The sequence below is a fragment of the Bradyrhizobium sp. BWC-3-1 genome, from assembly GCF_032917965.1.
GTDB lineage: Bacteria > Pseudomonadota > Alphaproteobacteria > Rhizobiales > Xanthobacteraceae > Bradyrhizobium > Bradyrhizobium canariense_D.
Map to the genome: position 1 here is coordinate 7567961 of NZ_CP136625.1, position 57120 is coordinate 7625080.

The 57120-nt window shown below is 58.6% G+C and carries 48 protein-coding genes, 8 pseudogenes and 1 other annotated feature; of the genes and pseudogenes, 30 read left to right on the forward strand and 26 right to left on the reverse strand.

The annotated features are described in order from the left end of the window. The first annotated feature begins 1192 nt into the window (after positions 1 to 1192). From RX329_RS36405 to RX329_RS42150, 9 genes and pseudogenes are all read left to right on the forward strand, one after another. Positions 1193 to 1642, forward strand: coding sequence for a ParB N-terminal domain-containing protein (locus RX329_RS36405; RefSeq protein WP_317245143.1), 450 nt, complete (start codon positions 1193 to 1195; stop codon positions 1640 to 1642). A 209-nt stretch (positions 1643 to 1851) separates the two neighbouring features. After that, positions 1852 to 2235: an ABC transporter permease gene (locus tag RX329_RS36410; RefSeq protein ID WP_317245144.1), complete on the forward strand. Its 384-nt coding sequence runs from the start codon at positions 1852 to 1854 to the stop codon at positions 2233 to 2235. Between the two features lie 80 nt (positions 2236 to 2315). Further along, a complete protein-coding gene (gene tnpA / locus RX329_RS36415) occupies positions 2316 to 2747 on the forward strand; it encodes an IS66-like element accessory protein TnpA (protein ID WP_247476491.1) in 432 nt (143 codons plus the stop codon). After that, positions 2744 to 3100 (forward strand): IS66 family insertion sequence element accessory protein TnpB, encoded by a 357-nt coding sequence (gene tnpB, locus RX329_RS36420; RefSeq protein WP_026233531.1) that lies wholly within the window; start codon positions 2744 to 2746, stop codon positions 3098 to 3100. Before tnpA (RX329_RS36415) ends, tnpB (RX329_RS36420) begins: the two co-directional genes overlap by 4 nt. Before the next feature lie 122 nt (positions 3101 to 3222). Then, positions 3223 to 4701 (forward strand): IS66 family transposase, encoded by a 1479-nt coding sequence (gene tnpC / locus RX329_RS36425; protein WP_247904074.1) that lies wholly within the window; start codon positions 3223 to 3225, stop codon positions 4699 to 4701. 30 nt (positions 4702 to 4731) lie between these two features. Continuing rightward, complete coding sequence (locus RX329_RS36430; RefSeq protein ID WP_317246471.1) at positions 4732 to 4887, forward strand: hypothetical protein; 156 nt, start codon at positions 4732 to 4734, stop codon at positions 4885 to 4887. A 131-nt stretch (positions 4888 to 5018) separates the two neighbouring features. Next, positions 5019 to 5402, forward strand: coding sequence for a hypothetical protein (locus RX329_RS36435; protein WP_317245145.1), 384 nt, complete (start codon positions 5019 to 5021; stop codon positions 5400 to 5402). A gap of 15 nt (positions 5403 to 5417) precedes the next feature. Further along, the gene (locus RX329_RS42145) at positions 5418 to 5834 is read left to right on the forward strand and encodes an ABC transporter permease subunit (protein ID WP_410706539.1); all 417 of its coding nucleotides are present in this window, start codon (positions 5418 to 5420) and stop codon (positions 5832 to 5834) included. Between the two features lie 73 nt (positions 5835 to 5907). Next, a pseudogene (locus RX329_RS42150) lies at positions 5908 to 6027 on the forward strand (peptidase C39 family protein); the annotation flags it as partial. Between the two features lie 52 nt (positions 6028 to 6079). On the opposite strand, the gene RX329_RS36440 reads toward RX329_RS42150, so the two are convergent. Both RX329_RS36440 and RX329_RS36445 read right to left on the reverse strand, forming a co-directional pair. After that, positions 6080 to 6472, reverse strand: a complete 393-nt coding sequence (locus RX329_RS36440) for a hypothetical protein (protein WP_317245146.1) — start codon at positions 6470 to 6472, stop codon at positions 6080 to 6082. 363 nt (positions 6473 to 6835) lie between these two features. Then, positions 6836 to 8122, reverse strand: a complete 1287-nt coding sequence (locus RX329_RS36445; RefSeq protein WP_317245147.1) for an asparagine synthase C-terminal domain-containing protein — start codon at positions 8120 to 8122, stop codon at positions 6836 to 6838. 48 nt (positions 8123 to 8170) lie between these two features. On the opposite strand from RX329_RS36445, the pseudogene RX329_RS36450 reads away from it, so the two are divergent. Beyond that, positions 8171 to 9047: pseudogene (locus RX329_RS36450) on the forward strand (IS630 family transposase). A gap of 589 nt (positions 9048 to 9636) precedes the next feature. Here the strand turns inward: RX329_RS36450 and RX329_RS36455 are convergent. Then, positions 9637 to 9819 carry a hypothetical protein gene (locus RX329_RS36455; RefSeq protein WP_317245148.1) on the reverse strand — a complete coding sequence of 61 codons (183 nt, stop codon included), beginning with the start codon at positions 9817 to 9819 and terminating at the stop codon, positions 9637 to 9639. Between the two features lie 455 nt (positions 9820 to 10274). Here RX329_RS36455 and RX329_RS36460 point away from each other — a divergent pair. After that, positions 10275 to 11377, forward strand: a protein-coding gene (locus RX329_RS36460; protein ID WP_317245149.1) for an IS3 family transposase whose coding sequence is annotated in 2 segments (ribosomal slippage) — positions 10275 to 10536 and positions 10536 to 11377 — 1104 coding nt in all. Because the reading frame shifts where the segments join, the coding sequence is not laid out codon by codon here. Between the two features lie 316 nt (positions 11378 to 11693). Here the strand turns inward: RX329_RS36460 and RX329_RS36465 are convergent. Together RX329_RS36465 and ectB are read right to left on the reverse strand one after the other, a co-directional pair. After that, complete coding sequence (locus RX329_RS36465) at positions 11694 to 12536, reverse strand: hypothetical protein (protein ID WP_317245150.1); 843 nt, start codon at positions 12534 to 12536, stop codon at positions 11694 to 11696. Beyond that, positions 12517 to 13788, reverse strand: a complete 1272-nt coding sequence (gene ectB / locus RX329_RS36470) for a diaminobutyrate--2-oxoglutarate transaminase (protein WP_317245151.1) — start codon at positions 13786 to 13788, stop codon at positions 12517 to 12519. The genes RX329_RS36465 and ectB overlap by 20 nt, the downstream gene beginning before the upstream one ends. A gap of 509 nt (positions 13789 to 14297) precedes the next feature. Between ectB and RX329_RS36475 the strand changes: the two genes are divergently transcribed. The 5 genes from RX329_RS36475 to tnpC (RX329_RS36495) all read left to right on the forward strand — a co-directional run bounded on the left by RX329_RS36475 (position 14298) and on the right by tnpC (RX329_RS36495) (position 18138). Continuing rightward, positions 14298 to 14492 carry a transposase gene (locus tag RX329_RS36475; RefSeq protein ID WP_410706171.1) on the forward strand — a complete coding sequence of 65 codons (195 nt, stop codon included), beginning with the start codon at positions 14298 to 14300 and terminating at the stop codon, positions 14490 to 14492. Between the two features lie 737 nt (positions 14493 to 15229). Further along, positions 15230 to 15310 carry a hypothetical protein gene (locus RX329_RS42155; RefSeq protein ID WP_410706540.1) on the forward strand — a complete coding sequence of 27 codons (81 nt, stop codon included), beginning with the start codon at positions 15230 to 15232 and terminating at the stop codon, positions 15308 to 15310. Positions 15311 to 15682: 372 nt separating this feature from the next. Next, positions 15683 to 16084 (forward strand): IS66-like element accessory protein TnpA, encoded by a 402-nt coding sequence (gene tnpA, locus RX329_RS36485; protein ID WP_085357272.1) that lies wholly within the window; start codon positions 15683 to 15685, stop codon positions 16082 to 16084. Continuing rightward, positions 16081 to 16428 (forward strand): IS66 family insertion sequence element accessory protein TnpB, encoded by a 348-nt coding sequence (gene tnpB, locus RX329_RS36490; RefSeq protein ID WP_085357271.1) that lies wholly within the window; start codon positions 16081 to 16083, stop codon positions 16426 to 16428. The genes tnpA (RX329_RS36485) and tnpB (RX329_RS36490) overlap by 4 nt, the downstream gene beginning before the upstream one ends. Before the next feature lie 45 nt (positions 16429 to 16473). Continuing rightward, positions 16474 to 18138, forward strand: coding sequence for an IS66 family transposase (gene tnpC / locus RX329_RS36495; RefSeq protein ID WP_085357270.1), 1665 nt, complete (start codon positions 16474 to 16476; stop codon positions 18136 to 18138). A 355-nt stretch (positions 18139 to 18493) separates the two neighbouring features. Here the strand turns inward: tnpC (RX329_RS36495) and RX329_RS36500 are convergent, their stop codons facing one another. Then, complete coding sequence (locus RX329_RS36500) at positions 18494 to 19222, reverse strand: hypothetical protein (RefSeq protein ID WP_317245152.1); 729 nt, start codon at positions 19220 to 19222, stop codon at positions 18494 to 18496. 749 nt (positions 19223 to 19971) lie between these two features. On the opposite strand from RX329_RS36500, the gene RX329_RS36505 reads away from it, so the two are divergent. Then, positions 19972 to 21246, forward strand: a complete 1275-nt coding sequence (locus tag RX329_RS36505; RefSeq protein ID WP_317245153.1) for an IS256 family transposase — start codon at positions 19972 to 19974, stop codon at positions 21244 to 21246. 1226 nt (positions 21247 to 22472) lie between these two features. After that, positions 22473 to 22840: pseudogene (locus RX329_RS36510) on the forward strand (bifunctional methylenetetrahydrofolate dehydrogenase/methenyltetrahydrofolate cyclohydrolase); the annotation flags it as partial. A 905-nt stretch (positions 22841 to 23745) separates the two neighbouring features. Here the strand turns inward: RX329_RS36510 and RX329_RS36515 are convergent. After that, positions 23746 to 23961 (reverse strand): hypothetical protein, encoded by a 216-nt coding sequence (locus RX329_RS36515; protein WP_317245154.1) that lies wholly within the window; start codon positions 23959 to 23961, stop codon positions 23746 to 23748. Between the two features lie 419 nt (positions 23962 to 24380). On the opposite strand from RX329_RS36515, the gene RX329_RS36520 reads away from it, so the two are divergent. From RX329_RS36520 to RX329_RS36545, 6 genes and pseudogenes are all read left to right on the forward strand, one after another. Then, positions 24381 to 24938 (forward strand): NAD(P)-dependent oxidoreductase, encoded by a 558-nt coding sequence (locus RX329_RS36520; protein ID WP_317245155.1) that lies wholly within the window; start codon positions 24381 to 24383, stop codon positions 24936 to 24938. A 637-nt stretch (positions 24939 to 25575) separates the two neighbouring features. Next, positions 25576 to 26067: a GNAT family N-acetyltransferase gene (locus RX329_RS36525; RefSeq protein WP_317245156.1), complete on the forward strand. Its 492-nt coding sequence runs from the start codon at positions 25576 to 25578 to the stop codon at positions 26065 to 26067. Between the two features lie 402 nt (positions 26068 to 26469). Next, a complete protein-coding gene (locus RX329_RS36530; protein WP_317245157.1) occupies positions 26470 to 27480 on the forward strand; it encodes a cysteine synthase family protein in 1011 nt (336 codons plus the stop codon). A 504-nt stretch (positions 27481 to 27984) separates the two neighbouring features. Next, complete coding sequence (locus tag RX329_RS36535; RefSeq protein WP_317245158.1) at positions 27985 to 29259, forward strand: IS256 family transposase; 1275 nt, start codon at positions 27985 to 27987, stop codon at positions 29257 to 29259. A 1140-nt stretch (positions 29260 to 30399) separates the two neighbouring features. After that, positions 30400 to 31835, forward strand: a pseudogene (locus tag RX329_RS36540) (ISL3 family transposase). A 161-nt stretch (positions 31836 to 31996) separates the two neighbouring features. Next, positions 31997 to 32875: a transposase family protein gene (locus RX329_RS36545; protein ID WP_317245159.1), complete on the forward strand. Its 879-nt coding sequence runs from the start codon at positions 31997 to 31999 to the stop codon at positions 32873 to 32875. A 171-nt stretch (positions 32876 to 33046) separates the two neighbouring features. Here the strand turns inward: RX329_RS36545 and RX329_RS36550 are convergent, their stop codons facing one another. The 3 genes and pseudogenes from RX329_RS36550 to RX329_RS36560 form a co-directional block, all read right to left on the reverse strand. Further along, positions 33047 to 33247, reverse strand: a complete 201-nt coding sequence (locus RX329_RS36550) for a hypothetical protein (RefSeq protein ID WP_317245160.1) — start codon at positions 33245 to 33247, stop codon at positions 33047 to 33049. A gap of 465 nt (positions 33248 to 33712) precedes the next feature. After that, positions 33713 to 33829 (reverse strand): annotated as a pseudogene (locus RX329_RS42160) (TauD/TfdA family dioxygenase); the annotation flags it as partial. Positions 33830 to 34272: 443 nt separating this feature from the next. After that, positions 34273 to 35507, reverse strand: a pseudogene (locus RX329_RS36560) (IS256 family transposase). A 404-nt stretch (positions 35508 to 35911) separates the two neighbouring features. Between RX329_RS36560 and RX329_RS36565 the strand changes: the two are divergent. Beyond that, positions 35912 to 36154: a Bug family tripartite tricarboxylate transporter substrate binding protein gene (locus tag RX329_RS36565; protein ID WP_317245161.1), complete on the forward strand. Its 243-nt coding sequence runs from the start codon at positions 35912 to 35914 to the stop codon at positions 36152 to 36154. A 199-nt stretch (positions 36155 to 36353) separates the two neighbouring features. On the opposite strand, the gene RX329_RS36570 is transcribed toward RX329_RS36565, so the two are convergent. Beyond that, positions 36354 to 37700, reverse strand: a complete 1347-nt coding sequence (locus tag RX329_RS36570; protein ID WP_317245162.1) for an LLM class flavin-dependent oxidoreductase — start codon at positions 37698 to 37700, stop codon at positions 36354 to 36356. Between the two features lie 418 nt (positions 37701 to 38118). On the opposite strand from RX329_RS36570, the gene RX329_RS36575 reads away from it, so the two are divergent. Both RX329_RS36575 and RX329_RS42165 read left to right on the forward strand, forming a co-directional pair. Further along, positions 38119 to 38259 carry a hypothetical protein gene (locus tag RX329_RS36575; RefSeq protein WP_317245163.1) on the forward strand — a complete coding sequence of 47 codons (141 nt, stop codon included), beginning with the start codon at positions 38119 to 38121 and terminating at the stop codon, positions 38257 to 38259. Between the two features lie 194 nt (positions 38260 to 38453). Next, a pseudogene (locus tag RX329_RS42165) lies at positions 38454 to 38670 on the forward strand (IS3 family transposase); the annotation flags it as partial. A gap of 326 nt (positions 38671 to 38996) precedes the next feature. Here RX329_RS42165 and RX329_RS36585 read toward each other — a convergent pair. From RX329_RS36585 to RX329_RS36615, 8 genes are all read right to left on the reverse strand, one after another. Further along, positions 38997 to 39152: a hypothetical protein gene (locus RX329_RS36585; RefSeq protein WP_317245164.1), complete on the reverse strand. Its 156-nt coding sequence runs from the start codon at positions 39150 to 39152 to the stop codon at positions 38997 to 38999. Between the two features lie 99 nt (positions 39153 to 39251). Continuing rightward, the gene (locus tag RX329_RS36590; RefSeq protein WP_317245165.1) at positions 39252 to 39503 is read right to left on the reverse strand and encodes a hypothetical protein; all 252 of its coding nucleotides are present in this window, start codon (positions 39501 to 39503) and stop codon (positions 39252 to 39254) included. Positions 39504 to 40687: 1184 nt separating this feature from the next. Next, positions 40688 to 40825, reverse strand: a complete 138-nt coding sequence (locus tag RX329_RS42170) for a hypothetical protein (RefSeq protein ID WP_410706173.1) — start codon at positions 40823 to 40825, stop codon at positions 40688 to 40690. Between the two features lie 114 nt (positions 40826 to 40939). Next, a complete protein-coding gene (locus tag RX329_RS42175) occupies positions 40940 to 41257 on the reverse strand; it encodes a CoA transferase (protein WP_410706542.1) in 318 nt (105 codons plus the stop codon). Positions 41258 to 41526: 269 nt separating this feature from the next. Further along, entirely contained in the window at positions 41527 to 43746 is a 2220-nt protein-coding gene (locus RX329_RS36600) for an acetate--CoA ligase family protein (protein ID WP_317245166.1), read from the reverse strand. 529 nt (positions 43747 to 44275) lie between these two features. Further along, positions 44276 to 44797 (reverse strand): DUF736 family protein, encoded by a 522-nt coding sequence (locus RX329_RS36605; RefSeq protein ID WP_317245167.1) that lies wholly within the window; start codon positions 44795 to 44797, stop codon positions 44276 to 44278. Positions 44798 to 45022: 225 nt separating this feature from the next. Beyond that, positions 45023 to 46909, reverse strand: a complete 1887-nt coding sequence (locus RX329_RS36610; protein ID WP_317245169.1) for an IucA/IucC family protein — start codon at positions 46907 to 46909, stop codon at positions 45023 to 45025. A gap of 849 nt (positions 46910 to 47758) precedes the next feature. Next, on the reverse strand, positions 47759 to 47935 hold the full coding sequence (locus tag RX329_RS36615) for a hypothetical protein (RefSeq protein WP_317246504.1): 177 nt from the start codon (positions 47933 to 47935) through the stop codon (positions 47759 to 47761). Between RX329_RS36615 and RX329_RS36620 the strand changes: the two genes are divergently transcribed. After that, on the forward strand, positions 47904 to 48005 hold the full coding sequence (locus RX329_RS36620) for a hypothetical protein (RefSeq protein WP_317246472.1): 102 nt from the start codon (positions 47904 to 47906) through the stop codon (positions 48003 to 48005). The two genes, RX329_RS36615 and RX329_RS36620, sit on opposite strands and share 32 nt — an antisense overlap. Positions 48006 to 48009: 4 nt before the next feature. Then, positions 48010 to 48123, reverse strand: a sequence feature (AL1L pseudoknot). Between the two features lie 127 nt (positions 48124 to 48250). On the opposite strand, the gene RX329_RS36625 is transcribed toward RX329_RS36620, so the two are convergent. Together RX329_RS36625 and RX329_RS42180 are read right to left on the reverse strand one after the other, a co-directional pair. After that, positions 48251 to 48385 (reverse strand): hypothetical protein, encoded by a 135-nt coding sequence (locus RX329_RS36625; RefSeq protein WP_317245170.1) that lies wholly within the window; start codon positions 48383 to 48385, stop codon positions 48251 to 48253. Between the two features lie 54 nt (positions 48386 to 48439). Beyond that, positions 48440 to 49024 carry an SET domain-containing protein-lysine N-methyltransferase gene (locus RX329_RS42180; protein ID WP_410706175.1) on the reverse strand — a complete coding sequence of 195 codons (585 nt, stop codon included), beginning with the start codon at positions 49022 to 49024 and terminating at the stop codon, positions 48440 to 48442. Between the two features lie 1230 nt (positions 49025 to 50254). Here RX329_RS42180 and RX329_RS36635 point away from each other — a divergent pair. Further along, positions 50255 to 51251, forward strand: a pseudogene (locus tag RX329_RS36635) (IS3 family transposase); the annotation flags it as partial. A 615-nt stretch (positions 51252 to 51866) separates the two neighbouring features. Here the strand turns inward: RX329_RS36635 and RX329_RS36640 are convergent. The 5 genes from RX329_RS36640 to RX329_RS36660 all read right to left on the reverse strand — a co-directional run bounded on the left by RX329_RS36640 (position 51867) and on the right by RX329_RS36660 (position 54934). Beyond that, complete coding sequence (locus tag RX329_RS36640; RefSeq protein ID WP_317245172.1) at positions 51867 to 52151, reverse strand: transposase; 285 nt, start codon at positions 52149 to 52151, stop codon at positions 51867 to 51869. 335 nt (positions 52152 to 52486) lie between these two features. After that, positions 52487 to 52858 (reverse strand): DUF6527 family protein, encoded by a 372-nt coding sequence (locus RX329_RS36645; RefSeq protein ID WP_317245174.1) that lies wholly within the window; start codon positions 52856 to 52858, stop codon positions 52487 to 52489. Further along, a complete protein-coding gene (locus tag RX329_RS36650) occupies positions 52855 to 54264 on the reverse strand; it encodes a ThiF family adenylyltransferase (RefSeq protein WP_317245175.1) in 1410 nt (469 codons plus the stop codon). The genes RX329_RS36645 and RX329_RS36650 overlap by 4 nt, the downstream gene beginning before the upstream one ends. Then, positions 54261 to 54677 carry an E2/UBC family protein gene (locus RX329_RS36655; RefSeq protein ID WP_317245176.1) on the reverse strand — a complete coding sequence of 139 codons (417 nt, stop codon included), beginning with the start codon at positions 54675 to 54677 and terminating at the stop codon, positions 54261 to 54263. The genes RX329_RS36650 and RX329_RS36655 overlap by 4 nt, the downstream gene beginning before the upstream one ends. Beyond that, positions 54674 to 54934: a multiubiquitin domain-containing protein gene (locus RX329_RS36660; RefSeq protein ID WP_317245177.1), complete on the reverse strand. Its 261-nt coding sequence runs from the start codon at positions 54932 to 54934 to the stop codon at positions 54674 to 54676. Before RX329_RS36660 ends, RX329_RS36655 begins: the two co-directional genes overlap by 4 nt. 1759 nt (positions 54935 to 56693) lie before the next feature. Between RX329_RS36660 and RX329_RS36665 the strand changes: the two genes are divergently transcribed. Further along, the gene (locus RX329_RS36665) at positions 56694 to 56912 is read left to right on the forward strand and encodes a hypothetical protein (RefSeq protein ID WP_317245178.1); all 219 of its coding nucleotides are present in this window, start codon (positions 56694 to 56696) and stop codon (positions 56910 to 56912) included. Positions 56913 to 57120 lie beyond the last annotated feature (208 nt).

Consider the following 57120-nt stretch of genomic DNA (forward strand, 5'->3'; position numbering starts at 1 on the left):
CGCGGAATCTTGCACGGCTTTGGTTCGCTCGGTTTCGATCTGGCCAGGATCGGACCGGAGGCTGGACCGCTATCGCAATAGCTTTATGCGGCCATGACGCCTGCGCTGCGGTGGAAACTCCCTTCACCAACGGTGGCCGGCTCTCTGCCTCGAACGCGGAGGTCTGGAACAGCTGGTCCACGGTACTGAAGGACATCAAGTTGATGTTCACGGCGGCAGCCTTGCTTCTCGTCAATCCGACACCGTCTTGGCACAAGATGTCGTGGATGGCGCAATTCGCTACGTCCATCCCGAAATACGAAGAGAACACAATCGCAACAGCACGCGAAGGGCGCGAACTCATCCCATGCGGATGGCGCAGGATGAAGAGATCACGGTCGAGTGTGAGAGAAAAGAAGAATCCTGCGCTTCCGTCACAGCAAGACCAAGTTCGACCCGGCAGCTCGGGTTTCCGCACTGCTGGCCAGGGGTGGCCTCGAGCGCCGAGCGGTGACGGCTAGGAGATTTGCGCGATCGAGCCGTCGCTCAGACCCATTCGCTCGCGGTTCTTGAGCGCCCGCCCGACCCGATCCACAACACGCTACCATCGCGCACCTGGCCAGGTTCGCTGTTCCAGATTGTGGACTTGACGCAATTGTCGCACCGACAGGCTCTCGGCAGAGGTCCGAAATTAGAACGTCAGTGGCTCGACTATGCAAAACAGTAACAGGCACGAACCAAGATGGCTCGAGCTTGCGTTTCTCGAAGGAGCGATACAGAGCGTTCTATGAAATCATCGCCATCCGATACGATGCTGGTCAGGCGTGTCGATGTTAGAATAAAGACAATCGATGCGTAAGATTTCCGACAACCTGTGCCGGGCCGAACGCGCCAGTCTTTGTTCGTACTCACGTGCATCCCCGGCGCGCTAAAATGCATTACCAAAAGTCGCAAAGCGCTGCTTATTGACCCGGATGTTCGCCTCCACAGTGCGGCCGAACTACGATAATATGAGTTTCGAAGACGCAAATTGCGGGACAGTAATTTTCAGGCCTCCGATCACATATAAGGCGCAGCGCCTTGCGATCAGTGCCCTCAAAATTGCTTACCTTGGCACGATACCTGCTCATATTCTCGTCAGAGCTCTTTCGCAGATCGCTTGTGTTTATCCAAGCGCCCCGTGGCGGAGCGAAGATGGGATGCGATTACTTAAATGAATGACGCTGGATCGAACTACTCCATAATTAAACTGCAAGTCACGCGGCTGAGGCCCACCGAAGAAATTGACATTGAACGAGCTAGGCTGCTGGCAAAGGCAATGAAGGAAGAGGGCAGGTGGACGGAGCCGATCTTAGTTGAACGCAGCCATTCTGTGATCATGGACGGTCACCATCGCTGCTTCTGTGCGATCGGACTCTGTTTGGCCGTCGTTCCATGCGTCCTGCTTTCCTACGACGACCCCAATTTGGAAGTAACCTATTGGGCCGATGGGGCACCTGTTGATGCGGCGCGTATTATCAAAGCCGGCCTTTCAGGTGATCTGATGAAATACAAGACAACACGACACCGGCTACATGTCCCACTGCCATCTTGCTCGGTGAACCTCGATGAGTTGAGACGACAATCACTGAAACAGCTGGTGGCTCAAAACGGATTGAAATGATTGGCCCTTTGTTGCTTGAGAATTTAGTGGAGCTACATCGCCCATCGAGCGAAGTTCGCGCTGGCTGATCGGCAAATAGCTGCTTGTTGGATAGTTTACTGTAAGGTGGCCGCGCTGCCGCAATGCTAGTGCCCCAAACCAGAAGGCCGCAATATAGGGTCACGGGCGTTGCGGTAGGAATAGCTGCCGCGGTCCTTCCGTCGAGCCTCATGGGCCGTGTGTGCACGATCGGAACCGGCGTGGGACTGTGCTTTCCCAGCTTCTGCCTGGGCATCGTGCTGATGCTGGTGTTGTTAATTCACCTCAATTGGTTCCCCTCCGGCGGTGCGGAGAGCTGGCGCAGCCTGGTTCTGCCGGCAGTCACCATGGCGCCCGCAAGCTCCGCCGTGCTCGCCCGCGACACCCGTGTCGCCGTTCGCGAAGCGCTGGACAGCCGGTATGTGTCGGCTGCGTTTGCGCGCGGCATTCCGTTCTGGCGGATGTTGATCCACCACGTATTGCCCAATGCGGCGGCTCCGATCCTGACGGTTCTTGGCCTCTTCATCGGCGGAACGGTAACCGCCTTACCGTGGTCGAGACGCTCTTCTCAGTAAGCGTCGTTCCGCTCCCACCTTCTCGCGGCACATGGGATAGGCGAGTTTCACGATCTCTTTGAAGGGATCGGCTTGTGTCTATGCTTGACCATACGCTTAGATCGGACGTGACGGCGCGCCGGCTGGAAGTGATCACGGAGACGGGACGCCGTCGTTGGTTCTCCAAGGACGACAAGGCCCGGATTGTCGAGGAGACGCTGGTCTCGGGCGCCGTCGTTTCTGAGATTGCCCGGCGACACGGGCTGACCCCACAACAAGTGTTCACCTGGCGCCGGCAAGCACGCCGGTTGCCGACGCCGATGGCTGACGATCCACCGTTTGTACCGGCGGTGGTAGACGCCTTGGTACCGGCCGTGGCTGTTGGCCATGAGCGCAAGACAGCGCGACGCAAGGCCAAGCCGGATATCGGGGGCATCGAGATCGAAGCCGAGGGCGTCACTATCCGGGTCGGCCGAGGCGCGGATGTGGCGATGATTGCGGCCATCGTCCATGCGCTGAAGGCAAGCCGGTGATCGGCCCGTCCGGAACTGTCCGGGTGATGGTGGCAACCAAGCCGGTCGACTTCCGCAAGGGAATGGAGGGGCTTGCCATATTGGTACGCGAGCACATGCAGGCTGACCCGTTCTCGGGTGCTGTTTATGTGTTCCGTGCCAAGCGCGCCGACCGGATCAAGCTGATCTTCTGGGATGGTACGGGTTTGTGCCTGTTCGCCAAGCGGCTCGAAGACGGCGTCTTCCGCTGGCCGAAGATCGAGGATGGCGTGATGCGTTTGTCGGCGGCGGAATTGTCGGCGCTGCTCGAAGGGCTCGATTGGCGGCGTGTCCACGCGGCACGGGAGACGGTCGTGCCGACGCAAGTCGGATAATTGTGAGCCGTGCTGCGGCGAAGTGAATCAGGGGCATCGAGCACGTCGTCAAGCGGGCGCGAATATGCTCTGATTTACCTGTGAGCGATAACCTTCCTGATGATCCCGAGACGCTCAAGGCGATGCTGCTGGCAGCGCTTCACGAGAGCGAGCGGCTGCGTCAGATTATCAAGGAGCTGCAACGCCACCGCTTTGGCCGGAAGGCAGAGTCGCTTCCCGAGGAGCAGATGCTGCTGGGCCTCGATGACGTCCAACAGGTCGCAGCCTTTGCCGAGGCTGGTCGGGACGAGACAGCCCCGGAAGGCCGGGCGGAGCGCGCACGCAAGCGCCGCGTCAATCGCGGAGCACTGCCGGCCCACCTGCCGCGGATCGAGGTCGTCGTCGACCTCGACGACAAGACCTGCCCCTGCTGCCAGGGCGAACTGCATCGGATCGGTGAAGACAGGAGCGAGCGGCTGGACATGGTGCCGGCGCAGTTCCGCGTTGTCGTCACCCGGCGTCCTAAATACGCCTGCCGAGCCTGCGAAGATGGCGTCACGCAGGCCGAGGCTCCGGCCCGGCTGATCGAGGGCGGCCTGCCAACGGAGGCAACCGTCGCCCAGGTTCTGGTGTCCAAATATGCCGATCATCTGCCGCTCTACCGGCAGGCCCAGATCTATGCCCGCCAAGGCATCGCTCTCGATCGATCGACGCTGGCGGACTGGGTTGGGCATGCCGCCTTCCATCTGCGCCCGCTGCATGAGCGCCTTCTCGCTCTGCTTCGCGCGAGATCCAAGCTGTTCGCCGACGAGACCACGGTGCCGGTGCTCGATCCGGGTCGAGGGCGCACCAAGACCGGCCAGCTCTGGGCCTATGCAGCCGACGACAGGCCCTGGGGCGGCCTCGATCCGCCCGGCATTGCCTATGTCTATGCACCCGACCGCAAAGCCGAGCGGCTGTTCAGCCATCTCGCCGGCTTCAAGGGCGTCCTGCAGGTCGATGGCTACAACGCCTATCCAAAGCTTGCCGAACGCGGCGGAGTCGAGCTCGCCTTCTGCTGGGTGCACATGCGGCGCAACTTCTACGAACTCGCGACAGCCGGCCCCGCTCCAATCGCAAGCGAGGCGCTCAACCACATCGCCGCATTCTATGCGATCGAGAAGGAGATTCGCGGCCGCAGCGCGGAGGAGCGTCGCCTCGTGCGGCAGCAGAAGAGCCGACCACTGGCCGATGCCTTTGAGGTATGGCTGCGCGCCAAGCTGGCTCTCATCAGCCAGAAGATCAAGCTCGCCGAGGCCATCCGCTATGCTCTCTCGCGCTGGCAAGGACTGACGCGCTTCATTGACGATGGCCGGATCGAACTCGATAACAACACCATCGAGCGATCAATCCGCGGTATCAAACTTTGCCGCAAGAATGCACTATTTGCAGGATCCGACGGCGGCGCCGAGCATTGGGCGGTCATCGCTTCCTTGGTCGAGACCTGCAAGATCAACGACGTCGATCCGCTCGCCTACCTCACCGACGTCCTGACCAGGATCGTCAACGGACATCCAAACCGCGACATCGACCTGCTACTGCCCTGGGCCTACCGCGCTCAAGCCCTCAAAGCCGTGGCCTGACAACGACGCTTACTCTTCTCATGGCCCGGTATAGGAAACCTCTTCGTCACTTCAGTCGCAAACGGGGATGTTCCAGTGGTGCAGGCAATTGTCCTGCTTGCTGGCACTGCGATGATCATCACCAACCTGGCCGTCGATCTCGGTTACACCTGGCTCGGTCCGCGCTCGAAATCCTCAGAGACATAGATGAGCATCGCCTGGGCGTATGAATGGACTTGGAAGACATCTTTCGTTCTTCGAAAGCTCGACGCCGCCCTCGTAAGCAGCCCCAAATGGGACTCTATGGTGCCGCGATATGGATTGTCGGATGTGTGTTGATGGCCGCACTGGCTCAGGTGATCTCCGCCCATCATCCAGCACGGATCCCCTTGGATGCACGGCTTTCGCCGCCACCATTCTTCGGCGGTAGGCTGGACCATTTGTTGGGCATTGACGAGCTCGGTCGGGACGCCCTGGCTCCCTTGATATTTTCGGTCCAGATCAGCATGCTCGTTGCGGTGGGCGGGACCTTCATCAGTACCCCGCAGCGCGTTTCGTTGGGCTTCCTCGCGGCCGAGCTTGGCGGACTGCTCCGCGAGGGAGTCATGGCATTTGTCGGTGTGCAGGCTGCTGTGCCGTTCATGATGACCGCACTTCTTGTCATTACGATATTTGGCAATTCGCTGGCACCCTTTGTCTGTCTCGTGGGCGTGCACGGTTGAGAACGCCACGCCCGCATCGCGAGAGGCCTTGCTTTGACGGCCCGTAATCGGCTCCGTGTAACGGCGGCCCGGGCCTATAACGCTTCGCGGGTTCATATCCACGCAGGGCATATTCTCCCAGCCTGTGCACCGACCATCGTGGTCGGCATAACCCTTGGGCTCACCGAGACGGTTCTCCTGGAAAGCACCCTGAGCTTTCTGGGAGGGGGATGCAACGCCCTGTCCAGCTTGGGCAGTATAGTGGGATTCGGCAGTGACTATTTGATGACCCCCTGGTGGATCGCCCTCGCGCCAGGGTTCGTCGTCGCGGACAGCGATCGCTCTCATGACAATCAGCGAGTCCCTACCCCGGACGGGACCTCGCCCAGCTTCTTTCACATCCATCTGAGGAGACGTCATGTCGTGTCCGGACGTCGAACGCTCAACAACTAAAATGATCAGGAACATCCCTCTGTATCGGCAAAAGAGCAAGTTCACTTGTGGACCATCTTCCCTGATGATGGTCATGTCCGCGCTGGACGAGCGCTACGAGCCGATTCAAACAGCTGAGCTCGAGATCTGGCGAGAGGCGACGACCATTCACGGCGGCCGCGGACCAGTTGTTCTGGCCTTGGCTATCAAACGCCGCGGCTTCGCAGCGCTTGTTGTCGTGAGCCATGATGGGCTTCTTCTTAAGTCTAGCACTTCGGCAAGGCGGCGAGATGGAGATTGTGCAGATTCTCCAGGAGCGAGAGCTGGCCGAAGCGGCTCATTGAGTGGTGGTGAGCGGGGCCGATCCCGATTACGTTTTTTTCAATGATCCTCTCAAAGATCCCGACGAGGAGAATGCTGCCACCCGCGCCGATCACGCGGGCTTTGCCAGCATGACCGAGTTCGGTCCCAGCCGGGAAAAGGCGGTTATTCTTGCGGACCTTCCAAAAATGGCGAATGTCGCGCTTCCGCTTCCCAGGATTTATGCTAGCCTTCAACGTCGGCCTGACGCGCCGAGCGTTTCCGGTCCCAAACGCTAATGCAGTTGGTAGCCGGCAAAAGCCCAGGATATAGTCACGATCCGTGTCGAATGGTGCCATCGAGCAGCCTGCGCTCGACAGCGCCGATATACACCGAGTTCAACAGCAGCATAACCAGCCATCATGAGGCCAGTCCCTTGCGCGCGTCCGTCAAAACGCGTTTTCTCGCCGGGCGCGCGCGACCACGAGAGGCCTCTCTCAGCATCAACGTCCTTCTCCCTCTCCATTGGCGCAGTTCCCGCCCCCTCAGAACGGATCATGCGCACCGGATAGCGCGAGCGATCCATACCTTTTTGTCGGCTGGCATTCTCCCCTTGTCCACACCGACCCGGCTCGTCTTCCGCTAAGCGGTGCAGCATTCCCGCACCCGGCCCCACAACAGCTATGAAGAAGGTTGACGAAGGAAGACCTCCAGATTGCAGATCAGCCAGAGTTGTTTTCCGAATGTATCGTTCGCCATTTGAGAGCGACGCGCATGCCATCGCCGGAGAGCGTCAACATCGAGATAATCAGCGATCGCCGGAGAGCCTTTGAAGATAAATCCCGAAACGGCTCCGAGCTTTGGTCTGTCGCCCACTTTCCTAGAGGCAGCGGAAACCCAAGCTTTTTTCTCCTGATCACGCTTGGGGGCAGACGATCTCGGTAGAAACCGCGCAGAGCGGCCTTCGAGACGTCGAGCGCTTCGCTAAATTTCTCAATCGGAGCGCAGGCCGCCTGAAACGGGGCGAAGGCATGTTTCCAACGCAGATATTCTGAGAACGACATGCGCAGAGCCAGCGCAACGATTCGGTGGTCTGCGAAGGGAACGCGAGACTCCACCCCCGCTGCCATTGTGGTGTTGTCGACCATCTCGAGCAGCGCTGGTAGATGACGCCGTACAAAGAATAGCCTTATGCGCTCGACCGGAGTGGCGCCGCCTGAATGGTAGGCATTGTTCATCAAATCGATCGGGCCTGCATCATGAACGATTTCCTTTCTCCAGGCTGACGTCGCCAGCACCAACTTCTCGGCTTGAGGAAAGTAGGTGTAGCGCGCGAGAAAGAACTCGAACTCGCTCGGTTTGAACTTGGGAAGGCCGACATAACGCCGCGCCGGGCCGCCAATGACATCTGGCAAAGCGGCCAGCAACGCTAGTCGATGAAGGTCAAAGGGCAATCTGAAGATCCGGCTATATCCAAGGAATATCTCGTCGGCACCTTCGCCGGTAAGGAGAACCTTGTGAGAGTGGCTGACCGCTCGCGCAAGCAAATACATCGCCGCTTCGTTGTGCATGTCGATTGGATGACCGCGTAGTGCTGTAAGGCGCTTAACGACATCCAGGCTCATTGCCCCAGGCAGCTGGACCAAGACGTGGGAGAGCTTGATGGATTTCGCGACCTCGACAGCATAAGGGCTTTCGTCGTATACATCGTTGCATACGATTCCAGTAAAGCGTGTCGGCTTTTGCGACGAGTGCCTTGGAATCGAGCCCTCCGGAAAGCAGCGCAGCGACGGGAGTGTGGGGCAGCAAATGTTCAGTGCGCTTCCAATCAAGGTTTCGAGAGAACTGCAATTATCACTCTCATCGAGGTGGACAGGATCCCACCAACGTGAATGTTCGTGCGATTGCGCCGTGATTTTAAGCCGGGTTCCACGCTGCCGCTTTCGAATATCTGCAAACAGCGTCCTCTCGCCGAAGACGGCACGGTAGGAGAGGGCTTGATAATCCAACCGGATCGAGCTTGGAGCGGACGTTTGGCCACTGCGATCGAGGGCGGGATGTCCCGCAACCAGGCGGCCAAGCAGTTTGGGGGCGCGATCAGCACCGCCATCGGCTGGATGCAGCGTGTCGATGAGACCGGCAGCGTTGAGCCTGGGCGGATGGGCGGTCACAAGAAGGCGGTTTCGGGAGACCACGCTGTGTGGCTATCGCAGCGGATCAGGGACCGCGATTTCACCATCCGCGGTCTCGTTGCCGAGCTCGCCCGTCGCGGCCTGAAGGTCGATTACCACTCGGTGTGGGACTTCGTGCATGCCGAGAAACTCAGCTTCAAAAAAGGCGTGGCGGGTGGCGAACGCGATCGACGCAAGGTCGCGAGGCGGCGAGCGCAGTGGACAAAGTACCAAGATCGCGTCGAAGCTGAGCGGCTGGTCTTCATCGACGAGACATGTACCAGGACCGATATGGCGCCCCTGCGGGGATGGGCGCCGCGCGGACACAGACTTCAAGCGGAGGTTCCTCACGGCCGCTGGAAGACCATGGCCTTCCTGGCGGCCCTACGCCATGACCGGATCGACGCGCCATGGTTCATCGAAGGGCCGATCGATGATGTGAGCTTTCGCACCTATGTTGAGAAGGTCCTTGCCGCCCTTCCACCCGGCGATATCGTCGTCTTGGACAACCTCGGCAGTCATAGGAGCAAAGCAGTTCGCCAGCTCATCCGTCGGCGCCAAACTCTTCTTCCTGCCAAAATACTCGCCCGACCTGAACCCGATCGAACAGGTCTTTGCCAAGCTCAAGCACCTGCTGCGCAAAGCCGCGGCATGAGCCGTCGACGCGGTCTGTGCCGCTATCAGCCACGCGCTCGACGCCTTCACCTCCGAGGAATGTGCCTCAAAAATTCAGGCTATCGAACTTAATGCCATCACGCTTTAGATTCGGAACGAAGGCACCACTGTCGGTAGGTGGGTGCTACTGTCCTCCTTCGCTTCGTGTTTGCGGGAAACTAGTGATGAAGCGAGTGCTGGTTTAAAGCTGCTTCGCACGCGCTATGACCAGTCTTGAAAGAAGGCGGGCCATTCCACGCGAACGAGATGTATTGTTGCCTCAAGCGGATCGAAAGACACTAGTTTGTTGTTGGGAGCTCAGTCCGTTTTTTGAAGTGTCTAGTTCGATTGCGTATGAAAGCTCGACAATCGACTTGGGACAGTAGCCATTTTTTCAAGGGCGTTGTCAGCCAAGCCGTATGCGGTAGCGCGAGCAGCCGAAGAGAGCTTCAAATTTGCACGACTGCATAGTCACCTCTCCTTCGTCGTCTCTTCGGCCGCGGCTTCAATCAACAACCTGGATAGCCTCATAGCTGGCTCATGAAGCGGCTATCGGAAGGTGCGGCTCTTCGGCACTCCGATTCTGTGTGATGGCTGGCGCCAGAGCGGCTCCACTGAAGTACATTAGAAACAGCTTCGTGAGAAACGAACAGTGGAGAGCCTATCAACGCCGGTCGGTTCCTGCCCCCTGCGATTGTCTAGGTTTTCATGCGCGCTGTCGATTCCTGAAAGCTGCAAAAAGGGATTGCTGGCCGGAGGCGCAGGTGGAGGGCGAGCTGCAAGTCGTGGCGCAGGGAGGCTTCACGTTCGAGCAGCAGCGCGAGCCATTCGGCTGCTTTGCTCTCGCCTATTGCTTCAACGTACGCGAAGGTCTTCGCCATCCCGTCGAGGCCAAGGCGTTGAGTTGCTCGAGGCTCGGATGGATAGGCACGGAAATCTCCGGCCCGTCATCCGCGCGCGCTAATGAGCGCGACGTCGATCGCGGTTGCCGCCGAGGATCGGCTTAATCGAGCCGGAGGTGAGCGCGCCGTTCGAGAACTTGCGCGGCTCCGACTTCAGCCTTTCGCGGATGCGGCAAGCCTGAGGGTGCCGACGAAGGCGCTCAGCGTGGGGATGAAGCCCCACACGCGCTACTCGCCGCCGGATCGCGGCAGCGTCCTAGGTGTGGTCTCTCAGGAGGTTGTCCATCTGGTCTGAACCGAGTGACCTGCCCCTGCCGATTTCCTCCAGTTGAAGTTAGAGTCCGGCCCTCTGTGATCTGAGGCCGGAAAACTGGACCAATTTTGGCTAGAGTTTTGCGCTGCCGAATCCCCTCGGCTGGGAGGAGCGGACGACGATGAAGGCCTCGAGGTTTTCGGACGCCCAGAAGGCGTTCATCCTGAAGCAGGGCAATGACGGGGTTCCGGTTGCGGACATCTGCCGCAAGGCCGGGATCAGCCAGGCGACCTATTTCAACTGGAAGAAAAAGTACGACGGACTGCTGCCGACGGAGATGCGCCGGCTGAAGCAGCTCGAGGACGAGAACGCCAAGCTGAAGAAGCTGGTGGCGGATCTGTCGCTCGACAAGGAGATGCTGCAGGACGTGATCCGCCGAAAACTGTGAAGCCTGGTCGGAAGCGCAAGCTCGTCGAGGAGGTTTGTGGTGAGTGGCAGGTGTCGATCCGCAAGGCCTGCGCGGCTCTTGAGTTCGACCGATCGACATACCACTACAAATCTCGTCGCTCCGGCCAGGCTGCCCTCGAGGATCGGATCAAGGAGATCTGTCATGTCCGCGTTCGCTACGGCTACCGCCGCGTTCACGTCCTGCTGCGCCGCGAGGGGTGGGGTCACGGCCAGAACAAAACCCGCCGCATCTACCGCGAATTGGGCCTGCAATTGCGCAACAAATCGCCCAAGCGCCGGGTCAAGGCCAAGCTGCGCGATGACCGACGGCCAGCGACGCGGGTCAACGAGATCTGGGCGATGGACTTTGTCCATGACCAGCTCGCAACCGGCGTCAAGCTCCGGGTGCTCACGATCGTCGATATCTTCTCGCGCTTCTCGCCCGCGTTGGAGCCGCGGCTCACCTTCCGCGGCACCGACGTCGTGGAGGTTCTGGAAAGGCTCTGCAACGAAGTGGGACTCCCGGCGACGATCCGCGTCGATCAGGGCAGCGAGTTTGTGTCGCGCGACCTTGACCTCTGGGCGTACCAGCGCGGCGTCACGCTGGACTTCTCACGACCCGGCAAGCCGACCGACAACGCCTTCATCGAAGCCTTCAACGGCCGCTTCCGGGCCGAATGCCTCAGCGCCCACTGGTTCCTCTCCCTTGCGGACGCCCAGGAAAAGGTGGAGGCTTGGCGCAGATACTACAATGAAGAACGGCCCCACGGGGCGATCGGCAATCGACCGCCGATTTTGCTGCAAAACCACGTCGGCGCAACCAGCCCGCTAACGTGATCAGAGGTGCAAAACTCTAGTTCTCGCTGGTCCAAAGTTCGGTCTCGCTGCAACATTCCGCCGAGACTCTAATCGCCAATGGACGAAAGTTCAGCGGCAGGTCAGAGGGCGCGCGTCCGGGCGGCTTTGCTCTACCGAGCTACACCACCACCGGGGACACGACCCAAACTGCTTCCGGAGCAGTCGCTGCATCAGCTCATGTCAGCCTCTTCGGTTGAGGATCGATGCTTCGATAATCTCTGATTCTGGCCAGCTAAGGCTTGTTTTGAGGATCAGGCAGACTACAGCAGAAGCCAATCCATCCGCTCGACGAACTTCAAGTCCACCAGAGGACGAGATCCGGTGCCGCAAATCCGAGAAAGCAGTTCAGCAGGAGGCGACGCTTTCCCCTGGCTGATTGTCGAGTAACCGCGTGAATGAAACCGCCGTCAATCAGGGCGATGTCACCTGCTTTGAGGTTGAAATCATGATAAGGAACCGCCTCGAGATAGCTTATCGGATAGGGATATCCCGTTGTCTCCACACCTTGAGACTTTCGGTCAGCTGTCGTCGGCTTATGACTCCAGATCCGCAGGTTGCCCCCTTGCTCGGGCATGCTGGCATAAAAATTGAGCGCTACGACGGTATTCTTCCTCGCCACCTCAGCAAGCTCGTAGTCTCTCCCGGCGCATAGGACCTGGGCAACGTCGTCGTGAGCCTCTAATGCATACGGACCTGCGCCAGACCAAGAGAGAGCGCGGCAAATGTTCGCCTGACCGTGAGCCGAACGAGCCAGCCTTAATTTGACTCCCTGGGTGTGAAGGTCACGTTTCAGCGCCTCAAACAATCCGCGAACCGGATCAACCAAAGTCCCGAACAGGGCAGCGACGGAAGCTCGCGTACTTTCTGATTCTGCGAAATAAGCCGCAGCATCTCTCCTGTAGTGAGATGAGCCAACATACTGTCCGGGCACACCGTCGCTCCGCTCCTTCAGGCCGGGATTACGCATGAAGTTTGCGGTGATCTGGTTCGCTACTTCGATGTTAAATCCCTCTTTGATATGCAAAGCAGTGATGTCGCCTTTAAGTACGGAGATGATCTCAGCAGTGCAGATCGCTCCTGTTCGCTCGCTGATCACTGGAGGCGAAATGGCCGGCGTCTTAGATGGTTGCGTGGTCATCGCTGACTTGCTCCTGTAGTGCACTTTCGAGGATAGACATGGCATGTTCGAGTTCGTCCTCCGTGATGGTTATCGGGGGGAGGACTTTGATGACGTCGCGATTTGGCCCGGAAGCTTCAATCAACAGCCCATTCTGAAACGCGACATCGTGCACGCGGCCAACGACAGCCTGTGAGTGGCACTTGAGACCAGCCATTAGACCACGGCCGCGCTTTTGCTCGATGCACCTCGGAAATTTATCAACGAGGCGATCTAGATGTGCTTGCAGCTTGGCAGTTGTGCTCTCGACGTCGGCCTTAAACTGTCTGTCTGACCACAATTTGAACATGGCCCCTGCGGTCACGAACGCGAGATTGTTGCCTCTGAAAGTCCCGCTATGCTCCCCGGGCGTCCATATATCCATATCGGGGCGCATCAGAACGACTGATAGCGGAAACCCTGACGCGCTCAGTGACTTCGATAGGCACACAATGTCTGGCTCAATTTTGGCGAACTCGAACGAGAAGAAATCGCCTGTTCGTCCCGCACCTGCCTGAATGTCGTCAATGATCAAAACGATGCCGTGCTTACGGCAGACGCTCTGAATTTCTCCCAGCCAAGCTGCCGATGCAGTGTTCATACCGCCCTCTGCCTGGACGGTCTCTAGAATGATCGCGGCAGGCTTTTCTATGCCGCTCCCTGGGTCGCCGATCAGGTAGTCAATGTAAGCTGCAGAATCAAACGCATGGCTCGGATAGCCCTCGTAAGGCACGCGGATCACATCGTGGCGAGCGACTCCGCCCAGCTGCCTTGTCGAAGCCGCACCGGAAACCGCGAGCGAACCAAGCGACATGCCATGAAACGCATTTGTGAAAGCCATAACATTTGAGCGGCCGGTATATTTTCGGGCCAGCGCCAGCGCCGCTTCATTCGCGTTTGTACCTGTCGGTCCTGGAAACTGTATCTTGTAAGAAAGTCCTCTCGGTTTCAATATCGACTCGACAAAAACTTCGATGAATTCACGTTTTGCCGCTGTATACATATCAAGGGACAAAATGATGTTCCCGCCGGCGAGATACTCTATTGCTGGGCCTATAATTGTTGGATTGTTGTGTCCGTAATTGAGTGCGCCGGACCCCACAAAGAAATCAATATAAGTCTTACCGGCCTCATCTTGAATTGTCGCTCCAATCGCCTTCGTAAAGACTGTTGGAAACGATCGCCCGTACCGACGAACGTTCGACTCATGAGCCGCGAAAGCTTCGGTATTCATTGCAATTTTCCATTTCTAATGAGCATGGCATTTGGTCGGTGATAGATGTTCTTGTGAACTATGGCAGTTCGGCCGATTAGTGCGTAATTTCCTCATCGAGTTTTTTGCTAGTTAATCGACCAAGGCTTATCCGGTAGCGCACAGGCGCGGATTGGATTCGCCACATCAAGGGAGCTCCCTCACTACTCGGGTGTTGGCAAACCTTTGATTTTCGACCGTCCGCAAACTTGGTCACCGAGCTCGACTTTGAGCTCTCCTGTGTGAATAGGTGTCTCATCGAACAAGCTACCCTTATTCTCAGATTGCGCGAGCTTGGCTAAATTCAGAGTCGGCGCTTGCGCATATTCTGGTGCGCCAAGTTGTCTCGCGTCTCTCCTGTATTGGCCAGTTAATTACCGGATAAGAGAGAAGCGACGAAGCTACCAATCGTGGTAGTGTGGTGGCTTGCAAATGCACGTTTTATCCTGCCGTCGATGTTCTCCATTGATTGCGGAAAGTCAGAGGTATTCATGACCTGCCAGAGAGAGTTATCATCCAGCCTGACGACGGACGGGAGAAATGGGCGAGCACGGTTGACAAAAGAGCGGATCATTGCAGTGCTGAAGGAGCATGAAGCTCGGGCAAAGATGATCAACTCGGCTCGCAAGCATGGGATGTCGGAGGCGACGATCTCTATTTGGAAGGCCAAGTTTGGGCCTGGATGATTCCTGAGACCAAGCGGCCAAAGGCGCTTCAAGAGGACAATGCGAATCTTAGGGTGGCCGAGCAGATGCTCGATGCGGCCTCCTTCACGAGCCTTCTTTCATGCTAGGGCTCAACGCGATGCGCGGTCACGCATTTGCATGCTCATCATCAGCCTGGGAACGGCTGGCCTGTTTGATCATCGGCGCGGAGATGATCCACTGCTGCTCCAGCCTACTCCACACTTGGATCTGGGCGACCGATTGTGCGATCTCGCGAGCGAGCCGCGGCGGTTTAGATCCGGCGGGCTATTCGTCTTGGTGTGGCGGGCGGACGAGCGAGCCGTCGGGAATCTACTGAACTTACCGGCTTTATCGTGAGAAACGCTTAACGTACCCAAGCTACGGGTCCGCCGCAACGCGGTTGGGGACCCTCGCCGCGACTTTTTGTCGAGGCTAGGCCCAATGAACGCTGGTCGCTGGACTGGTGCACTGCCCGTTTCGCCGATGACCTAGAAGGAATGCAGGGCGCCTTTTGAATACATCGATCTCGGGACGGCGCTCCAGCTGCTCTTCAACCCGAGACCGTGCTTCCAAGCGCCTTAGCTAAAAGCGATATGGGATTAGTCTGAATCGATTTGGGATTCCCAAATCAGTGCGTTTCTCGTTCACCATACTGGCTGGGTAGGAGGCCGGCATGGCTGGGCAAGCCGTATTCTCTGGATCTTCGCAAGCGTGTGGTAGCCGCGATTGAGGGGGGGATGTCCCGCAAGCGGGCCGCGAAGCAGTTTGAGGTGGCAATCAGCACGGCCATTGGCTGGATGAGGGGGGTTCTAGCTTAGCCGGTGACAGCTGTCGCCGAAGTCAAAGAGAAAGTGATCGTCTTGGCACCGGCCCGGCAAACGAGATGCCAGAGCCGCGCCTTGCCGGCATCGATCGGATGGAGCAAACTCACATCAGGAACTCACAATGTGCTTTGCCAACGTGAACTTGAAGAGAGAGCTATCCGAATCGGTTGTATGAGACTCATGTACCAGCCTCCGATCTTCAGCAAGTATCGCGTAACTCGATGCGCAGGAAGCAGCTGATCCAGCGGTGCCCGCAGGACAACAATTGACGGCCCTTCGGTACGCCTCCGATGGGGGCCGTCTTGCGTGAGGGTTGGTAATTCGCGAAGCGTGTGACCTTAAGTCTAGCTTTAAGGTCATCAGGCGATGCGGGTCGAGGTTTTAGGCGGGCTGGAGCGGCGGCGGCGTTGGTCGCAGGACGACAAGGCACGGATTGTCGAGGAGACGTTGGCACCGGGCGCGAAGGTAACTGAGGTTGCGCGGCGCAACGGAGTAGCGGCCAGCCTGGTGTTTACCTGGCGTCGACAAGCACGGACATCGGAACAAGTTGCACCATCTTTTACGCCGGTGCAGATCGCCGCCGTAGCGGCTTCGACTGAAGAAACTGCGAAGCTTTTGCCTACGGTTGATGGCCGAGTTCGCTCGGCGGCAGCCGCACGTACTGGATTGATAGAGATCGATCTCGGCAACCGACGGTGCATCCGGGTGGATGCGCACGTCGATCCGGAGGCGCTGGCGCGGGTCCTCGATGTGCTTGGACGCCGATGATTGCTGTACCAGGGAATGTGCGAGTGTGGCTGGCGACAGGCTACACGGATATGCGCAGAGGCTTTCCGTCGCTGGCCCTCCAAGTGCAGGAGGTGCTGCACAAAGAACCGCTCAGCGGTCATTTGTTTGTCTTCCGCGGTCGCCGCAGCGATCTTGTGAAGGTGATCTGGCACGATGGTCAGGGAGCCTGCTTGTTCACAAAAAAACTCGAGAGAGGAAAGTTTATCTGGCCATCGGTTGCCGGTGAAGCGGTAACGATCTCGCTGGCGCAGTTGAGCTATCTGCTGTCCGGGATCGATTGGCGCAATCCGCAAGAAACCCAGCGGCCGACGCGGGTCGGATAATCGTTTTGGGTTTGAATCTGATGCTCGATCTGATTCAATGGCGTCATGACATCGAAGCCGGACGACCTTCCTTCGGATCTCACGAGAGCCTACCTTGCTCTGCTGGCCGAGCGCGAGGCGTTGCAGGCTGAACGCGATGTGGCAGTCGCGGATGCCGCCAACGCGCGGGCGGAGCTATCGGACAGCGAGGTGCTGATCGCTCATCTTGAGCTACGGATCGAGAAGCTCAAACGCGAACTGCACGGGCAGCGCTCCGAGCGCACGGCGCGTTTACTCGAGCAGTTGGAATTGGAGCTCGAAGAACTCGCCACCACGGCGACCGAGAATGAGCTTGCCGCGCAGGCCGCAGCAGCGAAGACGCAGAACGTTCGCCCCTTCATGCGCAAGCGGCCGGTTCGCCAGCCATGGCCGGACGACATCGAACACGAGCGCGTCGTCATTGAGGCTCCAACGAGCTGCGCCTGCTGCGGTGGATCTCGGCTGGCGAAGGTCGGAGAGGATGTGACCAAGACGCTGGAGGAGATCCCGCGTCGCTTCAAGGTGATCGAGACGATACGCGAGAAGTTCACCTGCCGCGATTGCGAGAAGATCAGCCAGCCGCCGGCACCGTTCCATGCCACGCCGCGCGGCTTCATCGGTCCGCAATTGCTGGCGACAATGCTGTTCGACAAGTTCGGCATGCATATCCCGCTCAATCGCCAGAGCGTGCGCTTCAAGGCTGAGCGGATCGACCTGCCGCTGTCGACGCTGGCCGACCAGGTCGGCCACGGAACCTTCGCCGTCATGCCGCTGTTCCAGCTGATCGAGCGTCATGTGCTCGCGGCCGAGCGCCTTCATGGCGACGACACCACTATCCGCATCCTGGCGAAGGGCAAGTGCACGACCGGCCGGATCTGGACCTATGTGCGGGATGACCGGCCGTTCGCCGGGCCTGCGCCGCCGGCGGCGGTCTATTATGCCTCGGGCAACCGACGGGGCGAACATCCTCAGAAGCATCTGGCCGCCTTCGCCGGCATTCTGCAGGCGGATTGCTATGGCGGCTTCGAGCCGTTGTTCGACCCAAAAAGGAAAGCAATGCCGATCACGCCGGCGTTTTGCCTGGCCCATGCGCGGCGGGGATTCTTCGAACTGGCTGACATCGAGAAAGCCGCCCGGGAAGGCCGCAAGGGCAAACCGGTCTCCCCGATCGCGCTGGAGGCGGTCAGGCGTCTGGATGCGTTGTTCGAGATCGAGCGCGCCATCAACGGCCGTAGTGCCGACGAGCGGCGTGCCGTGCGCCAGGAGCGGAGCAAGCCGCTGCTCGACGACATGCATGACTGGCTGCTCCGCGAGCGAGAAAGCCTCTCGCGCTCCGCCGAGGTCCTGAAGCCCATGAACTACATGCTCAAGCGCTGGGACGACTTCGTCCGCTTCCTCGACGATGGCCGGATCTGCTTGACCAACAATTGCGCTGAGCGTGCATTGAGAGGCATTGCCTTGGGAAGGCGCAACTGGACCTTCGCTGGTAGCCAACGTGGCGCCGACCGTGCCGCGATCATGCTGACGATGATCACGACCTGCCGCCTCAACGACGTCGATCCAAAGGCCTGGCTCGCCGACGTCCTCGCCCGGATCGCCGATCTTCCCGCGTCGCGGCTGCGCGAACTGCTGCCCTGGGAATGGAAGCTCCTGCACCAAGCCGGCAAGTCCGCCGATCAGCAAGCCGCCTGACCTTCACGCAACGCCATCGTAGAACTCGCCGCGCTCGCGCGCATGTGTCAATCAGGCGGCCTTCGTCGTATGCGTACGCCCTTCGCGAGGACGTCAGTAAGCGAGCGGCTCGGCATCAACGCCATTGACTTTACCCGCTTCAACAGTCTCGGCGAGCTTGTCGTAACGAGCGACCAGGGAGTTCTGGGGCCTCTAGCTGTCGGCCGGCTCGGGGGCTCGACTGCATCGCATCCCGTCGTCAACTTAGAGCGTCATGTCCGCCAACCGCGCGGCGCATAACGCAAAGCCTTGACCATCTCACTCATCTGCGCGAGTTCACCAGCTTGCACGCACATCTTGGCAAACGTCAGCTGGCCTAATTAGGGCTCGAATATGGAGGCAACAAGCCTGGGACGATACTCAGCTCGCCCCTATCGTGATGAACAAGGTTTTTTAACTCTTCACCTGTCCGCCAAAGAAGCCAATCGTCATCCACAAGATGGTCTTCCTCCAAATGCAATACCGATCCACCGGGTTCACAATGCTGCGGATCGTAGACGCCCTTATCGACTGACCAGCCCCCTGCCAATCCGACTGCAAAATCGGGAGCCCACAGCGCAAAGGATACGCAGCGCACTATTCTCCCCATGATCTTAGGAAGACTTTGTCCACGAAAGTCTTTGCGGACCCAAACATCTCCGTGAAAAGCAACTTTCCCGGTAATCTTCTCCGCAGTGGGTGCTCTACAAATGCAACGGTCATCGGGATGTGCGTGCTTCGCCGGGTCAGCGTAAAAGAACTTTAGTGATTCGAGATGTTCTGCCAGGTTGCTGTGCGAAAGGTCATAAAGTCGAGCGGCCTCTACAAGCGCAACCGCATTGTTCTGGTCTACGCCGATGATCCAATATCCTTGGCCCAATCCGATTGGTGAGCGATCAGGCCGGAAAATTGGATATGTCGGCCCCTTGCCTGGAAGAGCACGTGTGATCATAACGTACTCATTGAAATCGAATCCGATGGAGAGTTTGATGTTCTTTTCGGAAGCGGGCCCATCATAAAGATGAAGAAAATGTGAGACGTCTATCGGGTTGGTCGCGCTTCTCATGATATCTCGATCTCCGTGATAGCCGTGTGGTTGCATTCGTGCCGGGTTAGCAGTTCAAAAGGTAGGCCATTTTACGCGACTCGAGATACTACCTACTCTAGTGAGGAATAGCGAAGTCACTGGCCATGCCACCACGCCGTTTTTCGGTCTTGCCACAGAGAAGGTTGGGAGTGGAGTTGCCGACGCCGAACGCTCACTTAACGTCCGGTTGCGCCAAGTGGCGCGCTCGACGCGGGATTCGCTGCTATCGAGAGCTGGCTTCGCGCGGCATGCGGAGGACGGTGGTCTGCACGGCTAGAATGCACGAACTGGTCGGTTTCATGTGAGGGTCGCCAAGCAGGTGGCCTGATGGCCCTCTCATCATCGTTTATTACCAGAGAAGGAACCACGGTACAAAGAATGCCCGTGAGCCACTTTAGGGTCGCGCAAACACCGACGCCGCAGTGAGATCGGATCATACCTTGGGCGCACAATCGAGAATACGGTAGCTAACCCGCGCATCAGAGCGTGATCGTTCAGGTTCCGCCTCCACCGAGGCGCCCACCGTCAGCGTCGATGGCCGATCAACGATCGTGCGAACCTCTCCTGAGAGGTGACAACATCAGAGCGCCGTTCTGATTCCACCTGCTCTTGGCACCAGGATCGGAGAGGGGGATGTCCCGGGTTCTGTTGAATTTCTGAAGAGGTCGGCGTTGCCCACCTTGAGCCGGTAGGCTCGGGGTGCTGATTCCACAAAGGAGAGCAACGCCATGACGAGAGATATCACACCGGCTGGTTCGCCGGCGACCGGGGCTGTGGACGAAGCGTTTGCAGAAGTGCGGGCGAGCTTCGATCGGTTCTGCCTTGCGGCAGGGATCGAGGCGCTCGGCACGATGATGGAGGCGGATGTCACGGCGGCCTGCGGGCCGCGCCACGATCGCGACGCGGCGCGGCGGGCGCACCGTTGGGGCCGAACGCGGGGACGGATCGGCTTCCACGGCGGCAAGATCGAGGTCGAGCGCCCGCGGGTCCGGGGCGTGGATGGCGGCGAGGTCACGATCCCGAGCTGGGAAACGGCGGCGCAGGAGGATTGGCTCGGTCGCTGGGCGATGAACCTGATGCTGATCAATGTGTCGACGCGCCGGTTCGGCCGCGCCGTCCGGCTGCCCGAAGGTGACGTGCCGGCACCGCCCGGATCGGGGGTTTCGAAGTCGGCGGCCTCGCGGAGGTTCGTAGCGCTGTCGGCGGCGCGGCTGGCTGACTTCATGGCTGCCGATCTGTCCGCGCTCGACCTTCTGGTGGTCCAAATCGACGGGCTGCATCTCGGCGACGATCTCGTGCTGGTCGCCGCGATCGGAGTTGACGGCGAAGGCAACAAGCATCCGCTGGCGCTGGTGGAAGGGGCGACCGAGAATGCCGCAACGGTTCAGGCCCTGCTGGACAACCTGGTCTCGCGCGGGCTCGACCCGACGATGCCAAGACTGTTCATCGCCGACGGCGCGAAAGCGTTGTCGAAGGCGATCCGCCGCACCTTCGGTTCGGCCGCTGCGATCCAGCGCTGCCAGATCCACAAGGCGCGCAACATCATGGAACGCCTGCCGAAAGAGCATCATGCGCCCACCCGTCGGGTGCTGCGCCAGGCGTGGGAGCTCGATGACGCCGACAAGGCTGAAAAATTGATCCGCAATCTCGCGCGTCGCCTCGACCAGCAATGGCCCGGCGTCGCGGCCAGCATCCTCGAAGGCCTCGACGAAATCCTGACTGTCGTCCGGTTGAAGCTGCCGAAGGAGCTTCGTCGATCGCTCGCCTGTACCAACATCGCCGAGAACATGATGGGCACCATTCGCCGCGTCACGCGCAACGTCAAACGCTGGCGGGATGCCGGTATGGCCTTGCGATGGGTCGCGGCCGGCATGATCGAGGCCAACAAGGGCTTTCGACGATTGAAGGCGCATAAGCAATTGTCGGTTCTGCGTGCAGCCCTTCAAGCTCACCACGATCGCATGACGATCAAGCCCGTTGCCCACGTCTCGAGGGCCGCGTAACATTCATCCCGGCAACGTCGGCCCGACGTAGTTCAACACCGATCGGGACATCCCCTCGGAGAGAGTCACGACCTCTTAAGGCGTCGGCTCGTGTCTATGCCAGACGATACTATATCGGAAGCAGCGATGTGTCTGTTGGAAGTGATCGCGGCAATCCACGTTACCCGACGAACGAGGCTAATACAGGGACAAATGTTGATGTGGCGACCGCAGGCACCTAGCCGCGGTCAGCGCAGGTTAACAGCGCCGGTTTGTACCGGCACTGGTAAATGCGCCAGGAGCAGTGGTGCGCCAGAGCTGCACCGCAAGCCGAAGCCGTATCTCGGGGACATCGAGATTGAGGTCGATGGCAGCCCCCTCCGATCGGTTCGCAGAGCCAACCCGGCAACGACTACTCCAATTGTCCATGCACCGAAGGGCGGGCCGGTCATCGAGCTGTCCGGAGATGATAGTAATCACGCCAGTCGACTTCAGCACCAAATGGTGAGCGAGGATTTAAAGGCTGCCCCGTTCTCGGCCGCTGTTACGTATTCCGGACCAAGCGGGCCAAGCCCATCAAACTTGTCTTCTTGTACGGAAAGGCTTAGCCCTTTCCGCCAGGCGCTCGAGGGAGACCTTCTTTCTTGCCCAAATGTCCGAGATGGATGTGCTGCGTTTGTCATTTGGGATGATCGGCGCTGCTCGACGGCCCGACTGGTGGCTGGTCCATTGCTGCTAGAGCAAGGTGCTGACGTCTGTACGAACCTCTTTTGAGTACGAGCGGCAAGTGCAGCCGTCGCCAAAGCTGGCACGATGGAACAGTCGTCTTGATAGATACCCATGTTCGTGAGGCTCGAGCGAGAAGTGGGCGTGCTGTTCGCAGGAATGGACGATGCAGGTAGCGCTGCGGAGTTGTTACGGCATCTCGATCGGTGATGAGGTGACAATGCGTGTCGTCGATCGGCAAATTGTTCACTGCCTCAAACACTTTTATGAACCGACGACAACCCGGCAGGTTCGATCACGAGCTTGCGTCCAAATCGCGGTCGCCGACACTGTGTTGGTTCGAGGTTCTCGGATACGTCTTTGTCCTGTAGATGGTCGTCTTTTCTTCCTTGATCTCCTTTTTAATCATGTGAATGGCCTCCTCTGTGCAGCGACCGAAAGGACTTCCTGCGGGTTCGCTAATCGCAAACACGAATATGCTTTTGATCAAGGGCGTCCGTAAGCATCTTGCCAGGGTTTCCGCAATCATCGTCGGTCGTTCAAACATAGTCGGGAAGCCGCTGGCACAACTCCTGTTACGAGAAAATTGCACGGTTACCATAGCGCACTCCAAGACCGACGACCTGCCTTCGGTCTGTTATCGTGCGGACATTTTGGTTGCCGCGGCTGGACGGGCAGGGTTCATTCGTGGCGATTGGATCAAACCTGGTGCAATCGTCATCGACGTCGGCATCAATCGCATCGAACGCGACGGCAAGCAGCAACTGGTCGGCGATGTGGATTTCGAGCGTGCGCGCAGCGTCGCTGGCGCGCTGACACCAGTCCAGGCGGAGTGGGTCCGATGACCATAGCCTGCCTGCTCAGGAATACGATCGAGGCGACCTGCCGCCCGACGCGGTATTTCTTCGCCGCTTGCCAATGGAACGGACTACTCGCCGCAGCGCGGGCTCCGTTCGAGCTCGGGCGCTTGCCCTTCCAAATACCGATCGAACACAACTTCCAACGAGGTGTTTGAGTTGATTTTGCTAGAGGGCTGACGGTCCGTTCGTCGGGTGGTCAGCAAGCGAAGACGCGCCACCAGGTTTTGTCCCCGCCTCTTTTCGTTCGCGGTTTTGGATGGATGCGCCCCACCTCGGCGATCGGTTAGCAGGTTAGGAGCATGTCGGCGTTATCGCCGGCTTTCATGCCATCGTGGACTTCGTTCCACAGTAAGCAATTGAATCATAAACTCCAGCTCCGCGATGATTTCGCCTTTCTACCGACCGGGCGCGCGCTTTTGTGTCGTTAACGGTGCGGTGGACGCACATGTCAGCCATGCGGCCGGATCATCCTCTGCAGTTTGAACAATGCGGGTACCGACCTGAAGCGAAAGTCATCGCCTTTAACTCCGACGACCGGACCGTCGATGGGCGACCTGTTCGGTGAGCCGCGACGCAGACATAACGATCGTAGCCAATGCGGGCAAGGCCACCGCAAACTTAGCTTCAGGGAACCCTCTGACCGCTAAAGGCCAACAGCGCCGGCCGAAGGCTTGCGCTGTGGATACCGCTCGGAGCGTATCTCGAGGGATGAAACGCTTACTTCCGGCCCGCCACCCGCCACGGGTGTTCGTCGACAGCGACCGCTAGGCCCGTCACGCCTCCGGGCGGTACAGCTCAAGCCTGGAAACGAGGCGAGGTCATCTACCGCGCTGTTGCCTCGCAGCGTGCGTCCCCCGGAGATGGGCCATCATCCGTGTTGTGTTGCTCAGCTGTACGGTGTTCCGGTTTAAGCTAAGCATCATGGAGAAATATTTCACGGCTTGATACTGCTGATAACCACGCTAGGCCGAAGCGTGAATTTGGTGGAATCAATTCGACTACGCAGACTTTCGGATAGTGGCGGCGCCACATCAAAGAACTTCGAATTTGCTTTTTGATAGATTTTCGCAAGGATAGGAACGGCATTTGCTGACGCGAGTGCCAGGCGCTTCGCCAAATTCACAAAGGCGCGCATACCATGCGTCGTCATGAACCGGTTTGTTCTTCGCTCTGATTTAGCAGGAGGGTATTTTGGCCGAGCAAGAATTCGTGAAGAGGCATTACCCAACGCACAGCCGTGAAGGTAACATGTCGATTGAAAGCCCCCCTTCACCCTGTCATCAACCACCCTAAGGCCGAGGCTTATGTGCGAGTATTCGGTGAACGTTTTCCGCAAGTCCGAGTCATTGTGGCGCCGGATTCTGATCGGCTAGAGCGATACATAGGTAAGGCGCACGCATTGCTTGCTTATCATTTCCCAGTTGAATTGTTCGACCGGGGCAACGAAATTGCGTTTGGTTCCGATCACTTAGCGCGGGTGTTGATTCCATGTTACCGCGTGACAGGGCGGACGATATAATCGTGACCAATGTTCGAGGTATGCATGGCGGCTTAATCGCGGATTAGGTGATGGGCGGCGTGACGATGCTGAATTGGGATTTCCGCAAACTTCTGAGCGAGCAGGCGGAGCGCAAATGGAACTTTCGATCCGTAACGCCATTGGCCGACAAAACGCTCGGCGTCGTTGGGTTGGGTTCGATCGGGGCCACTATCGCTCGGCGCGCGAAGAGCGCGGGGATGACTGTTGTGGGCGCGAAGCGGGATATTTCAGTCGCGGTCGAAGGTATAGACCGGTTCTTCGGCTCCGATGAGCTGAAGGAATTACTGCCGCTCTGCGATTTCGTGGTTCTGGCCGTGCCGGCTACGCCGGAGACAGCCGGTCTTATCGGCGCCGATGAGAGCGCATGCATGCGACGTGATGCATTCTTGATCAACATCACCCGGGACAGCGTCGTCTTGGAGTCCGAATTGATTGGCGCCCTACGGGCGGGCACACTCGCAGGCGCGATGCTCGACATTTTCGAGCGCGAGCCGCTGCCGCAGGATAGCCCGCTGTGGGCATGGCAAAACGTGATCGTAACGCCCCATACTTCCAGAATCCTCACACTATGTGGAGCGAGCGTTTGAAATCGTTGCAGACAACATCGAACGCTAACTTAAAGGACTGCCGCTGAAGAATTTGATTGATCTGCGACGAGGCTATTGAGCGCTTGACGCGAGCACCGCGAAGATGCGCGACTGCTTGTCCCAAAGGTGCCAAGCTTTGCTGGCTCGGTGAGGCCAGCACAATGCCGTTTCTGGCGAGTGAAACGGGAGCGCCTGAACGGCAGTCCGATAGCTGAGTACTCACGGTTGGGACATCACGCTAATGCCAAGCCCCCTCTCCGCGATTGCTCTTGACTGAATGTTGGCGGCACGGCCAGAACTAGACCTGGCGTGTCGGAATTGAACCGGAAGTGGGCGACAAGCTCTCACCCAGTGTGGCACGAACCGCATCGTGGGGAATGGCAGACAATTGTCTGTTATGATTGTCGAGTCCGTGACATATGCTATCCGCGCCTCGCACCTTGCCGTCACTCACGTAAGCCGTTGAAATTGATAACTAAGAAATGGACATTCATTGGTCTTGGTCAATTGGCACGAGTTTTGAGAGTCTGCCGTCAGAACCCCGAGGCGCCACCAACGATATTCATGTCATGAGCGAGATATCATTCTCCCTCTTTTCGCCAAAGGGTTGAAACGGTGGCTGATACGGAGACTTAGTATGCGGGCGGCGCTGAAAAGCTTGTCTCATTTTGATTACGCGGTGGTTGCCCATCTAAAGATAGAGCCCGAGCAAGAGGACTTTGTGGACTCACTGGATTTGGTTTTCTCAGAACTTCGAAACAGCTCGTGGCCTGGCCTTGAGCACGCCTTCTCCATGGTCGCCAGCGATGAGGTCGTCGGCTTTTTTGTTCTCCGTGAGGGTGCGGCGTTACCTGAATGGGCCTACCCAAACGCCATGACTTTGCACAGCCTTTGCGTGGACCGAGCATACCAGGGCATTGGATACGGTAGGGCAGCGACTAAACTTGCCGCTCGATGGGTCTCTAAAAACCGTCCATATGTCGGCAGTCTCATGCTTGGCGTCAATGTACGCAATGAGACAGCTAGAGCTGTTTACCTGAAGTCGGGGTTTCGGGATACGGGGGCGACTCACTTCGGCCCAAGCGGCACTCAGAACATTCTTGAACATAAGATCGGTTTGGGAGGATAAGTGTGATCCTTGTGTTCCTTTTTGCCCTCGTGGTGGCAAGGGATTCGGGCCACTCAAATCTGAGCAAGCCTACATTGATGTCACGACTGGCGGTGATCGCTTGCTTGGATCAGGACGTTCTCAGCAGCAGATTGCGGATTTTCGCCCGCGTCGCAGCCTCTCTATGCGGTCCATGCGCGGCATTCTTGGCATCTCCTTCTCCGTGCAATGCGGGAAGGGCACGATGAAATATGCGGTGAAGCGCGTCCGCGCCGAGCAAGCTACTGACCAAAACCAGCCTATCGAGGCGGCAGTTGGGTCACCTCGAAGCAAAATTCCACCGCTGGCCCCGGCCCGCCCGCTGTGCCGTGGAGCAGCACAAGGGTGGCCCACTCATCACAGAAGCAGGAGGAGAGGCATGCTATGCTGCACGAGACCATAACGCAATTGATCGGGCAGACGCCGATAATGTCGATTGACATTCCCAACCGGGACACCCGTTTGATGCTAAAAATCGAAAAAAACAATCCCGGCGGCTCGATGAAGGACCGCATGGCGCGAAGCATGGTTCTGGCTGCGCTGAAGGATGGGCGCCTCGCTCCAGGCGGCACCATTGTTGAATCTTCTTCTGGTAATACCGGTATAGGCTTGGCTCTCTCCGCGTTGGACTTTGGCCTGCGCTTTATCGCTGTGGTCGACCACCATGCGGCACCCGACAAAGTCAGGATGATGCAGGCCCTCGGCGCCGAGATCCGCTATGTTGAAGGCGAGTTTGCGGAAAACGAAGTCGCGGTTGTCGAGAGGCAGCGCCTGGCGGCACGGCTCGCCGCAGATCTTAGCGGCGCACTATTCATGAACCAATCTGACAATCCCGCAAATCCGGAAGGCTATGCCGCTCTCGTTGAGGAGCTGATCTCTCAACTTCCCAACGGCATCGACGCGTTTGTCGGATGCGTTGGGACCGGCGGATCCATGAGCGGTATTGCGCAACGGCTCAAGCGCCATAAAGCGACGGTGCGCGCGATCGGCGTGGAGCCGGCTGGATCCATCATTTTCGGAAAACCCGCGCATCCCTATTACCAGTCGGGTACTGGCATGCCCGCGGGTGACGCGGTCGGCAAGGTCCTGGACTATGGATGCATCGATGAGGGCGTACAGGTGACCGATACTCAAGCTTTCGAGACCGCGCGTTACATCGCTCGGCGCAAAGGACTTTTAGTCGGTGGGTCTTCCGGGGGAGCTATCTACAAAGCCCTGGAATTCATCGCCGCAGGCAAGCTCACCGGTACGGTCGTAACACTGGTCGCCGATGGGGGCGAGAAATATCTGAGCACGATTTTCAACGAGGACTGGATGGCTAAGCGCAGCTTGCTCAATCCAACGATCGCCCCCCAGTTGGACCAGTGGCTCTTCGGAAAGAAGGACGCAACCTGAGTTGACGCATGCGCGTGCCAAGGTGCGTTTCGAGGCGACGCCGAAAAAACAGCTGCTTCGGTCTTGGAATCGGCGGCAGCAAACTGCGGCGCTGCGGATTTTTTCCATGTCGCCAGACATTTACGATGACCAGCGCTTCACAAAATTTGGAGCCTTGGCGATGATGACGTGTAGATGGCTGATAATTCGCAGAACTTGGCGGCGTCGGTTTGGCCAGTACCTTGCCGACCAGGGCTTCCCCATCCTCGAGCCGCACGTTGATGTTCCGGCCGACAGCTCTGGAGGAGCGCCCATGCTCCTGCGCACCAGGGTAGCAAGTCGCTCAATGCCGTTGCAGAAGTCTCTCCATTGGGGCATCGGACACCCGAACCACACCCGAGAAAACTGATCACCGCTCCAAACAGAGGGGATGTCCCGGGTTCTGTTGAATTTCTGAAGAGGTCGGCGTTGCCCACCTTGAGCCGGTAGGCTCGGGGTGCTGATTCCACAAAGGAGAGCAACGCCATGACGAGAGATATCACACCGGCTGGTTCGCCGGCGACCGGGGCTGTGGACGAAGCGTTTGCAGAAGTGCGGGCGAGCTTCGATCGGTTCTGCTTTGCGGCAGGGATCGAGGCGCTCGGCACGATGATGGAGGCGGATGTCACGGCGGCCTGCGGGCCGCGCCACGATCGCGACGCGGCGCGGCGGGCGCACCGTTGGGGCCGAACGCGGGGACGGATCGGCTTCCACGGCGGCAAGATCGAGGTCGAGCGCCCGCGGGTCCGGGGCGTGGATGGCGGCGAGGTCACGATCCCGAGCTGGGAAACGGCGGCGCAGGAGGATTGGCTCGGTCGCTGGGCGATGAACCTGATGCTGATCAATGTGTCGACGCGCCGGTTCGGCCGCGCCGTCCGGCTGCCCGAAGGTGACGTGCCGGCACCGCCCGGATCGGGGGTTTCGAAGTCGGCGGCCTCGCGGAGGTTCGTAGCGCTGTCGGCGGCGCGGCTGGCTGACTTCATGGCTGCCGATCTGTCCGCGCTCGACCTTCTGGTGGTCCAAATCGACGGGCTGCATCTCGGCGACGATCTCGTGCTGGTCGCCGCGATCGGAGTTGACGGCGAAGGCAACAAGCATCCGCTGGCGCTGGTGGAAGGGGCGACCGAGAATGCCGCAACGGTTCAGGCCCTGCTGGACAACCTGGTCTCGCGCGGGCTCGACCCGACGATGCCAAGACTGTTCATCGCCGACGGCGCGAAAGCGTTGTCGAAGGCGATCCGCCGCACCTTCGGTTCGGCCGCTGCGATCCAGCGCTGCCAGATCCACAAGGCGCGCAACATCATGGAACGCCTGCCGAAAGAGCATCATGCGCCCACCCGTCGGGTGCTGCGCCAGGCGTGGGAGCTCGATGACGCCGACAAGGCTGAAAAATTGATCCGCAATCTCGCGCGTCGCCTCGACCAGCAATGGCCCGGCGTCGCGGCCAGCATCCTCGAAGGCCTCGACGAAATCCTGACTGTCGTCCGGTTGAAGCTGCCGAAGGAGCTTCGTCGATCGCTCGCCTGTACCAACATCGCCGAGAACATGATGGGCACCATTCGCCGCGTCACGCGCAACGTCAAACGCTGGCGGGATGCCGGTATGGCCTTGCGATGGGTCGCGGCCGGCATGATCGAGGCCAACAAGGGCTTTCGACGATTGAAGGCGCATAAGCAATTGTCGGTTCTGCGTGCAGCCCTTCAAGCTCACCACGATCGCATGACGATCAAGCCCGTTGCCCACGTCTCGAGGGCCGCGTAACATTCATCCCGGCAACGTCGGCCCGACGTAGTTCAACACCGATCGGGACATCCCCCCAAACAGACGTTCTAAAACCTGCGTTTAAACGACCGTCAATAGGATTATGCGAGCGGCGCAAGCCCTCGTTTCGAATATGCTCGACCTTATAACGGGCCGCTCCGCAGGGGGCGCTAAATGGAACTCTGCTGGGCCACATCGGCCGGAGCAAGAGAGCGGGATTGTCTGCTGTAGATCGGAGGACCTCGTCGGCCGTGATGGCACAGAATGATGTTGTTAGAGGGTATTGACGTTGCCAAAGAGAAGGGGATGTGTGCATTCGTTCCTTAGGAACGAGGCGATCCTTCCAAGCGCGCCCAGGGGCCACCGCACTTGGCTTCGCAAGCGCCCATTGACAAGGCGATGATGGGCGAGTGGCGGCTATGAGCGTGTCTGGGCCAAGGTGCTGCGCGAGGTCGGTGTTGAGATTCGGATCCTCGATCCCGGGCCCGCAGTTTTGCGCTGTCGGCCGGACGGCTGGCAAAGAACAATCCGATCGACGCCGAGATGATTGCCTGGTTCGCCGAGACATTCAGCGATGCGCCGAGCCAGACGTACGATGCGGCACGTGAGGAGTTGCAGGTGCCTTGGTTAGGGTGCGCGTCCAATTCCAAATGCCACCATCACAAACCGCTGCGGCAACGCGGCAACCGTATCGCCGAAGTCGGAGCTCGTCCGCGTGCGAGATAACCAGGACAGACATGCCGCGACCAACCAGGACAGGCAATACCCTGCCCAGCAGGGTTACTGCTGTTTCTTCTTTGCTTTTGACGCAAATGACTGTTGGCGGCGCGCATTGGGCGCACTGGCGGGCAAAAGCAGCCTACGAATTAGATCGTCGCACGCAATCTGTACGCTCTCCACCTCCAGGCCGAAGGATACTCCGATCCTTTGAAGGCCAGCTTCGACTTTGGCGGAAACATCCGCGCTTCGTGGATCATCGTCAGGCACTAACCTCCTAGCGACGACTTCGAAGGCCGTTAGTGTCATTCGGCCTGCAATATTGACCTCCTAAGCCGGGGGATCAGCGTCCAAAATTGGGTCTGACTCATTTCTGATGAAGTTTGCCGGGCGACTGTGCTTCTCAAGCGGAGAATCAGCGCCATGCGGACGGGCTTTCATATCTCATCGCTAGTACCGAGTGGTTTGGTGTTTGATGGCGTAAGTGACTCAATGGATTCGCTTATTCTGGCTGTTAGGTCGGAATGCGGAGGCTCGGTGCCCTTTGTGTGCGACAGCGTCCAGCCGCATCCATAGCCGCTACGTCCGGCACGTTGCCGATTTGCCATCAGCGGGCAGAAAGGTGCGCCTCCGATTGCTCACGCGGCGCTTCACATGCGAGGTGCCGCATTGCCGCCGGCAGATCTTCGCGGAGCGGTTCGGAGAAGACGTCGTTCCGCTCCGACGGCGTCGAACGGCACGGCTCGAACACATCGTCCATCACCTGGGGTTGGCGCTCGGCGGCCGGCCGGCAGCCAGCTTCGCCAAGCGGCTCATGCTGCCTGTCAGCAACGATACCTTGCTGCGGGTGGTCCGCCGGCGGACGGCGATGCCGACGGATCCATTGCTTGTTGTGGGTATCGATGCCTGGGCGTTCCGGAGAAACCGTCGGTACGGGACCATCGTATGCGATTTGGAGCGTCGGCGGATCGTTGCCTTGCTGCCCGACCGGGAAACGGCGACCGTCCAGGCGTGTCGAAGCACCCGGGCATCAACATTGTGTCGCGAGATCGCGGTGGTGGATATGGCGAGGCAGCAGCCAAGGCGCTGCCGAACGCAATCCAGGTCGCCGACCGCTGGCATCTGACGGAAAACGCGAGCGCGGCCTTCCTTGATGCGGTGCGCCGCTCCATGAGTAAAATCCGAACCGCAATCAGGGCGACGACGATCGATCTTAAACTGCTGACCTGCGCGAAAAAGCGTCGCTATCAGGGCTATCTGCGGCGCCAGGACAGCCATGCCGCAATCGCGGCTCTTGTCAGCGACGGTGTGCCGCTCAAGGAGATCGTCCGCCGCACAGGACATAGTCGCAATCTGGTTCGCCAAATTAGTCGCGGCGGCGGTACGGATGTCTTCCGCACCCGTCAAAGCACCCTGGATGGGCACCTGCCGTTCCTGGACGCGCAGTGGTCAGGCGGCTGTCGCAACGGTGCCAAACTCTGGCGCCGTTTGAGAGGGCAAGGCTTTAAGGGATCACTGCGCGTGGTGGCAGAATGGGCCACGCGACGGCGACGCGCCGAGACTATTAGCCGTCAACAATTGCAGAAGGTCCCCGCCGCCAGGAACACGCTCTCGTTGGCCGCTTCCACGCGATGGTCCGAAAGAGGGCCGAGGTCGAGCTCGAATCCTGGATAGATGAATCCAAGCGGAGTCTCATTGGCTCATTCGCGAATGGCATCGCCAACGATAAGGGCGCGGTGCACGCGGCAATCACGCAAGCGTGGTCCAATGGCCAAGTGGAAGCTCAGATCACCAAGCTCAAGCTGGTCAAACGACAGGTGTACGGGCGCGCTAAGCTCGATCTCCTTCAAGCAGGCTGATTGGCGCGCCATAAAAATAAACACGATCATCGAATATGCGTCAGAGCCCAAAATTGACCCCCGCATTGTCTCACCCAAAATGTTACTGGACAACTTCTCGCCGATGACTGGAGCGGCACCACCGAATCGTGTCGGTGTCGTCAATGGCGGGAAGGATCAGCATGGGCGCGCGGCGCGAAGTGGTGTCGGCGGTGATGGAGCGTTACCGATCGGCCAAACGGGCGGAGAAGGGGCGGATCCTCGACGCGCTGTGCGCGACGACGGGCTGGCATCGCAAGCATGCGTTGCGCGCACTCCGGCGACGCGCGACGGGTGGGCCTGACGGAGTCGAGGCACCGCGGGAGCGCAAGCGTAGATATGGTGCGACGATCAAGGACGCGACGACGGAGCTGTGGGAGGCGTCGGGTCGGGTGTGCGGCAAGCGGCTCAAGGTGATGATCCCGACCTTGCTGCCGGCCCTCGAGCAACATGGCCGATTGCAGCTTGGCCAGGCGGATCGTGACTGTGTTCTCGCGATCAGCGCCGCAACCATCGACCGCCTGCTCGTCGATGTGAAGATCGCGGCGAGCGGCGGCAGGCCGCGCCGTGCCGGATTCTATTCGGCCATCCGGCGCGAGGTCCCGATCCGCACGTTCAATGACTGGAACAGCCCGCCGCCTGGCTTCTGCGAGGTCGACATGGTCGCCCATGGCGGCACGTCGGTGGCTGGCTCGTTCATCCAGACCCTGACGATGGTCGATGTCGCCACGGGCTGGACGGAGTGCCTGCCGTTGGTGACGCGCGAAGGTTCGCTGGTCGTCGAGGCGATCAACCGCGCACAGAGCCTGTTCCCCTGGCTCCTGCGCGGCGTAGACTTCGACAACGACAGCGCCTTCATGAACGATGTCGTCGTGCCATGGTGTCGCGAACAGAAGCTCGAAGTCACACGCTCGCGCGCGTACAAGAAGAACGATCAGGCGTTCGTCGAGCAGAAGAATGGTCCGTCGTCCGCCGCCTCATGGGCTATGGCCGCTTCGATGGCGTCGAGACGGCGCGCGTGATGGGCCGACTCTATGCGGCGGCACGGCTTTACGTCAACTTCTTCCAGCCGTCGTTCAAGCTGAAGGAGAAGCGCCGCGAAGGGGCTAAAGTGATCAAGCGCTCATGCTCCGTTGACGCCCTATCAGCGCGCGCTGGCCCATCCCAAGTTGACCGCGGCTGTAAAGCGGCGGCTACGTGATCAGTATCGCTCGCTCGATCCGGTCGGGCTGTTGGCCGAGATTCGCGCAACCCAGGACGAACTCGGCAATCGCGTCGATCGTCGTGCCGGACAGGCGCGCGGCCTGCAACCCGCTTGCACGAGCACCGCGCCGGCGACCGCAGCGACGTTCGCGAAGACGCTCCGCGAGACGGCGACGGTCGGCGAGCCGCATGCCACGCACCGGCGCACCCGTCGGCCCTATAAGACCAGGGTTCGCATGCCGTCCAAGCTCGACCCGCATTATTGCTGCGATCGAGGGTTGGCTCGCCGAGCAGCGGCAGTTAACTGCACTCGCAATTGTCGGCCGGCTGAGCGAGAAATACCCGAGGAGTCCGGGACGGGACAGCATTCGATTGTGCGGCGTCTGCTGAGGACGCTCAGACGGAAGGCTGCCGAATAGCTGGTTGCTGGGGGCCCGCTCGGCGACGCCACGACCGCTGCCCCATTGCCCGGGGTTGTGGACGGCTCGGGCTATGTAGGGCCCGACCCGCCCACAGCCCCTCTCGTCGAGCAAGCCGGGAAAGCTACCTGGCGCGGCCGATCAGCCGACATCGCATCGGCCGCTGCAACGGCTGCATCAGGGTAACATTCGCAGATGCGGCAATACGAGGGCGCAAATTTGCAGGCCCACTGACACGCCGGTCTCCGGATGGACCTGAACTACCGGATGCTCGGTTTTGTAGATCGTGACGGTGAACACCTCGTCGAAGTGCTCCTGTCCGCCTCCGTCGCGCGGGTCTTCACGGGGGCGGATGGTCTGACTGACGCGCTCGTGCCCAACTGAGACCCACGCGGGTCTGCACGAAAGCATCGTGTTGCTGCGATGAACTCGCATAATTACGGCTTCACGACTGCCGCACACTGTGACAGTACCGCTTTCGAGCGGGGTGTCTATCGAGGCGAAAGATGCGATCTAGTTTGCCAAACGAATAAAGGAAGAGCGATGAACGTTGTCGGAAGCCGGAGTGCGAACGCGGCGCTGCGCGAGGCGGTGCGCGAGGTCGTACGTGCCTATGCGGCGCACAATCCCTATAGCGCTAAGCACTATGCGTCCGCCTGTCAGGTCATGCCAGGTGGCAACACTCGCACAGGACCGCGCTCTCCGTCGAGGTTGATGATGCCGCTCGCGACGCTTTCGCTGGCGGATTTGACCGCTCTGAGGGAGCTATCGCCAAATTTTGGTGACGGCCGGGCCGGTCAGGCGGCGGCGGTTTTGGGCTGACGGTCGGTCGCTGGCGATAACCTCGATCCCCTTGTTGAATGTCACACCGAGAATGAGTTTTGGCAAACCATCGAGACGACGCCAGTTTTTCTGGGCGCCCTCGACCAGTTTGAAGACCATCGCGAGCGCGGTCTTGTTGGATAGGCAGCCCGTCGATCGGATAGTGCGGTGGCGCACGGTGGCGAAGGTGCTTTCGATGGGGTTGGTCGTGCGCAGGTGTTTCCAATGCTCGGCCGGGAAGTCGTAGAAAGCCAGCAGCGTGTCTCGATCCTTGCGCAGGCAGTCGGCGGCCTTCTCGTATTTCAGCGCGTAGCTCTCGATGAAGGCGTCGAACGCCAGCTCGGCGGTGGCCTTGGTCTTTCGGCCATCCAGATCTCCTGCAACGCGCGTTTGGCTCTCGGGTACGGGCTCTTCGGCAGCTTGGCGAGCACGTTCGCGGTCTTGTGCACCCAGCAGCGCTGCTCGCGCGTTTTCGGCCAGACCTCACCGGCCGCCTTCCAGAACCCGAGTGCGCCATCGGCGATGACGAGCTGCGGGGCCATGTCGAGCCCGCGCCGCTTCAGATCGAGCAGCAGATCGCGCCAATCGTGCGCGCTCTCCCGGGCAGCTTCGATGAAGCCGACCAGTTCCTTGCGGCCTTCCGGCGTTGCGCCGATCAGCACGAGGATGCATTGCCTTTCGTTTTCGAGCCGCGCCTCCAGATGGATGCCATCAGCCCAGATGTTGACGTAGCGCTTGCCCGAGAGATCGCGCTTCTGCCACGCGGCATGCTCGTCGAGCCAGCCGTCCTTCAGGCGGCCGATCGCGGAGGCCGACAACCCGGCAGCATGCTTGCCAAGCAGCGCCGCCAGCGCCTCGGAAAAGTCGCCGGTCGAAATCCCCTTCAGATAACGGACCGGCAGCAGCGTCTCGATCGAGTTCGAGCGGCGCATGTAGGACGGCAGGATTCGACGGCGCGAACCGGATGCGGCCAGGATCGGCAGCGGCGGCCTCGCGATCGCGTACACGCGGCTGGCGGACGGCGACCGGACCGATACCGGTCATCACCTCGCGCTCCGGCAGGTGGCCATGGCGGACGACGCGCTGGTGGCCGTCCCTCGGCCTTGACCGCCTTGGCGAGAAGGGCACGTGCCCCGTTGCGCAAGACTTCTGTGAGTTGATCGTCGACGATTCCCGGCTGAATCAGCTCGATGACGTTATCGTTGGACACGGCATATCGCTCCTTCGGTGGAGAAGTGGAGGCGTCAAGCACGCCCACGATATGCCGCCTTCCCGATTCCCGCCGTCACCAACTTTGGGCGATAGCGCCCTCTTTCTGAGGAGGCGAAGAGCTTTGCTTTCGACATGCTGCGACTGAGATGCATCTCGCTGGGACCTGATCAGCAGTTTAAGCACGCGCGATACGTTCAGGAGAAGAACAATGCGTTACGGTAGCCGCCCAAAAGCGACGTCTATGTTCGATCCGAGCCGTCGCGGCGTACTTGCCGCGGGTGTTACCGCACTATCGCTGCCGTTGGCCGGACGGGGGTCGGCCCAGCCCCAATGGCCGACCCAAGTTGTGAAAGTTGTCGTGCCTTCGCCGCTGGTAGTACCACTGACATTCAGGGCCAGCTGATGGCGCAAAAGCTATCGGAGGAATACGGTCAGCAGTTCATCGTCGAAAACAAGCCCGGCGCCGACGGTAGCACCGGCGCGGATTTCGTGGCGAAGTCCAATCCGGATGGCTATACCTTGGTAATCGGCATTCCCGGGCCGCACGTGATCAACAAATACATCTATAAGAACCAGCCTTTCGACGGCGCAAAAGATCTCGCGCCGGTGGTGGTGATGTCTTCGCAATCACCGGACCTACCATGACCGCTCCAGCCTCTCAGCTTTTGCAGAACGTTCAGCACACTGACCAACAACGCAAAGGCGAGGGAGAGGCGGGTAGCCATCGAGGCCGTTCTCCATCAACGGACCCGGATGGGCTTGCGCATATTTCGCAATCGGCGATAGCAGACGATGAGCTCTCTAACTGCCGGATGAAAGTTCAGTGGCAGGTCACCGCTTAAGGCTACCTGCGTTTCACTAGCGCGAACTGATTAGGCGGCCGCTCGAGACCAAGATTCTCCCTTAGAGTCTGCCCGGAGTATTTGGATCTAAATTTTCCGCGCCGGCGTAATTCGGGAACGACGAGCTCAATAAAATCCTTGAGACCTTCCGGAACCGTTGGCGGCAAAACATTGAAGCCATCAGCAGCATGTTGATCGAAGGTTTCAACCATCACGTCGGCAATTTCGACCGGCGTTCCGACAACCATGAGATGGCCTCTGCAATCCGACACCAATCGGATCAGTTGCCGCCAGGTCAGTTTCTGACGCACGGCTAGTTCGACTAGCACTTTCTGACGGCTCTGGATAGAATTCGTTTGCGGCAACGCCGCGGGAACGAATGAGTCGAGATCTACCGAACGGAGATCGGTAACAGACCCAAGCCAAAGATCTGCTGCCCCGATTAGAACGTCAAAGTGCGTATACGACTGCAGTCTTTGAAGCTTGTCGTAGGCTTCTTGAGTGGTTTTCCCCACTATCGGAACAATGCCCGGCATGACCAGCAGTTCGCTGTCAGCTCGTCCAAGTGCCCGCGCCTTCTGTTTGAGAGTTCCGTAGTATTTTTTACCATTTTCCAGAGACGGTTCGGAGGTAAACACGACATCGGCGACTTCTGCAGCGAAGGCACTTCCGGCAGTAGACGCACCCGCCTGGACCAGGACCGGGTAGCCTTGCGGAGGCCTTGCAATATTAAGGGGTCCTCTCACCGAGAAATAGTCTCCGCGGTGATTAAGTACATGCAGCTTCGTAGTATCGACGTAAATACCAGTCTTCTTGTCGCGGACGAACGCGTCATCCTCCCAACTATCCCAAAGACCTTTGGCGACATGTACGAATTCCCTCGCTCGGGTGTAACGCGTGTCGTGATCTGGAAGTACGCGCTCTCCAAAATTGTGCGCTTCAGAATCCGTTGCCGATGTCACAATATTCCAGGCCGCGCGTCCATGCGATAGGTGATCCAGTGATGCGAACAGCCGCGCAACATGATAAGGTTGGTAGTAAGTTGTAGTCGCTGTTGCTACTAGACCGATCTGTTGCGTTCGCGATGAAAGCGCCGACAACAACGTGATTGGCTCTAGACCATCGTTACGGCCTACGCGTTTCATGCTTTCACGATCATCTACTACGGCTTGGTGATCAGCGAGAAATACGAAGTGAAAGGCGGCAGCCTCCGCCAGCGCCGCGATATCAGCAGCATGTTCAAGATCAAGTCCGCCATTTACTGGTGTACGCGGATCGCGCCATGCGCCTTCATGATATCCAGTCCGGGCCAGATATAGTCCGAGCTTCATTTCATCATTCGCTCGCATACCTCATTCTCCTAGTGCAACAGGAAAGACAATTTGCAACGCACGCTTCGAAGACGCTGGAAGATCTGGACGAAATTGCCGATTGGGGCCCCACCGTCAGACCTGCTCGAGCTCCGACAGCTTCGGCTTAGCAGGGCATCCACCTCTTCCTTTCGACAAAACGAACTTGGGAGCGAGCAAATACGACCTTGTTTCGACTGCTGTCGCGCAGTGCATTCAGCTGGGTGGAACGTATTCATTATATAGAGCGCCATCTCCCAAATTGGTCCACTTGCGTACCTGAAAACTGACAACAACGGACCTACAAAGTTGGATAGGTACTCTTGGTGTTTGGTGGTGCCGAAAGCGTGGACGCATGGAGACGTCGAGGAGCTGCGCTGCAAGCACGCGGTAGTCACGGAACGAGCGGTGTACTGCTATGAACCACGAACCGAGCTTTGAGCAGAAAGCGCGCAAGTACGAGCATGGCTCGAACCGCCGGATCGCCAACCGCACCGTCGAGGGCGCCGCGCCCGTCGCGCAATCTCGCGGCTCGGCAGCCCGGCCGCCTTCATCCTGATCACATCGCGCACACGGCGCATCGGTAGCCTCTCCGTCGCATCCAGAATTACCTTCGTAAAGCCGAAAGGGTTGAGCTATGGGAGCCAGAAGAGGCCTCGTCACCCGGGCGACATCATCCTGGAGTGGTGGGCGACTTCAAATCGGAATGGTCGACGAGATCATCGGAATGTTGGGCGACATCGATCGGAATCCGCATATCGCGAACTGGGCCTGCAATTGCGAAACAAAACGCCAAAGCAACGGGTCAAGGCCAAGCCGCGCGATGACAGCCGGCCAGCGACGCGGGTCAACGAGATCTGGGCGATGGACTTTGTCCATGACCAGCTGGCGACCGGCGGCTAGCTCCGGGTGCTCACGATCATCGATATCTTCTCCCGCTTCTCACCGGTGCTGCAGCCACAGTTCACCTCCCGCGGCACGACATCGTGGCGATGCTGGAAAGGGCCTCCCAAGGAAGTGGGATTCCCGGCAACGCTGGATCAAGGCAGCGAGTTTTCGTGTTCGCGCGATCTGGACTCATGGGCCTACCAACGCGGTGTCACGGGTCACTCCGGGGTTGACGGCCGCGAGCGCGGCTCCCAAACTGGCGACTTCCCCTTCGTGAACTCGACGTAGGTGGTCCGAAGGTTTGCCGATCGAGACGTCCGCATCAGGCTGAGATATGGCCGTGACGCATGCTGACGAATCAAAGGTTGATCTGGGAGCCCTGCCGGAACATCTTCGGTCCACCGGATATTAGCTGTGGCCGAACGCCGCGACGCACAGACGAAAAAACGCTGACAGATCCTTACCCGGCTTACCGTTTGCACCGTCCACCAAAATCGCAATGATCTCTGCGGCCGCATCAGCCTCCGTAGCCCCTGGACGGATGACCTCTTTCGCCCGCAGCATCCCGCATCCGCAATGCCGGCGGACTCCAGCATCGCGGCTATCTCGAGATCCAACTTAATCCCCCGGATCCAGGCGACCGCATTGATGAAATCTACGATTCTAGTTACCGGTATTCTCGCCTTGGATTTTTCGATTGCTTGAGCCGTGATGAATTTCATCTCGATCCCGATTGCCTGTTGGAAAGACCATTGTCACAGGGGAGGTCAATCCCAGCATAATAGCCGTCCTTGTTAGGTTGGCGACAAGGGCATCCGAGTAGCCGACGACACGGCTTCTATCGATGAGCATCTCATGCATCGCCGCCGGTGCGTCCATTTGCCGTGTAAAGAAGCTCGGCTCTTTGTCTTTCATGGAAACGATGAGGCCTTGCGGCACATGAGCAGATTTGGAGGTTAGCCGGAAAGATAGGTGGTGATGTTGGCCGGATCTGTGACGACCAGCACATGTACATCGCGGCGCTCCATTTCGCCTTTAGTGCGGATATTCTGCGCAGATATCAGAACGCGGGAACGCCTGAGGCCCTTTTGGCATTGCCATGACTTCACTCTTTCTGCCGGAAGTCAGATTCTTCAGTTTGGCCTTGTGGCAAGCTAGGGCGCGGCGCCAGCCAGCCTCGCCAAGCGTTGATTAAGACCGTGTTATGCGCCCAAAAATACCATTGCGCCTGCTGGAAGTACGTCAACGTACGGCAGCATTTGTTCTCTAGTCTCTGGCGCGTCGATCATTGCCGCTCGAAGCTCGTGCGCCGAGATGCGCAACGCCACACCGGGCATTAAATAGTACAAGAGCGCGCTGCAAAGCAACGGTCGTTCTCAGCGAAACCGAAATACTGAGAGCCAAAACGACGGACCACTACGGACGGCTCTGTCTTTGAGCTCACAACCCGAGAGATCGCCAGCTTCGATGAGGTAGACGTCGCCAACCGACTTGCCTGTTTCATGAATAATTCTGTGCGCTGGAGCTCGACCGCGGCCAGATCAGGCCGCAGTCGGTCGAATGTTGGGGAGACAGCGAGGCAAGGACGAAATTGTTCACCTTTCGCATTGAAATGCGAAGAAAGATCAACGAATGGCAAAGTGCCATTTCAGAAGCGCTACTCCGCATACGTGCCCATGGGACTCGGCACACATGGCTGGCCATTTCGTGGCTCCAATGTATGCCGGGTTCGCCGAATTGAGATCGGTTTGACCGTGTCTCACTATCAGTGCAAGTCCCAGAACAATCAGCTCATGAAACAGCGTTATGCTTGAAGAGTAGCAATATGTCGATTTTGACTACTGCAACGAGCCCTGTGTCGAAGTTCGAATTCAGCGTCCGAGCGATCTTTTTGAAGGATTTCACCACGACAATCGTCCGCTGTGCTGGCGGCGACCCAGCCATCGGCGATATCAGGGGCGCAAAGGTGACCCGGATGTGAGCACCCGCAACGGCCCGTCAATGATGCGGAGTATTGATGCGAGCCTTACGGACATGAAGCGTCGAATCGAGAAAACTGGCGACATTAATCCGAATGGCCGCACGGTAGCCTAGGCTACCTACCGCGCGGCTCCGCCCGACGCGTGGGTGACGCGATCCTCGTTCTTGAGGGGTTTCGGATTGGTAGCGAGTTCAGGTGCCTCGAGAGCGGCGCATGCCCGGGCAAACTGACCGTCATTGCCGACCATCAGCATCATCTCATCCTCCGCGCAGCGAAACACACCGACTGCCAACGCACCATTGCCCCAAGTCCGCCGGCTGGGCGGGCTATTGCCATTCACGAATAATTTGGAGATCGTGGTTGAGCGAGGTCATCGCGGCGTCGAGCAGGAAGACATCGATGTGCTGCCCTGCCCCGCCATTGGCCCCTCGGTAATACTAGTCGAGCCGAAACGCTTGAGATCCCCAACCTCGTAGTTCTCCATGAAGACCTCTACGTCTTGGGTAAGCTGACAGATGATCTCCCGCCCACCGGGCTTGGCCATGTTGACGGTAACCGACTTCTTATTGCGGTTTGCGCAGAGATAGAATGTTGTTTTTCTCCTTGACCCCGAGGATCGGGTCGGTGAAGAAGTCCGAAGGCGCGCGCTCGTCGTCGCCGGTGCCGGGCCGCTCGTTTTAATGCCGATATCGCCAGCATCGGCGCCGACAAGGGCCCGGCGAGCACACGCGTGAGGTAAGGGTTAAATTGACGCCAGAAAGCGGCAGGACCAATAGGAAGGTTTTCTCCTATGACTCTTCTGAGGCGGAACACGTCCGTTCGCGCCTCAAGCCCCGTTCGTATACTCGCGGCGCCATTGTGTTCGAATTCGATGGCCCGCATCGTCCGAAGCAGAGAATGCCCTGTTCCTGGTCAGTAGTGCTTCCACGGAAATGATCGAGCCGACTCATGCAACTCTTACGATTCGCCATCGCGCTTGCTTGCAGCATTCCGCAAGACTACGAGCGCGTCCACCGCGACCCCGCTTCTGGCAGTGAGTAGAAATGGATTGACGTCGATCGAGGCGATGCGACCATCAGCATCGGCGATCAAATTGGAAAGTCCAACTAACGCACTGATCACAGAGCCTTCGTTCAGGGCCGGCCGGCCGCGGTAGCCCCTTATCTTCACGCCGGCCTTGGTGCGATGGATCAGCTTTGCGGCCTCGGTGGCATCGATCGGCGCGCCAGCGAGCGCTACGTCGTTCATCAACTCGATATCGACGCCCCCCGTACCGAATAGCACCACCGGCCCCATCTCGGCATCAAGGGACGCGCCTATCACGAGCTCGAGGTCGGCCTTGACCTGCTGCGCGATCAAAATGCCTTCGAGGTGCGGCTTCCCCTTTGATTTCTTGACACGGGCGGCGATGTCGTTGAATGCCCTTTTTACGTCGGCTGTGCTATTGAGATTGAGCACCACGCCGCCGATATCCGATTTGTGCAGAATGTCCGCGCTGACCACTTTTGCCACGACAGGAAAGCCGATCTTCTTGGCGACGCTTGCAGCCTCGTCGGCCGTCCGGGCTATTGCCTCCTTCGAGATCGGGATGCCATAAGCCTTGAGCAGCTTTTTGGAGGCGATCTCGTCGAGCGCGGCGCCGCTGGCACCATTCAAGGTCTTTTCCAGGAGCGCCCGGGCCTGGGGGTTGGAAGAGGAAACAATATCCGGCACGTCCTTTTCGAGTGCGGCATAATCGATCAGCGCCTTGATTGCGCCGACCGCGCGGTCCATACCTTGCATGACAGCGATATTAGGCAATGTCTTGCGCAAGGCGGTTGTATGTTCGGTAAAGCCCATGGACACCGGGCTGATGTAGATTACGGGCTTCGTCGCACCGCCCGCCATGCCGTTGACGATGCGCAAATTGCGTTCGCGCAATTCATGCGGCATCTTCGGCAAGTCGGCGTCAATGATGACGATGTCAATATCTGGGTCGTCGATCATGATTTCGATCGATTTGATGTAAACTGATGGATCCACGACCGCTGCAAATCCCGCGTCCAGCGGATTGCCGATAATAGAGCCCGGCCCGAGCATCGTTGCGAGCTTCTCGCTGGCATTCTCGCTGAGTGGAGGAAAATTGAGCCCCACCGAATGGAATGCGTCAATCAAGAGCCCACGCTTTCCGCCGGACAGCGTCACCGCAGCGAGGCGGTTGCCTTTAGGCAGTTGCGCATGAACGAAACATTCGGTGGTTTCCACGAGTTCGTCGAGTCCACGCACTCGGATCACTCCCTCGCGCGTCGATATTGCATCAAAGGACTCGATGGAGCCCGCCAGCGACCCGGTGTGCGCCATGGCGGCGGCGCGTCCACCTTCGGAACTCCCGAGTTTCAACGCAATAACAGGTTTGCCAGCAGCACGCGCTGCCTTGCAGGCATTCCGAAAGGCTTGAGCGTTTCGCACGCCCTCGAGGTAAACCACGATCACTCGGACGGAAGGATCGGCGGCGAAATATGTCATCAGATCCGGGGTCTCTAGCCCGGCCTCATTGCCTGTGGTGACCATATAGCCGACACCGACGCCGCGATCCTCCAACGCCTGGCGAATCATCATCACGATGGCTCCGGATTGGCCCGCGATTGCGACCGCCCCCTGCTCCATAGTGACGATCCGATCGTCGAGATTGGTGAAGAGCTTTTCGCCCGCACTCAGATTGCCGAGGCAATTTGGGCCTGTTATTGCAATTCCTGTCTCACGCACCGCGACGTTGAGTTCGGCGGCAAGCCGCTGACTCTCCTCGTCCTGCAGCTCGCTGAAGCCCGAAGTGACGATCGTTGCCGACCTAGCGCCCGCCGCGGCAGCATCCCGCACGACTTGAACCACGAAATGGGCCGGCACCAGCACAAGCACATGGTCCGGCTTTTCCGGAAGGGAAACAAAATCCTTGTAACAAGTCACTCCCCAGACCACGTCTCTCCGTGCATTTACAGGGTAGAGCCCGCCTCGATACTTGTACTTGATGAGATTGTTCCAAATGCGCTCGGCATAATTGCCAGGCTTGTCGGTGGCGCCGACCAGTACAATATTGCGCGGGTGCAGCATCGCATGAATGCCGCTAATGATATGACTCGCATCGGGCGCGGGTGACCAATTATCCGGTGAAACGGCAGTAGTCGATACGTGTGCTTCCATAGTTCCAGTTCTTCCCTCTAGCTCTTCCGCCGAGACTCTGTGCTTCATGGTCTCAGCTTTGCGCCTCTCGCTTGCGGGGAGCTCAAGACACCGCTCGAGGCTCTAGCTGGTCGCGGGCCGACGGCTGAAGTGAGATAAATGAGGGCACACCGATAGTACCACACAATCCTCCGCAAGGGTGGCTGCGTCGGCCATAATGTACTGCGATCACCAATGTCCAATGCTAGAGCCCTCTTTGAACCGTGAACACCGAGGCGCAGCGATCAACATGCCAAAAAAGAGCAGCAAAATTCGAGGTAAACGCAAATCGAAGCTGCATCAGGGCCACATCGAACGAAGGATCAATGCAAACAGCACGACAATCAGAACTCCGAGCAGCCGAATGGGTAAGCGTCTAGGCAAAGAGACAATGGACGCCTGGTGTCGGGGCCGAGTATTGGCCCCCCTTCAGGCAATCACCTCTTTTGTTCGTATAGTAGCCGGCGCAGCGACCGCGTTTCTTCGATGTAGGCCATCACATGGCCGAAATTCACCGCGCGATTAGACGAAAGCGAGGATTTCTCGTTCGGCCGGTCTCCGAGCACGGGTATGAGCGCAAGTGAGGCGGTTTGCTGAGAGATAGACAGACAGTCCCGATGCAGCGGCCGCAGTACAACTCGGCTGCGGCCGAACAACCCCGCCCGGTCAGTTCGTGCGGGGCCGCAAGTCTGCCACTTACCGTTCTTCCGCGGCCATAACCAGAACAGGTTGCGTCTTCGACGACTTCGTCGAACAGGTCGGCGTAGATCGGTGCGATGAAGGAAGGATCATCGAGCTTGAGTGAGAGATAGTCAGGGCCTTCCCTCCGAGCGCTTCGACCAGGCAGCCTCGATCTCCTCCGGCCCATATAGAAACGGCGACTCGGACCGTTTTCGCTGGAGAGTTGGCCTTTGCCGAAGATACGAACAGCCTGCCAACCCCAGGGTGATGATCTCGCGCTCGAAATCGTTGCTGACCTTCTTACGATGTTAGCCACGTCATTTCTCCTGGCGTGCTTCAAGCCCGCGACCATCGCGGCCTCGGTCGTATGGCGATCTCCACTCGCGGGTTAGTCTGCGCATCGTAGATCCTGTCTGACGGAGGAAAACACTTCTTCAGCTCGCTCCGAACCGACACTTATGGCCAACTCCACTTTCGAGTGGACGTTAAGCCCAAATTCAAACGCCTGAAACGGCAGTTCGCGGAGGGTTGCAGCTATGTGGCAGGTCCGAAGCCACGAGACGCCGCAGGAGCATTATCATTTCACTCCCGCCAGCGGATTTGGTAACTCGTGCTCAACTCGAAAGTCCCGATAGCGCTCCAGATGCATCCTTAGCACCGAGCGGGTCCGCCAGGGATCGTCAAGAAACGCCTTGCGTTCTTCGAGCCAGAATGCATCCGACATCATGCGCGGCCTGAGCGCGTCAAAGACTGCCTCGGTTTCTTCCCGTAGGATGTGCCAAAAGCATGTGCCTGACGGTTTATAAATTTCGTTGAGGCACAGTGCGACCTCATGAAGGTGGCAGACGAAGCACGCGTCGATGACGAATGAGCGCACGATACTGATATCGTCGTCAAAGGCCGTTGGTAAGATCCCCGTCCGAGTGAAGGGCTTGAGATCGTACCCTCGTTCCTTGAGCAGGGGAACAAAGCTGCGGGCGTCGCCGAAATCACGAAGTAGCAGTTTTTTAGGGCGGCCGATTTGGTCGAATAGAATTGTACTGTTCTGCTGATGCGCCTCAACGGCTAGTCCGTAAAGCAGATACATGGTGAGTATCGGCCCGATCACTGTCCTCACATAGGCACGGAAGAACGAAGACACGACGGGTTCGTTTTCACCGCTGTCTCTCGCAATCAATTCGCAAATGAGCGGGCGACCGTCGATCGGGCTCGCCGTAAGGAGCGCTGCCACAGTGACCGGTAATAGTCCATCATTTCGCGTCAATGCACCGGAGTTGCGGTAGACAACTGAAAGAAAGCGGCCCGGATGCTCGTCGCCTGTTACGGGGTGGTGAAGGATTGCCCCCAGTTCTTCTGTGAATATCTCCAACCCGTCCGAGAGGCGCCGCTCATTTGATAGAATTTGGGAGATCAAAGTGCTGAGACGCGGTCCCATGTAAATTGACTTGGCCTGCAGAATGCGCTGCTCGCTGGTCATCCAAATCGCCACCGGCAATTTGATAAACGGTCTCGGCTCCTGAGTGTCCGGCAGCATTGTGCGGAACGACATTGACGGCAGCGTTACGATCTCCGGGCCGTTCGGGTCGAAAACTCCGGAACTTATCTCGGACGCGAATTCACGGCGCAGACAATTGTCTAGGTGCCAGATATGGACAGGCAGGGGCAGCCAGTCCTCAGCGGACTTTCCACGTTTGCTCAAGCTTTCGGCCCATTCGCACGAGAGCTCCGGGAAGTTTTGTGAGAACCATTCTGAATAGCTGCCGACATGCGGCATCTTCTCCACATAGCACCATTCTTTGCGTAACGCGGCTATTCGGACGCGCACGCGAGCACCGAACTCAGGCGACAAGGCAGCGACGTCCTGGGGCGGCAGGCCGGATTTGGCCTTCCATGTCGGGTAGAAGGGATGACCCTCCAGCGCTCCCCACTGATCGAGAGCAATTGCGCTCAGGTGCGGCGGCAGATTCTGGAGATACTCTAGGAAATCCCGGGCTCCTGCTTCGGCTATTTTAGCTCGAATCTCTGCGCTCCAGTGTTCCCGGTAACTACGTGCGAGGGCGTCGTTACGCATGCTGTCCTCGACGTCACGGATTAGACGCTGAACGTCGTCCGTTGCGGGCGTGAGTGCCAAAGCGGGCGCGATCTGTCCGATGAGATCGGAAGGATTGTCGATCCGGTAGCGAGCGCCGGTCTCGTCTATTACTTCGATTGAACCTCGATTTTGAAACGTTCCGGCAGGCGCACGGTGCAAATCCGTAAAATGCAGGACCTCGCGTGATCGCCAAATGGGGAGCCATGCTTCGTTGCTTTCCCGAGCCCACATTAATGCATCGGGGTCGAGGAGACGCTCGGCGAATAGACAGCGGACCAGCCGGCGGATGGCATTGCGCGATGCGCCCAACCAAAGCTCCGAGGTGCGCGCCTTAATCCCAGCGTCTGCCGAAGAAGCCGTCCTCTCCTCCATCACACTTCCTCCAGCAAAATGGCAAGCAAACAGGCCGACGCGCTCACCGTGAAGAACGCGGCGTGGTAGCTGAGCGGCTCACTAGGGTTTTGCGGGAATGGCCTCTTCGAGTTTCGCGGCCAGTTACATGAGCTGCGACTTGAGAGGTCAATGCCTCGGGCTGACATCAGCCCTAGAATTCGAAACACCTTCAACCTGAAATTGATGTGACAGAGCAGGATAACCAGCGCCAAGCCCATTGACCGGGCGGAGAGTAGCATGAGAACAGATGATTTAATGTCCAGTCTGCGCTTGTGCCTCTGGGAGCACCTCTGCAAGGGCGTGCTGATGCCGTACGGCATAGACGAACGACCTGCCGTGTCATCATTCGACAAAGGCAGGAGTGACACAGCTTGAATCGGAACCGCCCCCAACGTTTTGGTCTTTGTGATCAATTTGGATGTTCCTCCGTGAGTAGCGATGACAAGCCCGCAATCTCTCAGCAATCGGTGTGCCACGACAGCGTGCGCGATCTCGCTTAAGAGAGAGACAAAGAGGGGGACATTTCGCCTTTCCGCCAGCCGCTGGAATGATTGCGCGGCGGAATGTCGAGTCTCGACCGTATGGGTCTGGAAGCGGACATAGTGGGCTCTGCAAATGCCCTGCCGAGCGTGGCACCGCCAGTGCATGATGTGAACGCCGACTATTTTTGTCACGCGCTACCAGGTCGTGCGGCATCGCGCGCGACTCGAGAACGAGGTGTATTCGATCCTGCACGCGTAATTGGTCCCGAAGTGCCCGCACGCCGATCTGTTCGACGCTCGCGGCCGGGTGTGGGTGGCCGCTCAACAGCTTCCAGACGATGAGCGCTCAGCGATAGATCGGCACGTGCCCGAGCTTGGGCGGCTGGCGGAAGACCTCGCCCTGCTCGACCGCGAGATCGCGCATCGACAATTCCGCGGCCAACCGATTGATAACGGTGACCGGCGCGAATCTGTCGGTCGCCGCCGGCATCGTGGCGGCGATCGGCGACCTCAGCCGGCTCAATAGCCCGCCGAAACTGGTGAGCTATTTCAGGCTTAATCCGCTTTGCCGCTTGGCCAAATGGGCGTGGTAGGTCGAGGGGACGCTCGGGAGACTTGCAGATCGGCTCGCCCCATGCACCCCACGATGATCGTCGATGAAGGCGACATGGGCTTGGACCTGCGGTTGAGCTCCGCCATCGCAAAACAGCGCTCGCTGTGCGCAGAACTCTTGGCCTGCCGAAGCTCGCGCTTCTCCCCTTTCGAGCCCTTCAGCGTTCTCGGGCCTGTCGGTCGGGACGGCGGCCCACTACCCGCTATCGACCTCGGCCTTATTGGCTCAGTCGTGCAGCCTCTGCGGCGTGCAGCCGATCTGGCCGCAATCGACGTCACTGCCGCCCTGCGCGAAAGGGTGTTCCCTGGCGTGATCCAGACTAGGAACCGCTCGGGTCCGGCTTGTCGCCTCGTTGGTCATGGCTCCCTCCTCTCAAGATTTGGAGCCTCTGGCACCCCGGTGGCGGTTCAAAATCTAGTTGTTAGACAAATATTTCGAGGAGATCGACAACAGATGCGGCAGCACGTATCGCTCTATTTGACTTAGATGGTCGCCCTGACCCGTTTCTATCAAGTAACTGTATCCAGCGATAAGTCTGGGAGGCTCACAGCATCGACACGAGAAGCTCTCAGCGAGAGAGTATTCGGAGCAGTTGTAGTCGATCGTTACTTCGTCCCTGTCGCAACCAATCTCCTCGATTGCAATCAGGACAATGCCACCACCTTCCACCTGAAGGCGGGCATTTGGGCGGCAACAGTGATTGATGAAGTCTATGTATTCACTACAAAGGTGTCTATTGCGATCGATTTGTATCGTTCTCTTGGTTGCCTTCGGATAGACCACGCCTTCGAGCTTTTCTATGACATTTCCCCTCGTTATGGTTTTTTTCGAAAACAAGCCGAACCCATTTATCTTGGATCGTCCAACGTAGATGCGATCTGGCGGCTTACAAACGTTATTAGTTTGGCTCATGATGTCGCGTCTCCGATCTGACTCAACTTTTTCTTCTATCCCGTTTAGCTGTCGAAAAGGTCGCTGTGCTGCCTTGGTCATGATCATGCGTAACGCTCTGCCTTTAGGCTGGCAACCTGCGAATGATGGTAGTCTCCGCTCGTTGAGCAGCAACTCTGGCTTCCAATTGTAGATCGCCGCTTCGGAGATCCCATGCTTTCGAGCCAGCTCAGCCGTTCTTCAACCTCATGCTCTTTCAATATCGACGATAATCTACTTCTGTATTCGGTCTGCCTCTGTCGATCCCTTGAAGCGCGTGCCGCGGGTACCTACTTCTGTTCGTGATCGGCAAGGCGCCACATGATGGGATTCGGTTGAATGGTCGGATCAAGCTCATGGGCGTAGCCTGCCACCTTGAGGACCCACGACAGATCATGCAAACTCGACGGTCCCACGCGCCTCGGCGAGCGTCTTTTTGGATGGCGATGGCGTCCTTACGCGCGCGCCGTCCACCGGAATTCGGTACCGTCGACCCACGTTCGGTGAAGGACGACAGCCATCTTTCTGCCCAGCGCGACCTTCCCACAGTGCTTCCTCGCCGGTGAGCACACGCACCGCCCAAGCCTTCATCGGAGACCAGTAGGCGCCCGCGGGGTTGGGAATGCAGGAATCGCCAAGGATCGACCACGGTGGAGCGGAAGGTCACCCAAACACCGGACCGATCCTGGCATCAGTCATCGAAGAACCAGCAAGCCGGGTCGCTGCGCACAGCCTTTCAGAACCGGACGATCGAGTCGGGCGACTCTCGCATCAGCGCCTCGCGTCGGCAAGCAGCGGATACATAATCGCCTCCAGCATGGCGTCATCGCGACCAACTCACGAACTCCCGTCGCGAACAGAGTCCGCAAGGCGATTCCGATTTTGAGAGCGAGCGGACGCAGAAGTACTCGGCGGACCTGCTCTGCGGGAGCGATGGGGCGGATGAGATGCTTGCGAGCAGCTGGCAACGTCCGCGGCCTTAGCTGCCGATGCTCTTGACATGAACGGGCTTGAACCATCCCGATCTCACCATCTGTGCGATCTCAGGGCGTCGTTGCGATCGGCCTTCAGAGGCATGGCTGAAAGTGCCGCCTCAGCCTAGCGGTCTTCCAAACTCGCGGCCAGCGGCCCAAGAGATTTGCGGCTAGCCGTGCTGAGGTCGGTCCTGCCTCCAGGCCCACGCGCACAACTCGACTAGGCCATGGTTCGAGGTAAGAGCCGGCTCCGCAAATTTGAACAAGACGATAAGTGGAGTTTCTGCCTGAAACGCGGCGATAATCGCCGTGAACAGGAGAGACCATGAACAGACGATCGCGCCGGAACCACACACCGGCGTTCAAGGCGAAGGTGGCGCTTGCCGCCGTCAAGGGCGACCGGACGATAGCTCAGCTTGCCGAGCAGTTCGACGTCCACCCCAATCAGATTACGGCGTGGAAGGCGCAGTTGGAGGGTGGCGCTTCCGGGGTCTTCGGCTCTGGGAGCATGTCGCCTGCCGCGCCTGCGATCGACGTGAAGTCGCTGCACGCCAAGACGCGGCAGCGTTTATTACCTGCCGCGTCCGGTGCCGGACGCCGATCTCGCGATCATGCGGCGTCTCGACTGGCTGCATCTGGAGTTCCCTTTCGCCGGTTCGCGAATGTTGAGAGGCCTGCTGGCTGCCGAGGGGTGCAAGATCGGCCGCCGGCATGTCAAGACGCTGATGCGGCGGATGGGGATAGAGGCGCTCTATCGCCGTCCGCGCACCACTAAACCCGAGCCCGGCCACAAGATCCATCCGTATCTGCTGCGCGGCATGGAGATCACACGGCCGAACCAGGTCTGGGCGATGGACATCACCTACATCCCGATGGCGAGTGGGTTCGTCTATCTCGCCGTGGTGCTGGACTGGGCAACACGCCGGGTTCTGTCGTGGCGGCTGTCGATCACCATGGAAGCAGCCTTCTGCGTCGAGACGCTGGAGGATGCCTTGGCTCGTCACGGCAAGCCGGACATCTTCAATACGGATCAGGGCTCCCAGTTCACCGGACAGGCTTTTACCGGCGTGCTCGCCGACAACGGCATCGCGATCAGCATGGACGGCAAGGGCGCATGGCGGGACAACCTGTTCGTCGAGCGGCCATGGCGCAGCCTCAAATACGAGGAGGTGTACCTACGGGCCTATGATAGCGTCAACGAGGCGCGCAATTCGATCGGCCGATATCTCGACTTTTATAACAGTAGACGTCCCCATTCGAGTCTTGACGGCAGCACGCCCGATCAAGCCTACTTCACCTCGCTGCCGCTCCGCCTGGCAGCATACCCCCGGCAGACGCGCTCCACTTATCGATGCGCAGATTCTGTTCAGACAACCGGGACCAGCACAGTACTGCACAATCGGTGGCGCGTCCGCCGACGTCGTTCCCTCCCTGATAATCTTTCCGGTCTCGTCCACCGCACATATCGAGCGGAATTCGGCGGAACATGAAGGCCGAGGACGTAAGATCATGACTTGGATGGGTTCCCTCCATGATCGTCAGTCAAAACGTGCTGCGCGCGGCGAAATAGGCAGACCATGGGGGACCGAACACCAGTCTCGCCGGTGAAACGATTTCGCTTCATGCTCTGGCCCTCGTCCTGGGCTAGAACGACTCCACACTCGATTAGGCGCCGGGAGGCAAACTCAACATTCAGTTGCGCTCGCGCCTGTCTCTGCGACCCTGACGGGCTCCGAGCACTACCGTCCTGCCGTTGGCGAGTTGAAGGGGAACTTTTGACAACAAGCAAGCGATTAAACGGGCCGAATGACACGATAGATGCTAGGGGCGACGGCAGACGAGGCAGAATCGAACACAGAGCTGGCCATTTTTCCAATAAGCCGCTGCACTGTCGCCGTAGTGCTGACTGTCAGGTTCGCGCCATGTTGTCGGATCCGCTACAAGCCCGCTGGAGCCAATCGCCTTAACTCAAAGCCTCCTAGTTGGCACGAGCCTTGACGACGCAAGCCTAACGCGTCACGAGGACTCCGTAGCCGCCGGTAGCGACGATTCCGACGCCCACAAAACAATAAGGTATTCGCCGAAGCTGGCAACACCAACTGGCCTAAACGTGCCCGACGCCGCCAATCATGCACTTGCTGCCGCCGGCCGCCATGGCGGCGGGCGTCGTCTGTGACAATCGCGCCCGGCTCGAGGCTCTCCGCGGCAATCCGTGCATTCAAATCGCCCGGCCAGCGCTTTTCGACCTGCCAGCATACACTTCGATACGTGGGGACGGTTGTATTATGTCGTCAGAATGATCGTCCATAGTGACCACCCTTGCCGAATATGACTCTTCCAACAGTGCTCCCAAGACTCCGCTCAAACAATCTGAAGTGCGTCGGCACTACGTTTACGTTTGACCGGCGAGCACGAGTCGCCGCTCTCGCGATCATACTGGCGCTGATGCGACAGAGTCCGCGCAAGATGTAGAGAGTCGACCTCACCACTTTGAAAAAGGCAGCCGAGCTCACAATCACCGACGCCCGGGCCGATCGTGCAAACATCGCAAATGGTGTCAGACATACGGCGAGACCCCCTGACGAGGTGCTCCAACATCTCGGCACCAATCGATAACACCTTTGCGAATGAAAAAGTGGGCTTGGCAGCTTCCCGTCTGCCAGATCGAAGGGGCGACTGTCGGCCTATTCAGCCAATCTGTCGATATGGTCCAGCGCCGAGCTCCTGCCAACTGGATCTGAATATGCTCCCGGCATCGAGGGCACTTCAGGTGAAGCCATTTCTGGTAACCTTCGCGCACTTCCCGAAAAACAAAGCCCTCGCTGAACTCATCCGGTGGCTCCGGCACATCCTTCACCAGGAAATGGGGACGACGAAGAAGCCCGATATCAATCAGAAATTGAACCCAGGAGAGTGGCAGTCGTTTCATGAGGTAGTATCCAGAAATGGATCCATATCACCTCTGCCATCGTAGCGGCGCCGATCGCACAACTTGCAGCCTAGCCGTGATTTGCCAGAAGGCAAGAGATCGGCTTCTTTTACTTCATCGAACCTTCGTACGCGCTCAGAGGCCGCACCGTTGTCTCCCCTAAAGACGTTCAACCGCTGGAACAACTCATTGACGGCCATCGTTGCGACTTCAGTGGTAAACGTTACGACAACGGGACTTGGATCAGCCGCATCTGCGACATAACCCGCCCGCCTTCTTTGCTCGTAAACTGCAGGATCTTTTCGCCGAAGACCCTCGTCAAGCATGATGTCGGATTTAATCAATCCCCTGCACACTTGGCAGGGGCTGCCTGGCTGGACGACAGTGACTCGTCCGTCAAACGCATCGTAGCCCCCGCCGCTACGGGGGTCGATGAGCAGCCCGAGGTCGATGATCGGCACGAAATAGAAATGCGCCAATCGGTTGAGCACATTCCGGCCCAAGTGATCATCGGTACAGCCAAAAACGACGTCGCATGACTTGAGGGCGTCCCGCGCCTCGATGTCCTCGACGTGGTGTGGAATACGCGCAACTGAAATCGGAAGACCGATTCCAGCGATTGCTTCACCTAGTACATCGACTTTCAATCTGCGAAGGTTCGCGTCGGTCCGCGTCGAGTAATGTAGCCGGTTCAGGTTTGTTTCGTCGATGAAATCGGTATCAAAAAGTGCCAAGTGCCGTACACCGATTCTTGCGAGAAGTGCGGCAACGGCAGAGCCCGTCCCTCCGCACCCGACGACGCCGATGCGCAGTTGCGACAAGTCCAAGGTAGACTGCTGGCCGAACGCCCTGACCTGGCGATCGAATGCCGGGCGCGCAGTTTCAGTGTTGACTTCTGAGTATGTGAACCGCCAGCGACGTCCCAGCACGCGGATCATATCGACAGAGCGAGGCTTGAGGTTCAGACCGTAGGCACGTCCGGCCAACTGCCCATCAGGCGTCATAATCAGCGAGAGATGCGGTCGATCACTGTCCAGCCGGTTAAACGCGATCTCAAAGGTTTCCTTTTCCGCGATATCGTCCGCACTCGAGAAGCGAAGGTACCCGGCGGGATGTGAATGGATGACCGCAACCGCAAAATTCTGCGGCTCAGCACGCTTCACCGCCTGGTAAAAAGGTGCCGTTGACCAGGTAAAGCCGACCGGAGAGCGTTTGATGAATGCGCTCTCGGGCACCTCAATAATCTCCCGTGCAACAATCCGCTCCTCTTCCTCACCTGTCCATGGGTCGCGAGAACGGGAGCGCCCACACAGAAGAAGTGCAGCATACTCGCTCTCGTCCCGAAATATACTTCGCTGCAAGAGCGCACGCTGCTCTTCAAGGATGGTGAATGTTACGCGGGTCATACCTTAAGGGCGTCCCGAACGTGCTGTAGGTAGGTTTCCAAGCCATCGATATCCGGCCGCCATTGGTCCTTTGCTAGATGACGCGACCAAAACTGCCATTTAGCACCAAAAAGCTCTTGATCGACAGCAGTGTTCTGCGGGCCGCTGCCGTCCTGTCTCGTCAGGTACGGACAAGTATAGAAGCTGTCGAGCTTAGTCGTCGCGTACTGCGGCGGGATCAATATCAGAAGGTCGCACGTCGTACAGCTCACAAGCCGGTCGCCCTCGCGAGTAAAAAGATTACCGGAAAATTGAAAGCCCGGGAAGATAATGCCGTTGCGAACTGTACCGTCCGGCGGTGTCTCGCTCTTCAGTTCATATGCTATCGCCTTTCGCCGAAGAAACTCCACATCATCTTCGGGAAGAAATGTCATTGGCCCGGCGAAGTAGCAGGTTTGCGCGTCGTGAACCGTTTGATTCCTTTCGGCTCTGCATGCTCGCTAAGATCGACTTCTTGCGTATCGCCGATTTCGGGATCTTCCCCGCCGCCGGGAACGCTCATATTCACGGCCCAGTCTGCCGGTGAACCAGCGAGCGTCTTGATCTCCGCGCCTTTTATGAACTGCTTCGGCCACTCACGTTCTTTCTTGTTTAGGATGAGCTTCTCGTTGCTCTTTTTACCCTCTGCCATAAATTGCTTCCTCATTGTCAACAAGTAACAGGAGACTATTGCTCAGGTGGAATCAGTCGCAGCACATACCCGCCCCAGTTGTGAGGGATGCGTCCTCTTCCGAAAAGTCCATGCGCTGACCAGACTCCATATCCCATAGACTAGGGCAGATTGGGCGCCGGTTTTTAGCGTTTGAGCCGGGAATCGCGATGAACAAGAGCACGAGATCTCGTTTTCGAGCCGCAAGACGTCGCAATCGAAGGCGGCTCGATCGCAGGTCGTCGCGGAGTATCTCGCGCCTTGTGCCCGGCAAAGCGCGTGTTAGGGTGCGGTTCGTATTGAGCGTTCGATCAGGCTTTGTTCAGCCGTCCCAACGGGACATACGCGGGCGAGCTGTTTGCAGATCGAGGTCGCTCAGAGAGGAAAATTCTCCGATCGCCGCGCAGAACAAATCGACAAAGCTGGCTCACTCCTGTAGGGAACGCACAATGTTTGACGCGCTACCTAGGAACGTGTTTTGTGGTCAATCTGTTTCAAGTCGCTCGTACGGCACGGTGCTCAATAGTGTCAATGTGAGTTGGCGCGAATACCTAGCACCCGAGCCTGTTTCAGTGGCTTGCCAGCGATCTACATAAATATGTGAGGGGGATGACGCGAACTCTGCGCGAGCAGCTGTTTTACCTTGTTGCGCGATCTTCGATGGATAGTTCTTTCGGTAGTCATCTCAGTATTGCTCTAGGCATTCGGCAACATCTGTCTGCGATAAGCGGCGTCTCCGGGGGCAGCAGCGCCGGTTCGGCAATGTTCGTCGCTGCGCTCCACGCCCGAGAAAGCGTCCCCCGATTCGAATGCCGTCGACGGAAAGACATACGCGCGCGCTTTCTCGAATACACTTTCGAGAAGCCGGTGACAGAATGCTCGGGCAGCTACGATCAATTCATTCTGCTAAGGCTGACTTTCAGTCCCATTGGGCGACCGGCAACAACATGCCGGCCCTGTTGTTCAACACGACAGATGCCGGCAGCGGCAGACGGGCCGTCATCTCTCGCTTTGAGTTCGATCCGCTGGCTCCGAAAGGCACGGACCTGTGCGTTCTTGCGGCGATCAAACGTGCGCACTGGCGTTAGACCAAAGGGTCAAGAGCCACTCGCTGCGATTCCGCTCAGCACAGCCGCTTTCACGAGCGCGCGATCTCCCTGGGTTTGCCGGCGGCGATCGTCATGGCGCCGGCAGAGGACATTTACGATTCGCGAGGAACGCTCGAGATGAAAATACCCCGATGATGGCATTTGCTCGCTCTAATCGTTCTCGCCTGGTTTGGCGCTCGTTACGCCCTGCGCAGCTGGCGTTCTCGAAGGCGCCATGAGCACGCTCGGCTCTACAGGGCGCATGGCCACTCTCCTACTCCTGCGAGACTCCCATTCGAGATCCCTGAAGGCGGGCGGCTTTGATGTAGCTGAACGCGCATGTTCAGCCAGAATGGTGTCGCACACCGGGACGCCGTTAGACACGTGAACTCCATGGAAGCAATTGAGTCAGATGAAACCGTGAAGCCGGACGGCCGCGATCCACGACCGTATAATACGCAGAGCTAGGCATACCTGTTCAATCGCCTCTGTGCTTACAGAGCTAATGTGGGTTGCACGGCTTGGCCGATCACTCCGCTAGTCAATCGTCGAGCCGCTTTCGGAAGTTTTATCATTCGGGCTCGTTAGCCTGATGCTGTCATTGATGGTAGCCATCCCCGTATTTCACGCGACCGCCGATCAGAATTTGAGGGATGACTCTGATCCCACGGGTCTGCCTGCCTGACTGCCGCGCGATTCCGACCAGCGCTTGCGCCACGTATAGCTCGATTCCACTGAACGTGTTTCCCGATGTCTTGATCAATGCGCTCATCATCAGCTGCGATCAAGCGTTTTACAGAGGAGCACTGCCCGTATCCGCGACCATTCTGAACTTGATCAATGGCGAAGTGGTGCAAAGCCATCGCTTGTGAGTGCCGGAGCTTGCGGCGGCTGAACAGTATCGCGAAGCGCAATCCCTCATTCTTTGTCCATTAGGCGCGCCTTGGTCACGCAACGGTGGGTAACAAGATAGCGGTGGGTAACAAGATAGCTATGTATTCTATATCAGCCGATGCCGCGAGGGATTTCGCTAGTGGCACGCCGATTGCTGGAGATGTGATTGAAAGCGATCTTGGGCAG

What these genes read in the sequence shown, in the direction of transcription:
- RX329_RS42155 (WP_410706540.1), top strand. Translation starts at nt 15,230, where the DNA reads ATGTCCCGCAAGCGGGCCGCGAAGCAGTTTGAGGTGGCAATCAGCACG.
- RX329_RS36645 (WP_317245174.1), bottom strand. Translation starts at nt 52,858, where the DNA reads ATGAAACGACTGCCACTCTCCTGGGTTCAATTTCTGATTGATATCGGG.
- RX329_RS36655 (WP_317245176.1), bottom strand. Translation starts at nt 54,677, where the DNA reads ATGACATTTCTTCCCGAAGATGATGTGGAGTTTCTTCGGCGAAAGGCG.
- RX329_RS36525 (WP_317245156.1), top strand. Translation starts at nt 25,576, where the DNA reads ATGCGGGCGGCGCTGAAAAGCTTGTCTCATTTTGATTACGCGGTGGTT.
- RX329_RS36625 (WP_317245170.1), bottom strand. Translation starts at nt 48,385, where the DNA reads ATGACCAACGAGGCGACAAGCCGGACCCGAGCGGTTCCTAGTCTGGAT.
- RX329_RS36545 (WP_317245159.1), top strand. Translation starts at nt 31,997, where the DNA reads ATGGGCGCGCGGCGCGAAGTGGTGTCGGCGGTGATGGAGCGTTACCGA.
- RX329_RS36440 (WP_317245146.1), bottom strand. Translation starts at nt 6,472, where the DNA reads ATGGCACCATTCGACACGGATCGTGACTATATCCTGGGCTTTTGCCGG.
- RX329_RS36660 (WP_317245177.1), bottom strand. Translation starts at nt 54,934, where the DNA reads ATGGCAGAGGGTAAAAAGAGCAACGAGAAGCTCATCCTAAACAAGAAA.
- RX329_RS36455 (WP_317245148.1), bottom strand. Translation starts at nt 9,819, where the DNA reads ATGGCGAAGACCTTCGCGTACGTTGAAGCAATAGGCGAGAGCAAAGCA.
- RX329_RS36405 (WP_317245143.1), top strand. Translation starts at nt 1,193, where the DNA reads ATGAATGACGCTGGATCGAACTACTCCATAATTAAACTGCAAGTCACG.
- RX329_RS36475 (WP_410706171.1), top strand. Translation starts at nt 14,298, where the DNA reads ATGACCTGCCAGAGAGAGTTATCATCCAGCCTGACGACGGACGGGAGA.
- RX329_RS36410 (WP_317245144.1), top strand. Translation starts at nt 1,852, where the DNA reads ATGGGCCGTGTGTGCACGATCGGAACCGGCGTGGGACTGTGCTTTCCC.
- RX329_RS36650 (WP_317245175.1), bottom strand. Translation starts at nt 54,264, where the DNA reads ATGACCCGCGTAACATTCACCATCCTTGAAGAGCAGCGTGCGCTCTTG.
- RX329_RS36610 (WP_317245169.1), bottom strand. Translation starts at nt 46,909, where the DNA reads ATGGAGGAGAGGACGGCTTCTTCGGCAGACGCTGGGATTAAGGCGCGC.
- tnpB (WP_085357271.1), top strand. Translation starts at nt 16,081, where the DNA reads ATGATTGCTGTACCAGGGAATGTGCGAGTGTGGCTGGCGACAGGCTAC.
- tnpA (WP_247476491.1), top strand. Translation starts at nt 2,316, where the DNA reads ATGCTTGACCATACGCTTAGATCGGACGTGACGGCGCGCCGGCTGGAA.
- RX329_RS36500 (WP_317245152.1), bottom strand. Translation starts at nt 19,222, where the DNA reads ATGAGAAGCGCGACCAACCCGATAGACGTCTCACATTTTCTTCATCTT.
- RX329_RS36530 (WP_317245157.1), top strand. Translation starts at nt 26,470, where the DNA reads ATGCTGCACGAGACCATAACGCAATTGATCGGGCAGACGCCGATAATG.
- RX329_RS36570 (WP_317245162.1), bottom strand. Translation starts at nt 37,700, where the DNA reads ATGCGAGCGAATGATGAAATGAAGCTCGGACTATATCTGGCCCGGACT.
- RX329_RS36665 (WP_317245178.1), top strand. Translation starts at nt 56,694, where the DNA reads ATGACTCTGATCCCACGGGTCTGCCTGCCTGACTGCCGCGCGATTCCG.
- RX329_RS36505 (WP_317245153.1), top strand. Translation starts at nt 19,972, where the DNA reads ATGACGAGAGATATCACACCGGCTGGTTCGCCGGCGACCGGGGCTGTG.
- ectB (WP_317245151.1), bottom strand. Translation starts at nt 13,788, where the DNA reads ATGAATACCGAAGCTTTCGCGGCTCATGAGTCGAACGTTCGTCGGTAC.
- RX329_RS36565 (WP_317245161.1), top strand. Translation starts at nt 35,912, where the DNA reads ATGGCGCAAAAGCTATCGGAGGAATACGGTCAGCAGTTCATCGTCGAA.
- RX329_RS36600 (WP_317245166.1), bottom strand. Translation starts at nt 43,746, where the DNA reads ATGGAAGCACACGTATCGACTACTGCCGTTTCACCGGATAATTGGTCA.
- RX329_RS42180 (WP_410706175.1), bottom strand. Translation starts at nt 49,024, where the DNA reads ATGATCATGACCAAGGCAGCACAGCGACCTTTTCGACAGCTAAACGGG.
- RX329_RS36550 (WP_317245160.1), bottom strand. Translation starts at nt 33,247, where the DNA reads ATGCGGCTCGCCGACCGTCGCCGTCTCGCGGAGCGTCTTCGCGAACGT.
- RX329_RS36435 (WP_317245145.1), top strand. Translation starts at nt 5,019, where the DNA reads ATGGCCGCACTGGCTCAGGTGATCTCCGCCCATCATCCAGCACGGATC.
- RX329_RS36520 (WP_317245155.1), top strand. Translation starts at nt 24,381, where the DNA reads ATGGGCGGCGTGACGATGCTGAATTGGGATTTCCGCAAACTTCTGAGC.
- RX329_RS36535 (WP_317245158.1), top strand. Translation starts at nt 27,985, where the DNA reads ATGACGAGAGATATCACACCGGCTGGTTCGCCGGCGACCGGGGCTGTG.
- RX329_RS36605 (WP_317245167.1), bottom strand. Translation starts at nt 44,797, where the DNA reads ATGGTCGCGGGCTTGAAGCACGCCAGGAGAAATGACGTGGCTAACATC.
- RX329_RS36515 (WP_317245154.1), bottom strand. Translation starts at nt 23,961, where the DNA reads ATGACGACGCATGGTATGCGCGCCTTTGTGAATTTGGCGAAGCGCCTG.
- RX329_RS36465 (WP_317245150.1), bottom strand. Translation starts at nt 12,536, where the DNA reads ATGACCACGCAACCATCTAAGACGCCGGCCATTTCGCCTCCAGTGATC.
- RX329_RS36590 (WP_317245165.1), bottom strand. Translation starts at nt 39,503, where the DNA reads ATGAAAGACAAAGAGCCGAGCTTCTTTACACGGCAAATGGACGCACCG.
- RX329_RS36585 (WP_317245164.1), bottom strand. Translation starts at nt 39,152, where the DNA reads ATGCTGCGGGCGAAAGAGGTCATCCGTCCAGGGGCTACGGAGGCTGAT.
- RX329_RS42170 (WP_410706173.1), bottom strand. Translation starts at nt 40,825, where the DNA reads ATGATGCTGATGGTCGGCAATGACGGTCAGTTTGCCCGGGCATGCGCC.
- tnpC (WP_247904074.1), top strand. Translation starts at nt 3,223, where the DNA reads ATGCTGCTGGCAGCGCTTCACGAGAGCGAGCGGCTGCGTCAGATTATC.
- tnpA (WP_085357272.1), top strand. Translation starts at nt 15,683, where the DNA reads ATGCGGGTCGAGGTTTTAGGCGGGCTGGAGCGGCGGCGGCGTTGGTCG.
- RX329_RS36575 (WP_317245163.1), top strand. Translation starts at nt 38,119, where the DNA reads ATGAACCACGAACCGAGCTTTGAGCAGAAAGCGCGCAAGTACGAGCAT.
- tnpC (WP_085357270.1), top strand. Translation starts at nt 16,474, where the DNA reads ATGACATCGAAGCCGGACGACCTTCCTTCGGATCTCACGAGAGCCTAC.